Consider the following 40612-nt stretch of genomic DNA (forward strand, 5'->3'; position numbering starts at 1 on the left):
TGGGCGGAACAGCACAAGTACCCGGTGAAGGTCATGGACACCTCCTACGCGGAGGGCGCCGGCATCAAGTCGGCCACGTTCGAGATCGACGCGCCGTACGCGTTCGGCACCCTGTCGGTCGAGGCGGGCACCCACCGCCTCGCGCGCATCAGCCCGTTCGGCTCTGCCGACAAGCGGCAGACCTCGTTCGCGGCGGTCGAGGTGATTCCGCTCATGGAAGAGGCGACCGAGGTCGACATCCCCGAGAACGACATCCGCGTCGACGTGTTCCGCTCCTCGGGGCCCGGCGGCCAGTCGGTGAACACGACGGACTCCGCCGTGCGCCTCACCCACCTGCCCACCGGCATCGTCGTGTCGATGCAGAACGAGAAGTCGCAGATCCAGAACCGCGCGGCCGCGATGCGCGTGCTGCAGACCCGCCTGCTGCTGCTGCAGAAGGAGGAGGAGGCGGCCAAGAAGAAGGAGCTCGCCGGCAACATCACCGCGAGCTGGGGCGACCAGATGCGCTCCTACTTCCTCTACGGCCAGCAGCTCGTCAAGGATCTGCGCACCGGCTACGAGTCGGGCAACCCCGCGACCGTGTTCGACGGCGACCTCGACGGGTTCATCTCGGCGGGCATCCGCTGGCGCAAGCGCAAGGACGAGGACTGATCCCCGGCTGAAACACCGAGGCCCCGGAAGCGATGCTTCCGGGGCCTCGGCGTTTCAGCGGCGCACCGGCCTCACTCGGCCGTGCACTCGACGATGGCTTCGGTGGTGACGGACTGCACCTCCTGGGTGTCGGCGCCGTACACGTCCTCTCCGCCGGCGATCGTCCGCAGCGTCTCGTCACTCAGATCCGAGTCGTAGAAGTACTGCCCGATGCACGACGAGACCTCGGGGTCGTCGAACTCGGTGACCTCGGCGTCGTGGAGAACCACGAGGAAACCGGCCGCAATCTCCTCGGGCGACGGGCGTCCTGTCGCGTCGCCGGGCTCTTCATCCGTGGGCTCCTCGCTCGTGAACGAGCTCGGGAAATCCGTCGGGAACTCGTCGGCGATCGTGTTCGCGAAGTTCACGAAGTACACCACCACGACGATGCCGCCGACGATCGCGCCGACGACCGACAGCGCGAGACCGGCGATCGCGGGCCACTTCTTGGTCTTCATGAAGATCGCGATCAGCGACACGACAAACGCGGCGAACAGCAGGAAGAAGCCGAAGCCGGTGAGCACCGGCGGGATGCAGGCGAGGATCGTTCCGACGACGGCGAGGCCCAGACCGATGAAGCCGAGGATCGGAGGCTTGGCGGGGCCCGGCTGCTCGACACCGTAGGAGGACCCACCGTAGGGCTGCGCGCCACCGGGGTACGCGCCGGGGTATGGGCCGCCGCCGGGGTACGAACCGGCGGGATAGGCGGCGGTGGCGTTCGGGTCGCCGTATGCGGGTGCCGCCGGTGCGGCGTAACCCGGCGCGGCGGGAGGCGCGTACGCCGAGGTCTCGTACGCGGTCGGCGCCGCGTGATCCGCGACAGGCTGCCCGAGAGCATCCGGTGCGGTATACGCCGCGGGCGCCGACGGCTCGACAGGCTCCACGGGCTCGACGGGCTCGATGGGTTCCGCTGCCGCATCGAACGAGGCATCCGCATCGCGCTGCGGCACGTCCTCGCGGCGGACTGTGGCGTCGAGGTCGTCCAGCTCTTCAGCGGACGCGGCCGCATCGGACTCCCCGGTCGTCGCCTCCGTGGCGGACTCGCCCTGTGCCGGGGCGAAGTGCTCGGTCCACTGCTGGCCGTCCCACCAGCGCTGTCGTCCGGAGCCGTCGTCGTACCACCCAGCGGGAACGCTCATGGCGGCCCTCCTCATCTCATGTTCGTCTTCGCGGTGCCGATGCACTCGCGATCCCCTGCCGGCGCGGGAAGCGCCCTAACGTGTATATCAGTCCGCCGTGACGCGGACATCGGGGAGAGCTCCCCACCCCCGTCGTCTCCGAGGGGTGTCGCTGAACGTCGATCGGCCGCGCGCGCATAGGCTCGTATGGCCATGATCCGGTTCGAGAACGTCACCAAACGCTATCGCGGCACCAAGAGACCTGCGCTCTCCGCGGTCGATTTCGAAGTCCAGTCGGGGGAGTTCGTCTTCCTCGTCGGCGCTTCGGGCTCCGGCAAGTCGACCTGCCTGCGACTCATCCTGCGCGAGGACGTGCCGTCGTCCGGCCGTGTGGCCGTGCTCGGCCGCGATCTGCGCTCGCTCGCGAACCGCAAGGTGCCGTACTTCCGCCGGCACATCGGCTCCGTCTTCCAGGACTTCCGCCTGCTGCCGTCGAAGACCGTCTACCAGAACGTGGCGTTCTCGCTGCAGGTGATCGGCGCCTCGCGCGGCTTCATCCAGCAGGCGGTCCCGGAAGCGCTCGCCCTGGTGGGTCTCGACGGCAAGGGCAAGCGGATGCCGCATGAGCTCTCGGGCGGTGAGCAGCAGCGCGTCGCCATCGCCCGCGCGATCGTGAACCGACCCAAGGTGCTGCTCGCCGACGAGCCGACCGGCAACCTCGACCCGGCCACCTCCGTGGGGATCATGCAGCTGCTGACGCGCATCAACGCGGGTGGCACGACGATCGTGATGGCCACGCACGAGGCCGCGTTCGTCGACCAGATGCAGCGCCGCGTGATCGAGCTGCAGGGTGGCGAGATGGTGCGCGACGAGCTCGGCGGCGGGTACGGCGACACGTCGAACATCCCGCGCCTGACCCCGGAGGCGGTGCGCGGCGCCGCCGCCGTCGCGGCGCTCACGGCGGTGCAGGAGGTGCAGCGCGAGACCAGCGCTCTGCCGGTGCTGCCTCTCGACGCGCTCGCCGCCTCGCAGGCCGCCGCGAGCCGCACGGAGGCGCCCGCCGCGCGGCGTACGGAACCGCCCGCCGCGGCATCCGCCCCCGCTGCCTCCGCACCCGCCGCATCCGCGCCGTCAGCATCCGCCCCGGCAGCATCCGCCCCCGCCACTGCGGCGGCGCCCGCCGCCGAGCCGGGCACCGTGCCGACCCCTGCCGAGGAGTCGTCCCCTGCCGGGCCCCGCACCAACCCGATCGTGCTCCCGGAGGTGGAGGTCGCCGAGCTGGGCGTCGCCGATCGCCTGGGACTGTCGGATGCCGATGACGATGAGGAAGTGGGCCCGACCACATGAGATTCGGACTCATCGTCGGCGAGGCGCTGCTGGGCCTTCGCCGCAACATCTCCATGGTGATCTCGGTGGTGCTCGTCACCTTCGTCTCGCTCACCTTCGTCGGCGCCGCGATCCTCATGCAGTCGCAGATCGGCACCATGCGCGGCTTCTGGGGCGAGCGCGCCGAGGTGACGATCTACATGTGCTCCCCGCTGTCGGTCTCGGACACCTGCGTCGGCGGTGAGGCCACCGAGGAGCAGATCGACAAGGTCAGGCAGACCCTCGACGGCGACGCGCTCTCGCCCCTGATCAGCGAGGTGCGCTTCGAGACGAAGGAGGAGGCGTTCCAGGACTTCGTCGAGAACTTCGGCGAGGAGCAGGCGAACGTCGTGGGGCTCGAGCAGATGTCGGTCGCCTTCCGGGTGACCATGCAGAACCCGCAGCAGTCCGAGGTACTGAGCGAGGCATTCGCGGGGGAGCAGGGCGTCGATGAGGTGAACGATCAGCGCAAGCTGCTCGATCCGCTCTTCTCGGCGCTCACGGTGGCGACGTACATCGCGGTCGGGATCGCCGCGCTGATGCTCATCGCCGCGGTGCTGCTCATCGCGACGACGATCAGGCTGTCGGCCTACGCGCGGCGCAAGGAGATCGGGATCATGCGCCTGGTGGGCGCGTCGAACCGGTCGATCCAGACGCCGTTCGTTCTCGAGGGCGTGTTCGCCGCGTTCCTCGGCTCGGTGCTGGCCAGCGCGGCCGTGCTCGCCGGGGTGCATTTCGGGGTGGAGGGCTATCTCGCCGAGCGCGTGCCCTTCATGCGGCCGCTGATCGGGATGCAGGACGCCGTCTTCGTGGTGCCCGTGATCGTCGGCATCGGCGTCGTGCTGGCCGCGCTGTCGGCCGGTTTCGCGATCCGGCGCTGGCTGCGCACGTGAGATCGCGCCGGATCCGCACGTCGTCGGTGCGGGGCCGGCGAGGATATAGACTGGCGGGCTGGTCCGTCGTCAGGAGAAGAACATGCCCAGGGAACGCGGTGAGAAGGTCATCGCGACCAACCGTCGCGCGCGTCACGACTACAACCTCGAGAAGTCGTACGAAGCCGGCCTGGTGCTCACCGGCACCGAGGTGAAGTCGCTGCGCCAGGGTCGCGCGAACCTCAGCGACGGATACGCCTACATCAAGGGCGGCCAGGCGTACCTCGACGCCGTGCACATCCCGGAGTACTCGCAGGGGCACTGGACCAACCACTCGGCGAAGCGCGTGCGCAAGCTGCTGCTGCACCGCGAGGAGATCCACAAGCTCGAGCACGCGGTGTCGGCGGGCGGCTACACGCTGATCCCGCTGCGGCTGTATTTCTCCGACGGCCGTGCCAAGGTCGAGATCGCGCTGGCGAAGGGCAAGCGCGAGTACGACAAGCGGCAGACGCTGCGCGAACGGCAGGACACCCGCGAGGCCGAACGCGCGATGCGCACCCGCAACCGGATGGGCGAGTAGCGGCCGCTACAGCCGCGGCTCGAAGCCGAACACCCCGCCGAGGAAGGTGAGCTCGGTCTCGAGCGACGAGATGATCGTCTCCGCCCGGCGGAAGCCGTGCCCCTCGCCCTCGTACAGCACGTACTCGTGCGGTACGCCGCGGGCGACCAGCGCGTCGCGGATCGCCTCGGACTGCGAGGGGGGCACCACGCGGTCGTCCTCGCCCTGCTCCAGCAGCACCGGCACCGAGATGCGGTCGGCGTGAGACAGGGGCGATCGGGCGATGTACACGTCCTCCGCCTCGGGAAGCGGGCCGACGAGGCCGTCGAGATAGCGCGCCTCGAAGTCGTGCGTCTCGGCAGCCAGCATCCGCAGGTCCGCGACGCCGTACCGCGAGATACCCGCAGCGAACGCACCGCCGCGCACCAGAGCGCACAGCACCGTCCACCCGCCGGCCGAGCCGCCGCGGATGGCGATGCGCTCCGCATCGGCGAGGCCCTCATCGGCGAGACCGCGCGCGGCGGCGATCACGTCATCGACGTCGACCACCCCCCACTGGCCGTTCAGGCGATCGCGGTAGGCGCGGCCGTAACCGGTGGACCCGCCGTAGTTCACATCGAGCACGCCGATGCCACGACTGGTCCAGTAGGCGTACGCGGTGGATGCCGCGCCGGACACGTGCGCGGTCGGTCCACCGTGCACCATCACGATGTACGGCGGCAGCTCGCCCTCGGGGGCCGCCGCATCCGGCTGGGTCGGACGGTAGTCGAACGCGTGCACCGGGCCGTGCGGGCCGTCGAAGGTCACCGGGATGCCGTGCGGCACCCACGCCGGGTCCGCCCCGTGCCCGCCAGTGACGAGCGTGGTCGTCGCCGTGTCGATGTCCACGCACCACAGACCCTGCCCGACCTGCGCGCCGGAGCCCGAGACGAGAACACGGCCGCCGGTGGCGTCGTCGATGCTCGCCCCGGCCGTCACCGGCAGGGCGAGGGGCTCCACCCGTTCGCCGTCCGCCGAGATCCGCACGACCCGGTCGGCGCCCTGCGTGCGCACCGCCACGATGCTCCCGTCGCCGAGCTGACCGTACCATCGGTTGCCGAGCACCCACAGGCCACCGCCGGTGTCCGCGTCGACCGGCGGCGTCACGGGCTGCGTCGAGGCCGAACCGGAAGCATCGAACGCCGCGCGCACGAGGTTCCAGCGGCCGTCCACCTCGTCCAGCAGAAGCAGCTCGTCGCGGCCGCGCCACTCGGGCTGCAGCGCCGTGCGGACGGGAACCTCCGTCACCGTGCCGTCGCGCAGCGAGAGCACCGAGAGGCCGGATTCGTCCCACGGCATCCGCTCGATCGTCCACGTCACGTACGCCAGGCGCTCGCCGTCGGGCGACAGCGCCGGGTGAGCGAAGAAGCCGGGTCCCTCCGCGTGCACGCTGACGGCGGTCTCGTCCTCCGCGGCCGACCCGTCCAGCGGGATCTCGATGATGGCTCGCCGGTGCGGCGCCGGCCGCAGATCCTCACGCACGGCGAACAGGCGGCCGTGCTGCACCGTCAGTCCGCCGTGATTCGCGCCCGCCGCGGTGAGCGGCTCCGGAACGCCACCGCGGGGCAGCCGGTGCACGCGCTGATCCGCCGCGTTCACGAAGAACAGCGTGCCTTCGGCATCCGCGGCCCACGCTCCGCCGCCGTACTCGTGCACCTTCGAGCGCGCATTCCACGGCTCAGGCAGCAGCTCGGTACCCGATGAGCTGCGCACGGTGACGCGTCCACCCTGCGACGGCACCGACTCACCCCACCAGATCTCGTCGCCGACGAAGCGGGCTCCTTCGATGCGCGGTGCGGATGCCGAGATGTCGGCCGCGCTGAACGGAGAGGGCCAGGAACCGAACGGAGAGGTCATCTCCCGAGCCTATCCGCGCACCTTCCGACACACGGCGTCACACAGCGTGCGCCCGCGATCGGGGCTGCTCTACCGTGCTGAGAACACACCCGTCGACGCCCCGTGAGGAGAATGCCGTGAGTCGCGTCCCGTTCTCCTTCGAGCTCTATCCGCCGCGCTCCGCTGCGTCGGCGACGGCGCTGCACGAGACGATCGACAGGCTCGCCGCCGCCGGTCCCGACTTCCTCTCCGTCACGTACGGCGCGGGCGGCTCCACGGGCGGGCGCTCCCTCGAGATCCTGCGCTACATCCGCAGTCGCACCTCGGTCGAACCGCTGGCGCATCTCACCTGCGTGGGGAACACCTACGCGGGCGCCACGCGCCTGATCCGCGAGTTCCTGGATGCCGGCATCCTCAGCTTCCTCGCGCTGCGCGGCGACCCGCCGGCCGGGCTCGACGAGGGTGCGCCCTTCCTCGGCGACCTGGAGAGCTCCGCACAGCTGGTGCAGCTGATCGACCGGGTGCAGGCCGAGCGGGCACCGTACGAGGAGTCGCCGGTGCCCGGAAACCCCGGCGCGGTGCGGGTCGCCCCGCGCCGGAAGGTGAGCATCGCTGTCGCCGCCTTCCCGAACGGGCACCCGCGCTCGGCGTACAGCAGCCAGCACGTCGACGCTCTGCTGGCCAAGCAGGCCGCCGGTGCCACGCTGGCCATCACGCAGCTCTTCTTCCACCCCGACGACTACCTCGCCTTCGTGGAGCGCGCACGCCACGCCGGAGTCAGCATCCCGATCCTTCCCGGCATCATGCCGATCACCTCGCCGGCGCGGCTCGCCCGCGTGCTCGAGCTCACCGGCGAGGAGCTGCCGGGGGAGCTGTCGATCGCGCTCGAGGTGGAGCCCACGACCGAGGGCCGCCGCCAGGTCGGCATCGCATGGGCCGCCGATCTCGCCCGCGCCGTCGTCGACGGCGGCGCGCCCGGGGTGCACCTCTACGCGTTCAACCAGCACGAGACCGTGCTCGACGTGCTCGCTCACGCCGGGATCATCCCCGCGCTCGAGCTGTCTTCTCCACTGAAAGGAAACCCATGACCGCTTTCCCCGCCGGGACGATCCTCGGCTACCCCCGGATCGGCCGTCGCCGCGAGCTGAAGAAGGCCGTCGAGGCGTTCTGGGCCGGACGCATCGACGAACGCGCCCTCGAGAGCGCCGCCGCCGAGCTGCGCGCCGCGAACCGCGATCGTCTCGCCGGGCTGGGTCTCGGACGCGAGGACTCCTCGATCCCGGAGTCGTTCTCCTTCTACGACCAGGTGCTCGACGCGGCGGTCACCGTCGGCGCCGTCCCCGCACGCTTCGAGGATCTGCGCTCCGGCGACGGCACCATCGGGCTGCCCGCCTACTTCACGATCGCCCGAGGCGAGGGCGATCGGGCGCCGCTGGAGATGACCAAGTGGTTCGACTCCAACTATCACTACCTCGTGCCCGAGATCGGCCCGGAGACGGCCTTCTCGCTCTCCAGCGATCGCCTGGTGCGCGAGGTCGCCGAGTCCGCCGCCGCCGGCTACCGCACCCGCCCGGTCATCGTGGGGCCGGTCACCCTGCTCGCCCTCGCCAAGGCCTCGGATGCCGCGCCGGAGGGCTTCGACCCGCTGTCGCGCCTGGACGAGGTGGTCGCCGTGTACGCCGAGCTGCTGACGAAGCTCAAGGCCGCCGGCGCCGACTGGGTGCAGCTCGACGAGCCCGCCCTGGTCAGCGAGTCCCTGCCCGCCTCGACCGCGCAGCTGGCGGATGCCGCACGGCGGGCCCTCGCGGCGCTCGGCGGCGCTGCAGACCGTCCGTCGATCTTCGTCGCGGCACCGTATGCGGAGCTCGGCGAGGCGCTGCCGGTACTGGCCGCGGCGCCGGTCGAGGCCATCGCGATCGACCTGGTGCGAGGCGGCGTTCCGGATGCGCTCCCCGACCTGGGGGCGAAGACCCTTGTCGGCGGCGTGATCGACGGGCACAACATCTGGCGCGGCGACCTGGACGGCGCGTTCGCGAAGCTCGAGGCGCTTCGCGCGCTCGGCGCCGCATCCGTCTCGGCCTCCACGTCGACCTCGCTGCTGCACGTGCCGCACGACGTCCAGGACGAGGCGGCCCTCGACGCCCGGCTGGTCTCGTGGCTGGCGTTCGCCGACCAGAAGGTCGGTCAGATCGTCACGCTGGCCCGCGGCCTCGCGGCAGGGCGCAACGCCATCGCCGCGGAGCTGGCGGAGGCATCGGCCGCGCTCGCCGACCGGAAGGACGCGCCGGGCGTGCGTGACGGCGCGGTGCGCGGTCGCACGCTCGCCGAGGCGGACTTCTCGCGCGTCTCCTACGAGCAGCGCGAGTCGGCGCAGGAGGCCCTGAACCTGCCCTCGCTGCCGCTCACCACGATCGGCTCCTTCCCGCAGACCGGCGACATCCGCCGCGCCCGCGCGCAGTTCCTCCGCGGCGAGCTCCCCGCGGACGACTACGAGGCGTTCCTCAAGGCCGAGATCGATCGTGTGGTCGCGCTGCAGGAGGATCTCGGACTCGACGTGCTGGTGCACGGCGAGCCGGAGCGCAACGACATGGTGCAGTACTTCGCAGAGAACCTCGACGGCTTCGCCGTGACCGAGCACGGCTGGGTGCAGTCCTACGGATCGCGCGCCACGCGGCCGTCGATCCTGTGGGGTGACGTGTCGCGTCCCGCGCCGATCACGGTCTCCTGGGCGTCCTACGCGCAGTCGTTGAGCGTCAAGCACGTCAAGGGCATGCTCACCGGGCCGGTCACGATCCTCGCCTGGTCGTTCGTCCGCGACGACCAGCCGCTGGGCGAGACCGCCGACCAGGTCGCCCTGGCGCTGCGCGACGAGATCGCGGACCTCGAGGCGGCGGGGATCGCGATCATCCAGGTCGACGAGCCGGCGCTGCGTGAGCTGCTGCCGTTGAAGACGGCGGACCAGCCCGCCTACCTCGACTGGTCGGTGCGCTCGTTCCGGCTCGCGACGGGAGGCGCCGCCGCGGCGACACAGGTGCACACGCACCTCTGCTATTCGGAGTTCGGCGTCGTCATCGACGCGATCCGCGCGCTGGACGCCGACGTCACCTCGATCGAGGCGGCGCGCAGCCGCATGGAGGTCGTCGCCGAGGTGGCCGAGGCGGGCTTCGACCACGGCATCGGCCCCGGCGTCTACGACATCCACTCGCCCCGCGTGCCCAGCGCCGATGAGGTCGAGTCGCTGCTGCGGCGGGCCGTCGACGAGCTGCCGCTGCGTCAGCTGTGGGTGAACCCTGACTGCGGTCTGAAGACGCGCGGCTACGACGAGACGGTGGCGTCGCTGCGCAACATCGTCGAGGCCACCCGTCGCGTCCGCGAGGACGTCACCGTCCCCGCCTGATCGAAATGAGGAACGCCTCGTCCGGATGCTCCGGACGAGGCGTTCCCCGTATGCGCAGGAATCTCAGACGGCGCGCAGCACCGCCACGACCTTGCCGAGGACGACGGCGTCGTCGCCGAGGATCGGCTCGAACGACGAGTTGCGGGGGAGCAGCCAGGTGTGTCCGTCGCGCTGCCGGAAGGTCTTCACGGTGGCCTCATCGTCGAGCAGGGCCGCGACGATCTCACCGTTCTCGGCGGTGTTCTGCGTGCGGACCACGACCCAGTCACCGTCGCAGATGGCGGCATCGATCATCGAGTCGCCGTTGACCTTGAGCATGAACAGGTCGCCCTTGCCCACCAGCTGCCGCGGCAGCGGGAAGATCTCCTCGACCTGCTGCTCGGCGGTGATCGGCACGCCGGCCGCGATCTGCCCGACCAGCGGCACCAGGGCGGCGTCGCCGACCGCGGGCGCACTGTCGGCCGGGTTCTCGGTGCTCGTGCCGGGCAGGTCGATGAGCACCTCCATGGCACGCGTCTTGCCCGGGTCGCGGCGCAGGTAGCCGCTGAGTTCCAGCTGCCCCAGCTGATGCGTGACGCTGGACAGGGACTTGAGGCCGACGGCGTCGCCGATCTCGCGCATGCTCGGCGGGTAGCCGTGGCGGGCGATCGAGGTCTGGATGACCTCGAGGATCGCCATCTGCTTGGCGCTCAGGTTCTTGCGCCGACGCGTGCGCGGCGCCTCGGATGCCGGGGCGGGGTTCTCGCTCATGCTGCTCCTCCATGCGCTCTGTCGAGGCGTCCGGTTCGAATGTCGGTGGCCCGTGGTGGGCTGTCGTTATCGAAACCGTATCCGAGATTTCGCCGAATTCGGAAGATCTGTTCGAGCGTGTCGGCCTGATCGGGAACGGAAGTTCGAAGAATTCTTGACAGCTGTTCGATATCGAAGATACATTCGGAACACAGCTTCGCATCCGGCATTCCCGGCCGAATGCCGGATGCGAAAGCTTCCCGCCGTCGAGGCGGAGAAGAAGAGGAGCACACCATGAGCACCATCAGCATCCAGCCGCCGATGACCGCACGCACCGCTGCGCCGGCGACACGGCTGCGACTGACCGCACGCGGTCGCCGCGTGCTCCTCGCCCTCGCCTCGGCGCCGGTCGCCGCCGGGATCGTCTTCTCCGCGCTGGCGGGCGGATCCGCGCTGGCCTCGGGGGAGCAGGCCGCAGTGCCGTCGTTCGAGACGGTCACGGTGATGCCGGGCGACACTCTGTGGTCGATCGCGGCCGATGCGGCGCCCGATGCCGACCCGCGCGAGGTCGTCGACGCCATCATGCGTCTGAACAGCCTGCCGAGCGGCATGATCCAGACCGGCACCACGCTGGCGCTTCCCGCGGAGTACGCCGACTGAACCGTGTGACGTCACGCGCAGGGTCGGCCGAGGTGCGCGCTCTACGATGGGAAGGGTGACCTCTCTTGACGATCTGCCCCTTCGCGACGACCTTCGCGGGCTGACTCCGTACGGCGCGCCACAGGCGCCGCTGCCGGTGGCGCTGAACGTGAACGAGAACACCCATCCGGTGCCCGATGAGGTGGCCGACGACATCCTCGACGGCATCGCCCGGGCCCTGCGCGAGGTGAACCGGTATCCCGACCGGGAGTTCACCGCGCTGCGGCAGGCGTTCGCGACTTATCTCGGCCACGGTCTGACCGCCGAGCGCATCTGGGCCGGCAACGGATCGAACGAGGTGCTGCAGCACATCCTGCAGGCGTTCGCCGGTCCGGGTCGCACAGTCTTCGGCTTCGGGCCGACCTATTCGATGTACCCGCTGCTCGCACAGGGCACCGGCGCGCGCTGGACGGCCGGCACCCGCGAAGACGACTACTCGATCACGGCTGACGAGGCGGCGCGGCAGGTGCGTGCCACCGACCCTGATGTCGTGCTGCTGTGCTCGCCCAACAATCCGACCGGCACACCCCTGGGATTCGACGTCGTCGAAGCCGTGTACGAAGCCGCGCGGGGGGTCGTGATCGTCGACGAGGCCTATCACGAGTTCGCCCCGCACGACGCGGCATCCGCGCTCACACTGCTCGACGGGCGCCCTCGGCTGGCGGTCTCTCGCACCATGAGCAAGGCGTTCGCCTTCGCGGGCGCGAGGGTGGGCTATCTCGCCGCTGATCCGGCGTTCATCGACGCGCTGCGCCTCGTGCGCCTGCCGTACCACCTCAGTGCGCTCACGCAGGCGGCAGCGGTCGCGGCGCTGCGCAACTCGACGACGATGCTGCGGATGGTCGACGAGATCGTGGTGCAGCGCGACCGCATCACGGCCACCCTGGTCGCCCTCGGCTATGCACCGCACGAGTCGTGGTCGAACTTCGTGCTGTTCGGCGGCGTCGACGATCCGAAGGCGGTCTGGCAGGCGCTCTACGAGCGGGGCGTGCTGATCCGCGACGTCGGCATCCCCGGTCACCTTCGGGTCACCGCGGGCACCGAGGCCGAGACCACCGCGTTCCTCGACGCCCTGGCCTCGATCAGCGATCCGTCGCCCGCCGCCTCGGTAGGATCGGCGTCATGAGCGCACGCACCGCACGTCGCACCCGCAGCACGTCCGAGTCGACCGTCGAGATCGAGCTGAACCTCGACGGCACCGGGCGCAGCAGCATCGACACCTCCGTGCCGTTCTTCGACCACATGCTCACCGCCTTCGCGAAGCACTCGCTGACCGATCTGACCGTACGCGCGTCCGGCGACACGCACATCGACGCGCACCACACCGTCGAGGACGTCTCCATCGTGCTCGGTCAGGCGATCGGCGAGGCGCTCGGCGACAAGGCGGGCATCTCGCGTTACGGTGACGCGCTCGTGCCGCTCGACGAAGCGCTCGCGCAGGCCGTCGTCGACGTCTCCGGGCGTCCCTTCCTCGTGCACCAGGGCGAGCCCGCCGGCTTCGAGTTCCACCTGATCGGCGGGCACTTCACGGGTTCGCTGGTTCGTCACGCCTTCGAGGCCCTCACCTTCCATGCGGGCCTCACCGTGCACGTGCGCGTGCTCGGCGGGCGCGACCCGCACCACATCGCCGAGGCGGAGTTCAAGGCGTTCGCTCGCGCGTTCCGGCAGGCCAAGGCGCTCGACCCGCTGGTCGAGGGCATCCCGTCGACGAAGGGTGCGCTGTGAGCCGCGCACCTCGCGTCGCCGTCTTCGACTACGAGTCCGGCAACGTGCACTCCGCCGTGAAGGCCCTCGCCGCCGCCGGTGCGGACGTCGAGCTGACCGGTGACCGCAGCGCGGCCCTGGAGGCCGACGGACTCCTCGTGCCGGGTGTCGGCGCCTTCGCCGCGGTGCGCGAAGCACTGCACGCGCGTGGCGGCGATGAGATCATCGAACGCCGACTCGCCGGAGGTCGTCCGGTGCTCGGCATCTGCGTCGGCATGCAGGTGATGTTCGAGCGCGGCGTCGAGCGCGGGCAGAACACCGAGGGCCTGGGGGAGTGGCCGGGTTCGGTGACCGAGCTCGACGCGCCGGTGCTGCCGCACATGGGGTGGAATACGGTGCAGGCCGGCGAGGGCAGCGTCCTGTTCCGGGGCATCGAGCAGGAGCGCTTCTACTTCGTGCACTCCTACGCGGCCAAGACCTGGGAGCTCGACGTGGTCGCGCCGTTCCCGCGGCCCGCCGTCACGTGGGCCACGCACGGGGAGCGCTTCCTCGCCGCGGTCGAGAACGGTCCGCTGTCGGCCACTCAGTTCCACCCCGAGAAGTCCGGCGACGCCGGCATCCGTCTGCTGCGCAACTGGGTCGAGTCCCTCTGACCGGTGCCGATCCGCCGGAGGGTTTGATGCCCGCTCGCGCCCCGACTACCCTCGTCTCTCGTGCCTGCACAGCCATTCCCGATTCCCTCTCCTAGGACGTCATGAACGATTTCGCACAGTCACCCGCCCTGATCCTGCTGCCCGCGGTCGACGTCGCCGGCGGCAAGGCGGTGCGTCTCACCCAGGGTGAGGCTGGCACCGAGACCAGCTACGGCGACCCCGTGGACGCCGCGGGCGAGTGGGTCGACCAGGGGGCGCAGTGGATCCACCTCGTCGACCTCGACGCGGCGTTCGGACGCGGCAGCAACGCCGGGATCCTGCGCAAGGTCATCAAGCAGTACCGCGGCGTGAACATCGAGCTCTCCGGCGGCATCCGCGACGACGCCAGCCTCGAGGCGGCTCTGGAGTCGGGTGCCAACCGCATCAACCTCGGCACCGCGGCGCTGGAGAACCCCGAGTGGGCTGCGGATGTCATCGGACGCTACGGTGAGGCTGTCGCCGTCGGGCTCGACGTGCGCGGCACCACGCTCGCGGCGCGGGGATGGACGGAGGACGGCGGCGACATCTGGGAGGTGCTCGAGCGTCTCGAAGAGGCCGGATGCAGCCGCTACGTCGTCACCGACGTCACGAAGGACGGCACGCTGCGCGGACCCAACCTCGACCTGCTGCGCGAGATCACCTCGCGCACCCCGAAGCCGGTGATCGCGTCCGGCGGCGTCTCGAGCCTCGACGACATCGCCGCGCTGCGCGAGCTCGTGCACCTGGGCGTCGAGGGCGCGATCGTCGGCAAGGCGCTGTACGCCGGCAAGTTCACCCTCGCCGAGGCGCTGGATGTCGCCGGAGACTGACGGCTGCGATCACGACACGCCCCATTCGCACGGCGACGCCGGCGACTCGGCGGGAGTGCCGTGGGAGGGGCGCAGCTTCGAGTCCAACCCGCACGCCGCGGATGACGGCTCCGCAGACCCCGCGCTCCTTTCGGCCCTGCTGGGCTTCCGCGCGGGGGTAGGCAGCCAGGCCGAGGTCGTCGATGCGTTCCGTGACGCGCGAGTGCTCGTGCCCCTCGTCGCGGCGAAGGGCGAGGAGGGCGTGGGCCCGACCGGGCTGAAGGTCGACAAGACGCAGGAGCTCTCGATCGTCACGGTCGCCGCCCCCGACGGTCGCCGCGTGCAGCCCGTCTTCTCGTCGGTCGAGACGATGGCACGGTGGGATGCCACGGCGCGGCCGATCCCCGTCGAGGCCAAGCGCGTGGCCCTGTCCGCGTCGAGTGAGCAGACCGACCTGATCGTGCTGGATCCGGCGTCTGACACCGAGTTCGTCATCCGGCGCCCTGCCGTGTGGGCGGTGGCGCAGAACCAGCGGTGGGAACCGAGCTTCCTTTCGCCAGAGGTGTTCACGGCGCTCCAGCAGAGCGTCGCGCACGAACTGGCGGTGATCGACGTGTCGGTGGGCGCGGGAGACCCCGACGCGCGCATGCGAGGACCGGAGCTGATCGTCACCCTCGAGCTGGCGGACGGCCTCGAACGCGAGACGCTGGATGCGGTGCTCGCGCGTCTGGCTCAGCGCTGGGCGGCCGACGACCGCATCGCCGTGCTCGTCGACTCGCTGACCGTGAAGCTCACCAAGGCCGCCTGATCCCGTGTCGCTAGAGTGCCCTCATGCGCAGAGTGCTCGCGGTGGTCGGCCTCGCCCTCGCAGGCCTGCTCGCTGCTGCGTGCTCGCCGGACACGCAAGTCTGCCCCGCGATCGGTTGGAACAACCACATCGAGGTGGACGCCACCGCCTTCGGTCAGGACGCGTTCGTGCAGCTGTGCACGGAAGCCGGTTGCTCTCCACAGCCCGGAGCGCACCGGACGCTCCCGACGGACCTCTCCGTTCCAAGTCCTGATGCCGGGGCGTTCAGCGTCGGGATGACGGCGCCGGAGTCCGTCACGATCCGCGTCTACGACGCGACGGGCGCTCTGCTGCACGAGTCCGAGCGCTCGGTCGACTGGACGCATTCACCCGGGCCCTGCGGCGGCCCCAGCACGGCCACTCCGGTCGTCCTCGCCCGCTGACCCGCGAGCGCCGATCCTTCCTCCCAAAGGTCAAGCAGCACGGAGCGGAGGCCGGGAGGTTCCCGGAGCGAGCATCGGGAGGGGCCCGCGAAGCGGGAAGGAACCCGCTCTGCGAGCGAAGGGAACCTCCCGGCCGAAGCGGGGAAGAGGACTAGTTGACCGGCCCCGTCCACTTCTCGCCCGGCCCCTTGCCGATCGGGTCGGGGATGACGGATGCCTCGCGGAACGCGAGCTGCAGGGAACGCAGCCCGTCGCGCAGCGAGCGGGCGTGCATGTCGCTGATCTCCGGCGCCCCGGCCGTGATCAGACCCGCCAGCGCGTTGATCAGCTTGCGCGCCTCGTCGAGGTCGAGCTGGTTCTCCGGGTCGTCCGCCAGGCCGACCTTCACGGCGGCGGCGCTCATCAGGTGCACCGCGGTCGTGGTGATCACCTCCACGGCGGCGACGTCCGCGATGTCCCTGGTGGCGGCTTCGGCCGCCTCCTCCTGCTTCTCCCAGCGCTCGTGGCGCTCGTCGCCTGCGGCATCCGATTCCGGAATCGTCACTTCATGGTGCTTTCTGGTAGACTTCTGCGGGCTTCGGAGTGTCATGCTCCGATACGAAAGAGGATTCAATTCCCACCCGCGCTTGCCGTTCCAGGCTACCGGGTCTTGTGCTCCGCCGGCCGCGCGCCGGCAGGCCGGTGTCCGCACCGGCGAAAGGGCACGGAGCCGGCTTCTGAGATGCCGGCATGGGTGGGGTGACTCCTGTTTCGCCCGAGACGCGGACCGCGTCCCGGTGGCCGAGAACCCACATCTAAGGAGCTCCGCATCAGCGATCCCCGCACCAATGAGCGCATCCGCGTCCCCGAGGTCCGCCTCGTCGGTCCCGCGGGTGAGCAGATCGGCGTCGTCCGCATCGAGGCGGCGCTGCGCCTCGCCCAGGAAGCAGATCTCGATCTCGTCGAGGTCGCGCCGAACTCGAAGCCGCCCGTGGTCAAGATCATGGACTACGGCAAGTTCAAGTACGAAGCCGCGCAGAAGGCGAAGGAAGCGCGCCGCAACCAGGCGAACACGGTCCTCAAGGAGGTCCGGTTCCGTCTGAAGATCGAGGCGCACGACTACACGACCAAGCTCAAGCGTGCCGAGGGATTCCTGAAGGCGGGCGACAAGGTCAAGGCGATGATCCTGTTCCGGGGTCGCGAGCAGTCCCGCCCCGACCAGGGCGTGCGTCTGCTGCGCAAGTTCGCCGAGGATGTGGCGGAGTTCGGCTCGGTGGAGTCGAACCCGACCATCGACGGTCGCAACATGGTGATGGTCATCGCCCCGGTCAAGAACAAGTCCGAGGCGAAGGCCGAGCAGAACGCCGCCCGCGCCGCCAGCAAGCAGGCCGCCCGGGACGCGAAGACCACGGGCCCTGCCTCGTCCGCGGAGTGATCCGCCCCTAGACTCCCGCTCCCAGCGGGTTACCCACCGTCGCCCTGCTGGGCGCCACACGAAGGAAGAGAAATGCCGAAGCAGAAGACCCACTCGGGTGCGAAGAAGCGCTTCAAGATCACCGGAAGCGGAAAGCTGAAGAAGCAGCAGGCCGGTATGCGCCACAACCTCGAGCACAAGTCGAGCCGCCGCACCCGCCGCCTCAACCAGGACCAGGTGCTGTCGGCCAACGACACCAAGGTCGCGAAGAAGCTTCTCGGTCGCTGAGCGCCGATCGCACGGATAGGAACACACGAAAATGGCTAGAGTCAAGCGCGCAGTCAACGCGCACAAGAAGCGTCGCGTCATCCTCGAGCGCGCCTCGGGCTACCGGGGTCAGCGTTCGCGCCTGTACCGCAAGGCGAAGGAGCAGGTCACCCACTCGCTCGTCTACGCGTACCGCGACCGCCGCAAGCGCAAGGGCGACTTCCGTCGTCTGTGGATCCAGCGCATCAACGCCGCTGCCCGCCAGAACGGCATCACCTACAACCGCTTCATGCAGGGCCTCGGCCTCGCCGGCGTGCAGGTCGACCGCCGCATGCTCGCCGAGCTCGCCGTGACCGACGCCGCCGCGTTCGCGTCGCTGGTCGAGACGGCCAAGAAGGCTCTGCCCTCGGACGTCAACGCTCCGAAGTCGGCTGCCTGATCGATTCGATCAGAAACGGGCGTCTCCCCTCGGGGAGGCGCCCGTTTCCGCATCCCGACACGGCCTAAGCTGAAGTCGTGCTCGAGAATCCCCGCTCGCCCCGCGTCCGCGCGGTCGCCAAACTGACCAAGCGCAGTGCCCGCACCGAGACCGGGCTCTTCCTGCTTGAGGGGCCCCAGGCCGTGCGCGAGGCGCTCACCTACCTTCCCGAAGCCATCGTCGACCTCTTCGCGACGCCGACCGGGTGGGAGAAGCACGCCGACGTGCGTGCACTGGCGGCGGATGCCGAGGTCGAGGTCGAGTACGTCACCGAGGATGTGCTCTCCGCGATGGCCGACACGGTGACGCCGCAGGGCGTCATCGCCGTCGCCAGGCAGACGCCGACGTCGGTGCGCGACATCTTCGCGGCATCCCCGCGGCTCGTCGCGATCTGCGAAGAGGTGCGCGATCCCGGCAACCTGGGCACCATCATCCGCGCGGCCGATGCGGCGGGTGCGGATGCCGTGGTGCTCACCGGCCGCACGGTCGACCCCTACAACCCGAAGGTCGTGCGCTCGACCACCGGATCGCTGTTCCACCTGCCGATCTCGGTCGGCGGAGAGCTCGACGACGTCATCCGGCGAGCCCACGGCGCCGGCCTCCAGGTGCTCGCCGCCGACGTGAAGGGCGACGACCTGCTCGCCGCCCGCGCCGACGGGGTGCTGGAGCAGCCGACCGCCTGGCTGTTCGGCAACGAAGCCCGCGGGCTGGACGAGGACGCGCTCGGACTGGCCGACCGCCCGCTGCGACTGCCCATCTTCGGCCGCGCCGAGTCCCTGAATCTGGCCACCGCGGCCAGCGTGTGCCTCTACGAGAGCGCGTTCGCCCAGCGCGCGCGCGGCTGAAGCGCGGTCACGAATCGGTAACCACGTGCACGGCGCTTCGGCGGCCCCGGCCGGATCCTCCTAGTCTGTTCTCATGGCAGAGAGCAGAGACGCCCTCGTGGTGGTCGAGAACGTGCAGAAGCACTACGGAGATTTTCAGGCTCTGAAGGACATCGACCTCACGGTGGACAAGGGCGAGGTCGTCGTCGTCATCGGGCCGTCGGGTTCGGGGAAGTCGACTCTGTGCCGCACCATCAACCGGCTCGAGACCATCACGAGCGGCACGATCAGCATCGACGGCAACCCGCTTCCCGCGGAGGGCAAGGGCCTCGCGAATCTGCGCGCCGAGGTGGGGATGGTCTTCCAGTCGTTCAACCTCTTCGCCCACCTGACGATCCTCGAGAACGTCACCCTGGGGCCGATCAAGGTGCGCGGCGTGAAGAAGGCCGATGCCGAGAAGGAGGCCATGGCGCTTCTGGAGCGCGTCGGCGTCGCGCAGCAGGCGTCGAAGCTGCCCGCGCAGCTGTCCGGCGGTCAGCAGCAGCGTGTCGCGATCGCCCGCGCCCTGGCCATGCACCCCAAGGTGATGCTGTTCGACGAGCCGACCAGTGCGCTCGACCCCGAGATGATCAACGAGGTGCTCGACGTGATGATCGGGCTCGCCAAGGACGGCATGACCATGATTGTCGTCACCCATGAGATGGGCTTCGCCCGCAAGGCGGCGAACCGCGTCGTCTTCATGGCCGACGGTCAGATCGTCGAGGAGGCGACGCCCGAGGAGTTCTTCACGAACCCGAAGAGCGACCGCGCCAAGGACTTCCTGTCCAAGCTGCTCACCCACTGACCTTCCCTCCGCAGATCCAGCGAACACAGCACACGAAGGAGACGCACATGCGACGCACCAAGACTCTGGCGGCGGTCGGCATCGCCGCCACCGCACTGCTCGCCCTGACCGCCTGCAACAGCGGCAGCCCGTCCAACCCGGGCGGTGGCGGCGGCGACGGCGACGGCGGTGACACGCCGATGTACGAGGTGGCCGAGGACGTCACGCTCGAAGGCAGCCCCACCTATGACGCCATGGTCGAGCGCGGCGGCCCGATCATCGGTGTCAAGGAGGACCAGCCCAACCTCGGCTACCTCGACGTCACGACCGGTGAGCGCAGCGGGTTCGACATCGAGATCGCCCGCTGGATCGCCGCCTCGCTCGGCTTCGAGGAGAGCGACATCACCTATGAGCCGATCGCGTCGGCGAACCGCGAGCAGGCGCTCGTGAACGGCGACATCGACTACTACGTGGGCACCTACTCGATCACCGACTCTCGCAAGGAGCAGATCGACTTCGCCGGGCCCTACTTCGTCACTGGCCAGGGCTTCCTCGTCAGCGCCGACAGCGAGATGACCGAGGTCAACGACGTCACCGACTTCAACGGCATGACGGTCTGCTCGGCGACGGGCTCCACGCCGATCTCGAACATCAAGGAGAACTACCCCGAGATCAAGACGCAGGAGTACGACATCTACTCCCAGTGCGTCGAGGACCTCCTCGCGGGCAAGGTCGACGCGGTCACCACGGATGCCGCGATCCTCATCGGCTACGCGGCGCAGAACCCCGACGAGCTGAAGGTGCTCGACGGCCTGTTCACCGAGGAGCGCTACGGCGTCGGCATCCCGAAGGGCGACACCGCCCTGCTGGAGCACATCAACACCCTGTTCACCGAGGGCGGCGACACCTGGCAGGCGATCTTCGACGCGACGCTCGGTCAGTCGGGCATCGAGGTCGAGCAGCCGGCCGTCGACCCGGCCGAGTAATCCTGACCGGTGGGGAGCACGCACCGGCGTGCTCCCCACCGTCATCTCAGAGAGGGAGGGCGCGTGGACGCCATCTTCGGCAACCTCGACCTGTGGCGCGAGGGCATCACGTACACCCTGCTGGTGTTCTTCTTCGGCGGCATCATCGCGTTGGTGCTGGGAACGATCGTCGGCGCCATGCGGGTCTCACCGGTGCCGATCGCGCGCGCCGTCGGCACGGCGTACGTCACGCTCGTGCGCAACACCCCGCTCACCCTCGTCTTCTTCTTCTTCGTCTTCGGGTACAGCGCGCTGGCGCTGCCCACGCTGTCGAACACGGTGCTCGGCATCCTGGCGATCGGCGTGTACACGGCGACCTACGTGGCGGAGACGCTGCGCGCCGGCATCAACACCGTGCCCGTCGGCCAGGCCGAGGCGGCCCGTGCGATCGGACTGCCGTTCGGGCAGGTCATGACGCAGGTCGTGCTGCCGCAGGCGTTCCGATCGGTCGTGCCCCCGATGATGAGCGTGTTCATCGCCCTGCTGAAGAACACCACGGTCGCCGCCGGCTTCTCCATCGCCGTGCTGCCCCAGCTGCAGTCGACGATCTCCAACTCGCACACCCGCCCCGGCAGCCCGATGGAGGTCCTGCTCTGGGTCGCCGTCATCTTCGTGGCGCTGGTGCTGCTGTTGACCTGGCTGCAGCGAACTCTCGAGAACCGGTGGAGGATCGCACGATGAGCTCGGTTCTGTTCGACGTTCCCGGCCCCCGCGCCCGTCGTCGCAACATGATCCTCACGATCGTGACGGTCGCCGTGGTCGTCGCGGTCATCGCCTTCCTGGTCTGGCGTCTGTCGCTGACCAATCAGTTCAGCGCGGCGAAGTGGAACGTCTTCACCTACACCGCCGTGTGGTCGTCGATCGGCCAGATGCTGCTGAACACGCTGCGCGCCTTCGCGCTCGCCGCCATCCTGAGCCTCGCGCTCGGCTTCCTGCTCGCGATCGGGCGGCTCTCCGACCACGCCTGGGTGCGGGTGCCCGTGACGGTGATCACCGAGGCGTTCCGCGCGGTGCCCGTGCTCGTCATGATGATGATCCTGTACTACGGCCTGCCCACCCTCGGTGTGAAGACGGATCCGTACTGGGCCGTCGTGCTCGCGCTCATGGTGTACAACGGCTCGGTCCTGGCGGAAGCGCTGCGCGCGGGCGTGGAGTCCCTGCCCCGCGGCCAGGGGGAAGCCGGGTACGCGATCGGCCTGCGCAAGAGCGGCGTGATGACGCTGATCCTGCTGCCGCAGGCGGTGCGGGCGATGCTGCCCGTGATCGTCGCGCAGCTGGTCGTGGCGATGAAGGACACCGCGCTCGGGTTCATCATCACCTACCAGGAGCTGCTGTACTACGCCAAGCTGCTCAGCTCGCAGCAGGGACGACCGATCCTGCAGGCCGCGCTGATCATCGGCGGCATCTACATCATCATGTGCCTGATCCTGTCTGGGATCGCGAAGTGGCTCGAGATCCGCACGAGGCGCTCGCCCAAGCTGAAGGGCTACACGCCCGACGCCGGCGGGGGAGACCCGCGCGTGCATGACGGCTCGACCGTCACCGAGGTGATCGCCGCGCAGCGGGGCGCCGGCAAGTTCGACGGCACGAACACCGGCGCCGGACCGCTCTGAGCGGTGACGTGGCCTGAGGCGGTCCTCGCCCGCCGGTAGACTCACCTCTTGTGTCTAGTGCTCCCGATATCACGCCCGAGGCGGTGGAATCCGCGGTCGCTGCAGCGCTCGCCGCGATCGAATCCGCGGCCGACACCGCCGAGCTGAAGGCGGCACGCGCCGCGCACGTCGCCGAGGGCTCGCCCCTGGCCGCGCTGAACGCGTCGATGCGCCAGGTCGCCCCCGAGCACAAGGCCACGTTCGGCAAGCTCATCGGGCAGGGCCGGGGCCGGGTCACCCAGGCACTCGCCGCCAAGGAGGACGAGCTCGCCGCTGCCGAGACGGCCGCGCGCCTCGAGGCGGAGCGGGTGGACATCACCGCCGTCGCCTCGCGTTCGCGCGTCGGCGCCCGGCATCCGCTCACCCTGCTGCAGGAGCAGGTGTGCGACATCTTCGTCGGCATGGGCTGGGAGATCGCGGAGGGCCCCGAGCTCGAGCACGAGTGGTTCAACTTCGATGCGCTGAACTTCGACGAGGACCACCCCGCTCGTCAGGAGCAGGACACGTTCTACGTCGACCCCGCGTCGCGCCATCTGGTGATGCGCACGCACACCAGCCCGGTGCAGGTGCGCTCCATGCTCGACCGCGAGGTGCCGATCTACGTGCTGTGCCCAGGGCGCACCTACCGGACCGACGAGTTCGACGCGACGCACCTGCCGGTGTTCAGCCAGTTCGAGGGTCTCGTCATCGACAAGGGCATCACCATGGCCCATCTGAAGGGCACCCTCGACCACTTCGCGCGCCAGATGTTCGGGCCGGAGGCCAAGACGCGGCTGCGCACGAACTACTTCCCGTTCACCGAGCCCTCGGCCGAGCTCGACCTGTGGCACCCCACGTTCAAGGGCGGCGCGCGCTGGATCGAATGGGGCGGATGCGGGATGGTGAACCCCAACGTGCTGCGCGCCGCCGGGATCGATCCGGAGGAGTACAGCGGATTCGCGTTCGGGATGGGTATCGAGCGGACTCTGATGTTCCGCAGTGATGTGAAGGACATGCGCGACATGGCCGAGGGCGATGTGCGCTTCAGTGAGCAGTTCGGGATGGTGGTGTGATGCGCGTTCCGCTTTCCTGGCTGCGCGAGTACGTCGATGTGGCGGCGGATGCCACGCCGGAGGACGTGCTGGCGTCCCTGGTGACGGTCGGCTTCGAAGAGGAGGACATCCACCGCTTCGAGATCTCTGGCCCGGTCGTCGTCGGACAGGTGCTGTCCTTCGAGGAGGAGCCGCAGAAGAACGGCAAGACCATCCGCTGGTGCCAGGTCGACGTCGGAGAGGCGAACGGCGGCGTGCGCGGCATCGTCTGCGGCGCGAGCAACTTCGCGGTCGGCGACAAGATCGTCGCGACGCTGCCCGGCTCGGTGCTGCCCGGTCCGTTCCCGATCGCAGCCCGCAAGACCTACGGCCACGTCTCCGACGGCATGATCGCCTCGGCGCGCGAGCTCGGCCTCGGCGATGAGCACGACGGCATCCTGGTCCTCTCCGAGATCGGCGTCGACGCGCCCGTCGGCGCGGACGCGATCGCGCTGCTGCATCTCGACGACGTGGCGGTGGAGATCAACGTCACCCCCGACCGGGGGTACGCGTTCTCGCTGCGCGGCGTGGCGCGGGAGTACTCGCACGCCACGGGCGCGTCCTTCCGCGACCCGGCCGAGCGCGACTTCGCCGAGCTGCAGCCCGGTTCCGGCTTCCCGATCGCGATCGACGACGCGAACCCGATCCGCGGCCGTGTCGGCGCCAGCGAGTTCGTCGCCCGAGTGGTGCGCGGCGTCGACCCCTCGCGGCCGACCCCGCCGTGGATGATCGCGCGTCTCGCCCTCGCCGGCATGCGCTCACTCGGCGTGCTCATCGACATCACCAACTACGTGATGCTCGAACTCGGCAACCCGATCCACGGCTACGACCTCGACCGGCTGCAGGGCGGCATCACGGTGCGGCGTGCGACGGCGGGCGAGCGGATGACCACGCTCGACGGGCAGGAGCGCGCGCTGCACGTCGATGACCTGCTCATCACCGACGACTCCGGGCCGATCGGCCTCGCCGGCGTGATGGGTGGCGGCACCACGGAGATGTCGGCCAGCACCCGCAACGTGCTCATCGAAGCCGCGATCTTCGACCAGGTCTCGATCGCCCGCACCGCCCGCCGCCACAAGCTGCCCAGCGAGGCGTCCAAGCGCTTCGAGCGCGGTGTCGATCCGCTCATCCCCTTCGCGGCCGCCCGGCGCGTGGCCGACCTCATGGTCGAGCTCGCCGGGGGCGAGCTGACCGACGAGGGCGGCGCGCTGTTCGCCGAGGTCCTCATCGAGGGCATCGCGCTTCCCGCCGGCTTCGTGCAGGGTTTCGTCGGTGTGGACTACACCGACGGCGAGGTCGTCGGTGCGCTCGAGACGATCGGCGCAGAGGTCACGCCGACGGATGCCGGGTGGCAGGTCATCCCGCCGAGCTGGCGCCCCGACCTGACCGACAAGTGGACGCTGGTCGAGGAGGTCGCCCGCATCCACGGTCTCGACCGCATCCCGTCCGAGCTGCCCGTGCCGCCGTCCGGCCGCGGCTACACGCCGCTTCAGCAGGGCCGTAAACGCGTCGCCGACGCGCTCGCGGCCGCCGGCCTCGTCGAGACGCCGGCGTTCCCGTTCACCAGCGAAGAGCAGAACGACCTGCACGGCTCCGCATCCGGCGAGCACCTGCCGAGCATCCGCCTGGCGAATCCGCTCGACGGTCAGGCCGGGTACCTGCGCCGCTCACTGATCCCTGGTCTGCTGCAGACCGCGCACCGCAACATCGCGCGGGGGCTGACCGACCTCGCGATCTTCGAGACGGGCGTCGTCTTCGCGCCGCAGGCGGGGGTCGAGTACGGCACCGACTTCATCCCGCCGTCCGGCGAGCGACCGTCCGACGAGACGCTCGCCGCGCTGAACGCGTCGATCCCGGCGCAGCCGCGGCACGTCGCCGTGCTGCTCACCGGGAACATCACCCCGCGCCAGCCCGGTCGCACGGCGGAGCCGGCAGGTCTCGCCGACGCCCTCGATGCGATCCGGGTGATCGGCGCCGCCGCCGGTGCCGAGATCGACGTGGCGCAGACGCAGCGCGCGGCGCTGCACCCGGGGCGTGGCGGAGTGCTGCGTGCGCTCGGCGAGGAGATCGGCTACGTGGGCGAGCTGCACCCGCAGGTCTCCGCGGATGCGGATCTGCCCGGCCGTGCCGTCGTGGCGGAGCTGGATCTCGATCGTCTTCTCACGCTGGCGGGTGAGCGCGTCGTGGCCGAGTCGCTGTCGACGTTCCCCGCCGCCACGCAGGACGTGTCACTCGTCGTGGGCGTGGAGGTCCCGGCCGCAGACGTGCGCGACGCGGTCGCCGCCGGTGCGGGCGACCTGCTGGAGTCGGTGCGCCTGGTCGACGACTATCGTGGCGAAGGCCTCGGCGAGGGGCAGAAGAGCCTCACCTTCGCGCTGCGCTTCCGCGCTGCGGATCGCACGCTCACCGCGGCCGAGGCGACGGAGGCCAAGATCGCGGGCGTCGCCGTGGCGACCGAGCGGTTCGGCGCGAGCATCCGCGACTGAGCAGCGAAGCGCGACGAGGAGGAACGATGAGCGACTACCAAGTGACCGAGATCGGCGGACTCGACGCATGGCGCGACCACTTCGGCGGCTTCGCTCCCTCTCGTTCGAGGGACGGGCGCAGAGTCGTCGACCACGAGCTGACCATGCAGTACATCGGCATGACGGCCAACGCGCTCCAGCCGGGGGAGCAGGCCGGCTACTGGCACACGCACGACAAGATCGAGGAGCTCTACGTCTTCCTCGAGGGGCGAGGGCAGCTGGCGCTGGACGACGACATGGTCGACGTCGAGGCGGGCACCGTCGTCCGCGTCGGTCAGGGCGTCTGGCGCACCTGGCGCGCGCGCCCCGACAGCCCCGGCGAGCTGCGCTGGCTGTGCATCCGCGCCGGCGGGGAGCAGCTGCCGCACCTGCCGGACGACAGCCGGCGCGATCCGGAGCGCCCGACGCCCTGGGCCGACGCCTGAGCCCTGCCCGCCGCCGACAGCAGAACGGCTTCCCTCCGCGACCGGATGCTGGTGGGATGGGCACATGACGAAGGTGCTCGTTCTGGGTGGAACCGGATGGCTCTCCGGTCGGATCGCGACCCGCTGGAGGGATGCCGGCGCCGAGGTGACCTGCCTCGCCCGCGGGGAGCGGGCGGCACCGGACGGCACCGTGCTCGTGCGCGGCGACCGCGATGACGCCGAGGTGTACGGTCTGCTGGCCGAGCAGCAGTGGGACGAGGTCGTCGACATCTCCTCCCGTGCGCGGCATGTGCGCGACGCGGTGGCCGCGCTCGGCGATCGGGCCGGTCACTGGACGTACGTGTCGTCGATGTCGGTGTACTCCGACGACCTCGCCCGCGGCCTGGACGAGTCGGGCCCGATCCACGCACCGGCGGACGACGGCGACGAGTACGACTACGGACGCGAGAAGGTGGCCGCGGAACAGGCCGTCGGCGCGCTCGGCGACCGCGCCTTCATCGTGCGCCCCGGCCTGATCGTCGGACCGGGTGACCCGAGCGATCGCTTCGGATACTGGCCGGCTGCCTTCGATCGTGCGGGTTCCGGCCCGGTGCTCGCACCCTCGACCGAGGGACGCTCTGCCCAGGTCATCGACGTCGACGACCTCGCCGCCTTCCTCACCGCGCAGCTGCGGCACGGCGTCGTGAACGCCATCGGCGACATCCACCCCCTCGGCGATGTGCTCGCCCGCATCCGTGCGGCCGCGGGTCATGACGGCGACGTGACCGAGGCCCCGGACGACTGGCTGGAGGAGCACGGGGTGCAGTACTGGATGGGGGAGCGCTCCCTGCCGCTGTGGCTGCCCGCGGACATGCCGGGGTTCATGACGCGCGACAACACCGCTTACCGTGCAGCAGGAGGGCCCGTCTCGCCGCTCGACGAGACGATCCGCCGTGTGCTCGCCGACGAACGCGCGCGCGGTCTCGATCGCGAACGGCGGTCCGGCCTGTCCCGGGCCGAGGAGGCCGAGCTGCTCGACCAGCTGCGCTGACCGACGCCTTCTCGCGGCGCAGAGGCGCAGCTCGTGTGACGCCGCCGATTTGCGGATGCTCCGCCGTCGGCGCTACTGTCGCGTCATGCCTTCGGCCGCACCGCTTTCGCTGACGCTCGCTCCGAGCGTCGCTCCCGTGCGCCGACGCCGCGGCGGCCGCCGAGTCTAGGCGACCCCGCACTCCTGTCGTGTCTCGGCGGGTACACGTGCCGGTGTCGCCGCCCCGGCCAGGCCCGTCATCGGGCGAACCCCGACCGTTAAGGTAGAAGCATGACGTATTCCGTCGCCGTCTCCGGCGCATCCGGCTACGCGGGAGGCGAGATCCTGCGGCTTCTCGCGGCCCATCCCGACGTCGAGATCCGCACCGTCACGGCGCACTCGAACGCCGGCCAGCCGCTCGTCGACCACCAGCCGCACCTGCGCTCGCTGGCGCACCTGACGTTGCAGGACACCACCCCCGAGATCCTCGCCGGGCACGACGTCGTCTTCCTGGCCCTGCCGCACGGGCAGTCCGGTCAATACACCGACGCGCTGGGCGAGGCGCCGCTCGTCATCGACGCCGGCGCCGATCACCGGCTCACCTCGCAGAGCGCGTGGGACGCCTTCTACGGCGGCGCCTTCCATGAGCCGTGGGCGTACGGCGTCCCCGAGCTGATCGTCGAAGGCGCCAAGCAGCGCGAGCGTCTGCGCGACGCCACCCGCATCGCCGCTCCCGGATGCAACGCCTCCACGGTGAGCCTCAGCCTCGCCCCCGGGGTGGCGGCCGGTGTCATCGATCCGTCCGACATCGTCAGCGTCCTCGCCGTCGGTCCGTCCGGCGCGGGCAAGAGCCTCAAGCCGCACCTCCTCGGCAGCGAGATCCTGGGGACGGCCAACCCGTATGCGATCGGCGGCACCCATCGGCACATCCCGGAGATCCGCCAGGCGCTCGCCGCGGCATCCGGTGCGGACCCCGAGGGCATCCGCATCTCCTTCACTCCGGTGATCGTGCCGATGTCTCGGGGCATCCTCGCCACCGCCACGGCACCGATCGCGGAGGGGGCCACCGACGAGCAGATCCGCGGCGCCTGGCAGCGCGCCTACGGCGACGAGACCTTCGTGCAGCTGCTGCCCCAGGGACGCTTCCCGCGCACCGCGGACGTGCTCGGCGCCAACACCGCCCTGATGGGTCTCGCCGTCGACCGGGCGGCGAACCGCGTCACCGTGGTCACCGCGGTCGACAACCTCACCAAGGGCACCGCCGGCGCCGCCGTGCAGTCCATGAACATCGCGCTCGGCCTTCCCGAGGACCGCGCCCTCACCGTGAACGGAGTGGCCCCGTGACCGTCACCGCGCCTCAGGGATTCGAAGCCGCCGGCGTCGCCGCCGGGCTCAAGTCGACCGGCAACCCCGACGTCGCCGTCGTCGTCAACCGCGGACCCCGCAAGGTGGGCGCTGCCGTGTTCACCACCAACCGCGCCAAGGCGAACCCGATCCTGTGGTCGCAGCAGGCGATCGCCGACCGCGTCGTCGAGGCGATCGTGCTGAACTCCGGGGGCGCGAACTGCTTCACCGGAGCCTTCGGCTTCCAGACCAGCCACCTCACCGCCGAGAAGGCCGCTGAGCTGCTCGACGTGAGCGCCGGCGACGTGCTGGTGTGCTCCACCGGTCTCATCGGCACCGGTGACGAGGCGTTCCGCGCCCGGGTGCTCGAGGGCGTCGAACGGGGCATCGCCGAACTCGACGCCGACGGCGGGCAGCGCGCCGCCGAGGCGATCATGACCACCGACACGGTCGCGAAGACGGCGGTGATCAGCCGCGACGGATGGACGATCGGCGGCATGGCCAAGGGTGCGGGGATGCTCGCGCCGGGGCTCGCGACGATGCTCGTCGTGATCACCACCGACGCCGACCTCGAGGCCGTCGAAGCGGACGCGGCGCTGCGCAGGGCCACGAACGTGAGCTTCGACCGGCTCGACTCCGACGGATGCATGTCGACCAACGACCAGGTGACACTGCTCGCCAACGGCGCGAGTGGTGTGAAGCCCGAGCTCGACGAATTCATCGCGGCCCTCACCGAGCTGTGCCAGGACTTGGCCGGCAAGCTGCAGCGGGACGCCGAGGGCGCCAGTCACGACATCACCATCGAGGTCAGGAACGCCGCCTCGGAGGACGAGGCCGTCGAGGTCGGCCGGTCCGTGGCGCGCAACAACCTGTTCAAGGCCGCGATCTTCGGCAACGACCCGAACTGGGGGCGTGTGCTCGCCGCCATCGGCACGACCTCGGCGCAGTTCGATCCGTACGACGTGGACGTGTGGATGAACGACGTGCGGGTGTGCACCGGCGGCGGGCCCGACCGGCCGCGCGAGGACGTGGATCTCACCCCTCGCGCCATGCACCTCGTGATCGATCTGAAGGTGGGTGAGGCCGGCGCCACGATCCTCACCAACGACCTGACCCACGACTACGTGCACGAGAACAGCGCCTACTCCTCATGACCGATCTGCAAGACACCGCACCGGAGGAAGCCGCCGTCAAGGCCGCCACGCTCATCGAGTCGCTGCCCTGGCTGAAGCGGTTCCGCGACCAGATCGTGGTGGTCAAGTACGGCGGCAATGCCATGGTGTCCGAGGAGCTGCAGGACGCCTTCGCACAGGACATCGCCTATCTGCGCTACGTCGGCGTGCAGCCGGTCGTCGTGCACGGCGGCGGCCCGCAGATCTCGAACATGCTGGACCGCCTCGCCATCCCGAGCGAGTTCAAGGGCGGCTACCGGGTCACCAACACCGAGGCGATCAGCGTGGTGCGTATGGTGCTCACCGGGCAGGTCAACCCGCAGCTGGTCGCCAAGATCAACTCGCACGGCCCGATCGCGACGGGTCTGAGCGGCGAGGACGCCGGGCTGTTCGGCGGCCGCCGGCGTGGCGTCGTCATCGACGGCGAAGAGGTCGACCTGGGGCGCGTGGGCGATGTCGTCCAGGTGGACCCGACGCCCGTGCTCGACCACCTCGCCGCGGGACGCATCCCGGTCGTGTCGTCGATCGCGCCCGATCTCGACCACCCCGGGCAGTCGCTGAACGTGAACGCGGATGCCGCCGCATCCGCCCTGGCCGTCGCGCTGAACGCCCGCAAGCTGGTGATCCTCACCGACGTGCCGGGCCTGTACGCCGATTGGCCCAACCGCGACTCGCTCGTCTCGCACCTCACCTCGAGCGCGCTCACCGAGATGCTTCCCCGGCTGGAGTCGGGCATGATCCCGAAGATGCGCGCCTGCCTCGATGCCGTCGAGGGCGGTGTGGATGCGGCCGCGATCATCGACGGTCGTGTGCCGCACTCGGTGCTCGTCGAGCTGTTCACCAGCAAGGGAATCGGAACGGAAGTGGTCGCAGGATGACGAACTGGCAGGACGACGCCGCGCGCGACCTGATGAGCCTCGGCGGGCGGCTGGCGCTGCTCACCCGCGGTGAGGGATCTCACGTGTGGGATGCCGACGGCACGCGCTATCTCGACTTCCTCGGCGGCATCGCGGTGAACTGCCTCGGTCATGCCCATCCGGTGTTCGTGGATGCCGTCTCGACCCAGGCCGCGACGCTGGCGCACGTCTCGAACTACTTCGCGAGCCCCGGGCAGCTCGAACTGGCCGGGCGCCTCAAGCGCCTCGCCGGCACCGGAGAGCAGGGGCGCGTGTTCCTGACGAACTCCGGCGCCGAGGCCAACGAGATGGCGATCAAGCTCGCCCGGCTGCATGGGAACAGGTCGGGGCGCACCACGATCCTGGTCGTCGAGGGCGCCTTCCACGGTCGCACCATGGGCACCCTCTCGCTCACCCCGAAGCCCGCCTACCGTGACCCCTTCCAGCCGGCGCTGCCCGGCATCCGCACCGTCGAGCAGTCGCTCGAGAGCCTGGAGGCGGCCTTCGACGACACCGTCGCCGCGATGATCGTCGAGCCCATCCAAGGCGAGGCCGGGGTGGTGGAGCTGCCCGAGGGCTTCCTCGCGAGGGCGCGGGAGCTGGCCACGGCCCACGACGCGCTGCTGATCCTCGACGAGGTGCAGACCGGATCCGGCCGCACCGGCGAGTGGTTCGCGTTCCAGGGCGCGGGCATCGTCCCGGATGCCGTGACGCTGGCGAAGAGCATCGGAGCAGGCTTCCCGCTCGGCGCGCTGATCACCTTCGGCGCCGCCAGCGAGCTGTTCTACCCCGGTACGCACAATTCCACGTTCGGCGGCAACCCGCTCGCGAGTGCCGTCGCCAACGCGGTGCTCGGACACATCGAGAACGCCCACCTGCTCGAGAACGTGAAGGTCCGCGGCGCGGCGCTGCGCGACGCCGTGGCGGAGCTGCCGCTCGTGGCGGGCACCCGCGGTGCGGGGCTGCTCATCGGCATCCGTCTCACCGCACCCCTGGCCGCCGAGGTGCGCGCCGCGGCCCACGAGCGCGGGCTCATCGTCAACGCCCCCACCGACGACGTCATCCGCATCGCTCCGGCATACACCATCGGCGACGCCGAGGTGGCCGAGTTCCTCACCCTGTTCGAGGCGGCCCTCACGGCCGTCGCCCCGTCCGCCCCCACCGCTTCGGAGATCCCCGCATGACCCGCCACCTGCTTCGCGACGACGACCTGACCGCTGCCGAGCAGGCCGAGATCCTCGACCTCGCGATCGAGCTGAAGAAGGACCGCTGGGCGAACAAGGCGCTCGCGGGACCGCAGACCGTCGCCGTCATCTTCGACAAGTCCTCCACGCGGACCCGCGTGTCGTTCGCGGTCGGCATCGCCGACCTCGGCGGCTCGCCGCTGATCATCTCCACGGCGAGCAGCCAGCTCGGCGGCAAGGAGACGCCGTCCGACACCGCGCGCGTCCTGGAGCGCCAGGTCGCCGCGATCGTCTGGCGCACCTACGCGCAGTCGGGCCTCGAGGAGATGGCGCGGGGCACGCGCGTCCCCGTCGTCAACGCGCTGTCCGACGACTTCCACCCGTGCCAGCTGCTCGCCGACCTGCTGACCATCCGCGAGCACAAGGGCGACCTGAAGGGCCTCACGCTCACCTTCTACGGTGACGGACGCAGCAACATGGCGCACTCCTACGTGCTCGCCGGGGTGACGGCGGGCATGCACGTGCGCATCGCGTCGCCGACCGCGTACGCGCCCCGCCCCGACGTCGTGGCGGACGCCGAGCGCCGAGCCGCCGAGACCGGCGGCTCGATCACCCTGCTCACCGACCAGCGCGAGGCGGCGGCCGGAGCAGACGTCATCGTCACCGACACCTGGGTGTCGATGGGCAAGGAGGAGGAGAAGATCTCGCGGCTGCGCGACCTCGGCGGGTACAAGGTGACCACCGAGACCATGGCGCTCGCCGATCCTGAGGCGATCTTCATCCACTGCCTGCCCGCCGACCGCGGCTACGAGGTCGACTCCGAGGTGATCGACGGCCCGCAGAGCGTCGTCTGGGACGAGGCGGAGAACCGCCTTCATGCGCAGAAGGCGCTGCTGGTGTGGCTGCTCGGCAAGAACGAGGAGGTCGCCCGATGAGCGGCGCCGCGGGCGGATCCACGAACGACGGCGCGCTCTGGGGCGCCCGGTTCGCCGGCGGGCCGTCGCCCGAGCTCGCCGAGCTGAGCCGGTCGACGCACTTCGACTGGATCCTGGCCCCGTACGACATCGCCGGCTCGCACGCGCACGCGCGCGCACTGGAGGCGGCCGGTTACCTCGAAGCCGACGAGGCGCGCGTGATGCACGCGGGTCTCGATGCGCTCGCCGCCCGGATCGCCGACGGCACCCTGCTGCCGGATGCCGGCGATGAGGACGTGCACGGCGCGCTGGAGAAGGCGCTGATCGCCGAGGTCGGTGCCGAGATCGGCGGACGCCTGCGGGCGGGCCGCAGCCGCAACGATCAGATCGCGACGCTGGTGCGGATGTATCTCATCGACCACTCCCGCGTGATCGCCCGCGACCTGCTGCGGGTGATCGACGCCCTGGTGGCGCAGGCCGAGGCGCATCCGGATGCGATCCTGCCGGGGCGCACGCATCTGCAGCACGCCCAGCCGGTGCTGCTCGCCCACCACCTGCAGGCGCACGCCTGGCCGCTGGTGCGGGAGCTGGAGCGGCTGGTGGACTGGCGCCGCCGCGCCGGCGTCTCGCCGTACGGCGGGGGAGCGCTGGCCGGCTCGACCCTGGGACTCGACCCCGCGCTGGTCGCTCGCGAGCTCGGGCTCGACCGGCCCGCCGAGAACTCGCTCGACGGCACGTCCGCGCGCGATGTGGTGGCCGAGTTCGCGTTCATCGCCGCGATGACGGGCATCGACCTGTCGCGTCTGAGCGAGGAGGTCATCCTCTGGAACACGCGCGAGTTCGGTTTCGTCACTCTCGACGACGCCTACTCGACGGGGTCCAGCATCATGCCGCAGAAGAAGAACCCCGACATCGCCGAACTCGCGCGCGGCAAGTCGGGGCGCCTGATCGGAAACCTGTCGGGGCTTCTCGCGACCTTGAAGGGCCTCCCGCTGGCGTACAACCGCGACCTGCAGGAGGACAAGGAGCCGGTCTTCGACTCGGTGCAGACGCTCGAGGTCGTGCTCCCCGCGTTCGCCGGGATGATCGCGACGCTGCGCTTCGACACGGAGCGGATGGCCGCGCTGGCCCCGCAGGGGTTCTCGCTGGCGACCGACGTCGCGGAGTGGCTGGTCAAGCGCCGGGTGCCCTTCCGCGACGCGCATGAGATCTCGGGTGCCCTGGTGCGCGCCTGCGAGGAGCACGGTATCGGCCTGGAGGATGCGTCGGACGAGGTGCTCGCCGCGGTGTCGGCGCACCTGACCCCCGAGGTGCGCGAGGTGCTGTCGATCGAGGGATCGGTCGCGTCGCGCTCCGGCGCCGGCGGGACCGCTCCGCAGCGCGTGGCGGAGCAGCGCGCCGAACTCGTCGCGCGCGCCCAGTCGGCGGCGCACACACTCGGGCTCTGACCCGCGCCCGCCGCGCGGCGCTCCGGCGGCGGGTCAGTGCAGGGCGTCGTCGGCGGCGCTGCGCGTCCACCGCGTGAACCGCACGACCAGGCCCGATCGCTGCGCACGGCGGTCACGACGGCACCCAGCCCCAAGTGCGGGTCCGCGTGCTCGACACCGGCCTTCACCCAGTGCTCGGGATCGGCGCGGACGAACAACCCCGCCTGGTCGAACTGGCCCTCCCATCGCGCGGGGGATGCGTCCAGACGCCCGCGCCCCAGGGGATGCTGATATCAGGCATATTCCGTCTTCATTGCCGCATAGTGCATATCTGCGGATTATTCGTGTTATGGTTATCGCATGGTCATCGCTGTGATCGCCGACATCATCGGCTCCCGCCGACTCGACGACCGTGCGTCCGCTCAGCGGATCCTCGACGAGACCATCGCGCGCGTCGAGGGCGACCTGCCTCTCGCGACGCAGCGCCTGACGCCCACCGTAGGCGACGAGCAGCAGGGCGTCTACGACCGTCTCGGCGATGCGCTGGCGTCGCTGCTGATGCTGCAGCTCGCCCTGCCCGACGGCATCTCGTTCCGATTCGGGCTCGGGGTGGGAGACGTCCGCCCGATCGCCTCCGTGCACGGCACGCTCTCCGACGGACCAGGATGGTACGCGGCGCGCGACGCCATCGAGACCGTCCACACCCGTTCGCTGCGCGCCATGCCGCGCATGCGCACCTGGATCGTCGGTGCCCCGGGGCAGGATGAGGTCATGGCAGGCGAGATCGCGGCATCCAACGCATACCTGCTCGCGCGGGACGAACTGGTCGGGGAGATGAGCGAGCGAGAACGACGACTGACCTACGGCCGCCTGACCGGATCCTCCCAGGCCGCCTTGGCCCGTGACGAGGGAGTCACGCAGCCCAGCGTGTCGAAGTCGCTGCGCAGCGCGGGCGCGGCCGCCCTCATCGAAGGGCTCGCGCAGCTGAGGGGAGAGCGCGCATGATCCTCGCGGGATTCCTGCTGTTGTCCGTCGGGGCGGTCGACCTCGTCCGTCAGTTCGTGCCGCGAAGGTGGATCGGCTACCTCGCGACGCTCATCGTGCTGCTCGTGCTCGGCAGCGTCTCGGCGGCGGTGCTGCCGATGCTCGCGGCCATCGCCGCCGGCGCCGCATGGATCTGGGCGATGCCCGCCGAGCGCGATCCGCGCTTTGGGTTCTGGCCCGCCGTCGTGCTGGCTCTGGTGTGCTCGCTCGCGGTGGTGTGGCTGGGCGAGCGGCGCGACGCCGGCATCATCGGCCGGAGCTGGCAGCTGGACTCTCCGTTCGGGCCGATCTCCTTCGATCTCGCGCTGCTCGTCGCGGGCGTCGTCGTCTTCCTGCTCGAGTCGGGCAACCTCGTGGTGCGCGCCGCCCTGACCAGCGAGCACAGCTGGTCGCCCGACGATGTGGAGGTGCCGCACGCGGCGGTCCGCCGCGACGACACCGCAGCGGGGGGTGAGCGACCACGCGGCGGTTTCAAGGGCGGCCGCCTGATCGGTCCGCTCGAGCGCGTCATCGTGTTCATGCTCACCCTGACGGCGGCCTATCCGCTGCTGGCGGCGACTCTGGCCGCGAAGGGCATCGTGCGCTTCCCGGAGATCTCCAAGGACGGCGAGACGGGCGCGCGGGCCGAGTACTTCCTGGTCGGCAGCCTGGTCAGCTGGGTGATCGCGCTGGGCGCGGCCTTCCTGGTGTGGTGGGGCGTGCACAGCTGAGCGGGTGCCCGCTGATAGCCTGGAACGCGTGCCGAATCCCGCTGTGACGCCTGCTCCTCAGACGATCGACCGCACGTTCGAGAACGTGTGGGACGAGATCGTCTGGCGCGGCCTCGTCCACGTGTCCACCGATCAGGAGGCGCTGCGCGCCCTTCTCGCCGGCGGCCCGATCACGTACTACTGCGGCTTCGACCCGACCGCCCCGAGCCTGCACCTCGGACACCTCGTGCAGCTCCTGCTGCTTCGCCGGCTTCAGCTCGCCGGGCACAAGCCTCTCGGGCTGGTCGGCGGATCGACCGGCCTGATCGGCGACCCCCGCCCGACGGCGGAGCGCACGCTGAACACCCGTGAGACCGTCGCCGAGTGGGTCGGACGACTGCGCTCCCAGGTCGAGCGCTACCTGAGCTTCGAGGGCGACAACGCCGCGCGCATGGTGAACAACCTCGACTGGACGGCGCCGCTGAGCGCCATCGACTTCCTGCGCGAGATCGGCAAGCACTACCGCGTCGGCACGATGCTGAAGAAGGATGCCGTCAGCGCGCGCCTGAATTCGGATGCCGGCATCAGTTACACGGAGTTCAGCTACCAGATCCTGCAGGGTCTGGACTTCCTCGAGCTGTACCGCCAGTACGACTGCGTGCTGCAGACCGGCGGCAGCGACCAGTGGGGTAACCTGACCAGCGGCACCGATCTCATCCATCGCGTCGAGGGCGTCTCCGCCCACGCGATCGGCACGCCGCTGATCACCAACAGCGACGGCACGAAGTTCGGCAAGAGCGAGGGCAACGCGATCTGGATCGATGCGGACATGACCAGTCCGTACGCGTTCTACCAGTTCTGGCTGAGTACCGCGGACGCCGATGTCATCGAGCGCCTCAAGGTCTTCACCTTCCTCACCCGCGCCGAGATCGAGGAGTACGCGGCGCTGGTCGAGAGCGAACCGTTCCGCCGCGCCGCGCAGAAGCGTCTCGCGCTCGAGGTGGTCGCCATCGTGCACGGCGCGGAGGCGACGGCGGCGGTGATCGCGGCATCCGAGGCGCTCTTCGGGCAGGGCGACCTGTCGACGCTGGACGCGGCGACACTGCGCTCCGCTCTCGAGGAGCTTCCGAATGCGACGCTCCCCGCAGGCGTCGCCGTGACGGATGCGCTCGTCGCGACCGGCCTGGTGTCGAGCGTCTCCGAGGCGCGCCGTGCCATCGCGCAGGGCGGTGTGAGCCTCGACGGCGTACGCGTGACCGACGACACGGCCACGGTGCAGGGCACGCTGCCGGGCGGCGTCTCGGTGCTGCGTCGCGGTAAGAAGACCCTCGCGGGCGTGTTCCTCGCGGGCTAGCCACACCGTCTCGCCGACAGGACCCGCGATGCCGTTCACTCCCAGCCACGCCGTCGTCGCACTCGCGTTCGCGCGGACGCCGCTGGTGCCCGCAGCGATCGCCGTCGGCGCGATGACGCCGGATCTGCCGCTGTTCCTGCGCGGCGTGGGGCTGCCGTACGGTTTCACCCACGACACGAGCAACGTCGTCTGGACGACGCTGATCGCCTTCGTGCTGCTGCTGATGTGGCGCGTCGTCCTTCGCCCGGGGCTGACCGAACTGGCCCCCGACGTGATCGCCGCGCGTCTGCCCGACGACTGGCGCCTCTCGGGCCGGCGCGCCGCCGTCGACCTCGTCGCGCCGCGCGAGCGCTTCGGGTACCCGCTGCTGCTGGTGCTCTCGCTGGTGCTCGGGGTGCTCTCGCACATCGGCTGGGACCTGTTCACGCACGAGGGGCGCTGGGGCGTCGAGGCGGTTCCCGCCCTGCAGCAGGTGTGGGGTCCGCTCCCGGGCTACAAGTGGCTGCAGCACGGCTCGAGCGTCATCGGCCTGCTGGTGATCGCCGTCTTCGCGCTCGTCTGGCTGCGTCGCCGGCCGGTGAGCACGCTGCCGCGGCGAGTGCCGGCGGGAGTGCGCCGGGTGTGGATGCTGACCCTTCCGGTGATGCTCGCCGGGGCGCTGGCCCTCGGCCTGGCGGTGTACGGCCCGCTCACCTCGGCCTTCACGGTGCAGCATCTGGCCTATCGCACGCTCCCCGCGGCATCCGGACTCTGGGGTGCCCTCACCGTGGCGCTGTGCGTCGCCATCACGGTGACCCGGTCGCTCCGGTCCCGCCGGGAAGAGCAGGTGCCGCCGCGCGTTGACCGGGAATGAACCCCGACGAGAGGAAACGGATGCCGCTCCTGCCACCTGTCGACGTCATCGCCATCGACGTGCTCGGCACACTGGTCGACGAACCGGGGGCGCTGCGCGCCGCCATCGCATCCGCCGCTCCCGATCTCGACGCGGCCGCGATCGAGATCGCCCGCGCGGCATGGGAGCGCCGTGTCGGCACCGAGCAGGAGCGGATCGACCGTGGCGAGCGCGACCATGCGGACGCCGACGCGCTGGCGGCCGAGACCGCCGCGCACATCGCACCCACCCTCGGCGTCACCGACCCGGCCGTGGTCGCGACGCTGGCCCGGCCGGACCGGCTGCTTCAGCCGTGGCCGGATTCCGCCCAGGGGATCGACCTGCTCGAACGGCGCGTTCCGGTCTACGGTCTGTCGAACGCGACGACGGCGACGCTGGACGGGCTGGCGGATCGCGCCGGCTTCCGATGGCACGGTGCGTTCTCCGCCTCCGCGGCATCGGCCTACAAGCCCGCGCCCTCGGTGTACGCGCTGGTCTCGGATGCCACGGGGGTTCCTCCGCAGAGGGTGCTGATGGTGGCGGCGCACGCGTGGGACCTGCGCGGCGCGCAGGCCGTCGGCATGCGCACGGCCTACGTCGCGCGGCCGGGCGGTGATCCGCCGCGCGCCGACGACCGGTTCGACGGCGCCTTTCGCACCCTGGCGGAGCTGGCCGACGTGCTGGGGGAGCGCTGAGCGGCGTTCACCACTCGGCGGCGTCCTGACCCCACGGGCGAGGCGCGGTGAACGTCATCGGCGAGCCTGCCCAGCGCACGGCGGGAGCGACCGTGATGACCCGCCGACCGGCGACGTCGAACGCCTGGGTGCGGATCTCGCCGTCCGATCGCGACTGCGGTGAGGAAGCGTGTCTCGGCATCCGCAGCAGCTCAGCGGCGACCCGCCGCAACGAGAGCCGCACTCGTCGAGCGCCGCCGGCCTCCGCGCGCTGTCGCAGCGCGGTGGCGATCCCCGCAGCCAGCAGATAGCCCGCCGTGTGGTCGAGCGCCTGGGCGGGAAGCGCGCCAGGGGCGCGACCGTCCGCGGACTCGATCCAGGAGATGCCGCAATCCGCCTGCACGATGCTGTCGAACCCGCGTGGCGAGTCGGGCCCCGGCCATGCGCTCAGCTGCGCGATCACGAGGTGCGGGTGCTCGTGAGCGAGCCGCGCGGGCGAGAGGCCGAGGCGGGAGAGCGCCGCAGGACGGTAGCCGAGCACCACGACGTCGGCGCCGGCCAGCAGCTGCGCGATGCGCTCGGACTCCTCGGCGACGTCGAGCAGGGCGGATCGCTTGCCGTGCCCCGTGTCGAGATGCTGCCAGATCGGTTCGGCGAGCCGGGGTGGATCGATGCGCAGGACGTCTGCTCCGGCGAACGCCAGCGTGCGCGTCGCGACGGGCCCCGCGATGACGCGGGTCAGGTCGAGCACCCTCACGCCGGCGAGGGGTGCGTCCTCGCTGGCCGCGGGGAGAGGACGCCGGGGAGCGTCGTCGAGCCGGGAGATCTCGACGAGCGGATGCCGGCACAGGTCTTCGTCCCTCTCGGGACGTTCGCGTTTCACCGTCGTGCAGACGCCGCCGGCGTCGCGGATGTCGGCCGTCGCCCGGTCGGCGGGCAGCTCCCGCAGCCGGGCGGCGACCGCCTCGGCGTCCGCCGCATGATCGAGGCCGAGACCGGCGCGGAGGGCGGCGGCATGGTGCGGGTAGTTGCCGTGCGTGCGCACCCAGCCATCGGATGCCGGCCAGAAACGTGACAGAGGGGACCACACGTCGGGGGCGGTTCCGTCGATGAGCAGATGACGGTCACTGCGGTAGGCGGCGGCGACCCCGGCGGGATCCGGCGCCCGCACGTCTGCGGGGGAGAGAGCGGCACCGGTGGCCAGCACGCTGAGCCAGGCGAACTCGCCCACGGGGAGCGCGGACGGCAGCGGGACGGATGCGCCGGGTGCGCGGACGGCGGTGAACCGTCCTCCGTCGAGCTCGAGCTCCCGCAGCAGGCGGGCGAAGACCGCGGAATCGCGCAGCTCTCGTCGTGCGTCAGCCCCAGGCACCATGGCTCGACCCTACGCGTCGTCACGGCGCGACACGCCCGGCCGGAGGCGAGGATTTGCCGGGTCCCCGGGATCCACGTAAGTTATTACCTGTTCGCCCCAAGCGGTTGAGCGGAAGGCCGGAAGGCCTGGCTCCCCTCCAAGCAGCGAACCACCCACCTCCTCCACTCCTCGCGAGTGGCCGGCTCTCGAGCCGGAAGAGCGTGGTCGTCCCGCCGGGATCGTTGATTTGACAAGCCGGCCGAGACGGGTACGATGGACAAGTTGCCCCGACAGGGGCGCTCATCCGCTCGGATCCTCACGGCCAGTCGATTTGACAGCCAGGGCGAGACGGATAAGATTGTGAAGTTGCCCTGCGCGTCCTGCTTTGGTTGGTGGGTGTGTGGGTGCGTCCGATCCTTGAGAACTCAACAGCGTGCACTTGTCAAATGCCAAATTATCCTCGTCCGGTCTTTGGATCGG

The 40612-nt window shown here is 70.4% G+C and carries 41 protein-coding genes and 1 pseudogene (1 of these 42 running past the window's edge); 36 read left to right on the forward strand and 6 right to left on the reverse strand.

Translation table 11 applies throughout. From position 1 onward, the window contains the following. Positions 1-651, forward strand: partial view of a peptide chain release factor 2 gene (gene prfB, locus ACFWH5_RS15215; protein ID WP_378836205.1) — the 3' portion only. It extends 459 nt beyond the left edge of the window; only the last 651 of its 1110 coding nucleotides appear in the window; its start codon lies beyond the left edge, outside the window; it ends in the stop codon at positions 649-651. Positions 652-722: 71 nt separating this feature from the next. Here the strand turns inward: prfB and ACFWH5_RS15220 are convergent, their stop codons facing one another. Beyond that, positions 723-1829: a DUF2510 domain-containing protein gene (locus tag ACFWH5_RS15220; RefSeq protein ID WP_378836208.1), complete on the reverse strand. Its 1107-nt coding sequence runs from the start codon at positions 1827-1829 to the stop codon at positions 723-725. A gap of 192 nt (positions 1830-2021) precedes the next feature. On the opposite strand from ACFWH5_RS15220, the gene ftsE reads away from it, so the two are divergent. The 3 genes from ftsE (at position 2022) to smpB (ending at position 4625) form a co-directional block, all read left to right on the forward strand. Next, positions 2022-3155, forward strand: coding sequence for a cell division ATP-binding protein FtsE (ftsE, locus tag ACFWH5_RS15225; protein WP_378836211.1), 1134 nt, complete (start codon positions 2022-2024; stop codon positions 3153-3155). Beyond that, complete coding sequence (gene ftsX, locus ACFWH5_RS15230; protein WP_378836213.1) at positions 3152-4066, forward strand: permease-like cell division protein FtsX; 915 nt, start codon at positions 3152-3154, stop codon at positions 4064-4066. The genes ftsE and ftsX overlap by 4 nt, the downstream gene beginning before the upstream one ends. 82 nt (positions 4067-4148) lie before the next feature. Next, positions 4149-4625 carry an SsrA-binding protein SmpB gene (gene smpB / locus ACFWH5_RS15235; RefSeq protein WP_378836215.1) on the forward strand — a complete coding sequence of 159 codons (477 nt, stop codon included), beginning with the start codon at positions 4149-4151 and terminating at the stop codon, positions 4623-4625. A gap of 6 nt (positions 4626-4631) precedes the next feature. Here the strand turns inward: smpB and ACFWH5_RS15240 are convergent, their stop codons facing one another. After that, complete coding sequence (locus tag ACFWH5_RS15240; protein WP_378836218.1) at positions 4632-6500, reverse strand: alpha/beta hydrolase family protein; 1869 nt, start codon at positions 6498-6500, stop codon at positions 4632-4634. Between the two features lie 116 nt (positions 6501-6616). Between ACFWH5_RS15240 and ACFWH5_RS15245 the strand changes: the two genes are divergently transcribed. Both ACFWH5_RS15245 and metE read left to right on the forward strand, forming a co-directional pair. Beyond that, a complete protein-coding gene (locus tag ACFWH5_RS15245) occupies positions 6617-7567 on the forward strand; it encodes a methylenetetrahydrofolate reductase (RefSeq protein ID WP_378836220.1) in 951 nt (316 codons plus the stop codon). Then, the gene (gene metE / locus ACFWH5_RS15250; protein WP_378836222.1) at positions 7564-9876 is read left to right on the forward strand and encodes a 5-methyltetrahydropteroyltriglutamate--homocysteine S-methyltransferase; all 2313 of its coding nucleotides are present in this window, start codon (positions 7564-7566) and stop codon (positions 9874-9876) included. The genes ACFWH5_RS15245 and metE overlap by 4 nt, the downstream gene beginning before the upstream one ends. A gap of 63 nt (positions 9877-9939) precedes the next feature. Here metE and lexA read toward each other — a convergent pair whose 3' ends face one another. Continuing rightward, a complete protein-coding gene (gene lexA / locus ACFWH5_RS15255) occupies positions 9940-10626 on the reverse strand; it encodes a transcriptional repressor LexA (protein ID WP_378836225.1) in 687 nt (228 codons plus the stop codon). 273 nt (positions 10627-10899) lie between these two features. On the opposite strand from lexA, the gene ACFWH5_RS15260 reads away from it, so the two are divergent. From ACFWH5_RS15260 to ACFWH5_RS15290, 7 genes are all read left to right on the forward strand, one after another. Beyond that, complete coding sequence (locus tag ACFWH5_RS15260; RefSeq protein WP_378836227.1) at positions 10900-11265, forward strand: LysM peptidoglycan-binding domain-containing protein; 366 nt, start codon at positions 10900-10902, stop codon at positions 11263-11265. A gap of 46 nt (positions 11266-11311) precedes the next feature. Next, entirely contained in the window at positions 11312-12430 is a 1119-nt protein-coding gene (locus ACFWH5_RS15265) for a histidinol-phosphate transaminase (protein ID WP_378836229.1), read from the forward strand. Continuing rightward, on the forward strand, positions 12427-13029 hold the full coding sequence (gene hisB / locus ACFWH5_RS15270; RefSeq protein ID WP_378836232.1) for an imidazoleglycerol-phosphate dehydratase HisB: 603 nt from the start codon (positions 12427-12429) through the stop codon (positions 13027-13029). The genes ACFWH5_RS15265 and hisB overlap by 4 nt, the downstream gene beginning before the upstream one ends. After that, a complete protein-coding gene (gene hisH / locus ACFWH5_RS15275; RefSeq protein WP_378836235.1) occupies positions 13026-13661 on the forward strand; it encodes an imidazole glycerol phosphate synthase subunit HisH in 636 nt (211 codons plus the stop codon). Before hisB ends, hisH begins: the two co-directional genes overlap by 4 nt. Positions 13662-13762: 101 nt before the next feature. Further along, complete coding sequence (gene priA / locus ACFWH5_RS15280; RefSeq protein WP_378836237.1) at positions 13763-14509, forward strand: bifunctional 1-(5-phosphoribosyl)-5-((5-phosphoribosylamino)methylideneamino)imidazole-4-carboxamide isomerase/phosphoribosylanthranilate isomerase PriA; 747 nt, start codon at positions 13763-13765, stop codon at positions 14507-14509. Then, complete coding sequence (locus ACFWH5_RS15285; protein ID WP_378836239.1) at positions 14493-15296, forward strand: SseB family protein; 804 nt, start codon at positions 14493-14495, stop codon at positions 15294-15296. The genes priA and ACFWH5_RS15285 overlap by 17 nt, the downstream gene beginning before the upstream one ends. A gap of 23 nt (positions 15297-15319) precedes the next feature. Then, complete coding sequence (locus tag ACFWH5_RS15290; protein ID WP_378836241.1) at positions 15320-15718, forward strand: hypothetical protein; 399 nt, start codon at positions 15320-15322, stop codon at positions 15716-15718. A gap of 151 nt (positions 15719-15869) precedes the next feature. Here the strand turns inward: ACFWH5_RS15290 and ACFWH5_RS15295 are convergent, their stop codons facing one another. Beyond that, positions 15870-16256 carry a DUF1844 domain-containing protein gene (locus ACFWH5_RS15295; RefSeq protein ID WP_378836305.1) on the reverse strand — a complete coding sequence of 129 codons (387 nt, stop codon included), beginning with the start codon at positions 16254-16256 and terminating at the stop codon, positions 15870-15872. A gap of 207 nt (positions 16257-16463) precedes the next feature. Between ACFWH5_RS15295 and infC the strand changes: the two genes are divergently transcribed. The 18 genes from infC to argH all read left to right on the forward strand — a co-directional run bounded on the left by infC (position 16464) and on the right by argH (position 34167). After that, positions 16464-17132 (forward strand): translation initiation factor IF-3, encoded by a 669-nt coding sequence (gene infC, locus ACFWH5_RS15300; protein ID WP_378836307.1) that lies wholly within the window; start codon positions 16464-16466, stop codon positions 17130-17132. A 72-nt stretch (positions 17133-17204) separates the two neighbouring features. After that, the gene (gene rpmI / locus ACFWH5_RS15305) at positions 17205-17399 is read left to right on the forward strand and encodes a 50S ribosomal protein L35 (RefSeq protein ID WP_309129102.1); all 195 of its coding nucleotides are present in this window, start codon (positions 17205-17207) and stop codon (positions 17397-17399) included. Positions 17400-17430: 31 nt separating this feature from the next. Continuing rightward, the gene (rplT, locus tag ACFWH5_RS15310; RefSeq protein ID WP_309129103.1) at positions 17431-17817 is read left to right on the forward strand and encodes a 50S ribosomal protein L20; all 387 of its coding nucleotides are present in this window, start codon (positions 17431-17433) and stop codon (positions 17815-17817) included. Positions 17818-17894: 77 nt separating this feature from the next. Then, positions 17895-18701 carry a TrmH family RNA methyltransferase gene (locus tag ACFWH5_RS15315; RefSeq protein ID WP_378836243.1) on the forward strand — a complete coding sequence of 269 codons (807 nt, stop codon included), beginning with the start codon at positions 17895-17897 and terminating at the stop codon, positions 18699-18701. Between the two features lie 73 nt (positions 18702-18774). Further along, positions 18775-19524, forward strand: a complete 750-nt coding sequence (locus tag ACFWH5_RS15320; protein WP_378836246.1) for an amino acid ABC transporter ATP-binding protein — start codon at positions 18775-18777, stop codon at positions 19522-19524. A gap of 47 nt (positions 19525-19571) precedes the next feature. Continuing rightward, a complete protein-coding gene (locus ACFWH5_RS15325; RefSeq protein ID WP_378836248.1) occupies positions 19572-20489 on the forward strand; it encodes a glutamate ABC transporter substrate-binding protein in 918 nt (305 codons plus the stop codon). A 63-nt stretch (positions 20490-20552) separates the two neighbouring features. Then, positions 20553-21209, forward strand: a complete 657-nt coding sequence (locus tag ACFWH5_RS15330; protein ID WP_378836251.1) for an amino acid ABC transporter permease — start codon at positions 20553-20555, stop codon at positions 21207-21209. After that, a complete protein-coding gene (locus ACFWH5_RS15335; RefSeq protein ID WP_378836253.1) occupies positions 21206-22141 on the forward strand; it encodes an amino acid ABC transporter permease in 936 nt (311 codons plus the stop codon). Before ACFWH5_RS15330 ends, ACFWH5_RS15335 begins: the two co-directional genes overlap by 4 nt. A gap of 50 nt (positions 22142-22191) precedes the next feature. Beyond that, positions 22192-23232, forward strand: coding sequence for a phenylalanine--tRNA ligase subunit alpha (gene pheS / locus ACFWH5_RS15340; protein WP_378836256.1), 1041 nt, complete (start codon positions 22192-22194; stop codon positions 23230-23232). Then, on the forward strand, positions 23232-25736 hold the full coding sequence (gene pheT, locus ACFWH5_RS15345) for a phenylalanine--tRNA ligase subunit beta (protein ID WP_378836258.1): 2505 nt from the start codon (positions 23232-23234) through the stop codon (positions 25734-25736). Before pheS ends, pheT begins: the two co-directional genes overlap by 1 nt. A 26-nt stretch (positions 25737-25762) precedes the next feature. Continuing rightward, positions 25763-26200 carry a cupin domain-containing protein gene (locus ACFWH5_RS15350; RefSeq protein WP_378836261.1) on the forward strand — a complete coding sequence of 146 codons (438 nt, stop codon included), beginning with the start codon at positions 25763-25765 and terminating at the stop codon, positions 26198-26200. A 64-nt stretch (positions 26201-26264) separates the two neighbouring features. After that, entirely contained in the window at positions 26265-27230 is a 966-nt protein-coding gene (locus ACFWH5_RS15355; RefSeq protein WP_378836263.1) for an NAD-dependent epimerase/dehydratase family protein, read from the forward strand. Between the two features lie 270 nt (positions 27231-27500). Further along, positions 27501-28553, forward strand: coding sequence for an N-acetyl-gamma-glutamyl-phosphate reductase (gene argC, locus ACFWH5_RS15360; RefSeq protein ID WP_378836266.1), 1053 nt, complete (start codon positions 27501-27503; stop codon positions 28551-28553). Continuing rightward, positions 28550-29707, forward strand: coding sequence for a bifunctional glutamate N-acetyltransferase/amino-acid acetyltransferase ArgJ (gene argJ / locus ACFWH5_RS15365; RefSeq protein WP_378836268.1), 1158 nt, complete (start codon positions 28550-28552; stop codon positions 29705-29707). The genes argC and argJ overlap by 4 nt, the downstream gene beginning before the upstream one ends. Continuing rightward, complete coding sequence (argB, locus tag ACFWH5_RS15370) at positions 29704-30603, forward strand: acetylglutamate kinase (RefSeq protein WP_378836270.1); 900 nt, start codon at positions 29704-29706, stop codon at positions 30601-30603. The genes argJ and argB overlap by 4 nt, the downstream gene beginning before the upstream one ends. Continuing rightward, positions 30600-31805, forward strand: a complete 1206-nt coding sequence (locus tag ACFWH5_RS15375; RefSeq protein WP_378836272.1) for an acetylornithine transaminase — start codon at positions 30600-30602, stop codon at positions 31803-31805. Before argB ends, ACFWH5_RS15375 begins: the two co-directional genes overlap by 4 nt. After that, positions 31802-32740 (forward strand): ornithine carbamoyltransferase, encoded by a 939-nt coding sequence (gene argF, locus ACFWH5_RS15380; protein WP_378836275.1) that lies wholly within the window; start codon positions 31802-31804, stop codon positions 32738-32740. The genes ACFWH5_RS15375 and argF overlap by 4 nt, the downstream gene beginning before the upstream one ends. Beyond that, on the forward strand, positions 32737-34167 hold the full coding sequence (gene argH / locus ACFWH5_RS15385; protein WP_378836277.1) for an argininosuccinate lyase: 1431 nt from the start codon (positions 32737-32739) through the stop codon (positions 34165-34167). Before argF ends, argH begins: the two co-directional genes overlap by 4 nt. A gap of 95 nt (positions 34168-34262) precedes the next feature. Here argH and ACFWH5_RS15390 read toward each other — a convergent pair. Then, positions 34263-34427: pseudogene (locus ACFWH5_RS15390) on the reverse strand (DUF1349 domain-containing protein); the annotation flags it as partial. A 79-nt stretch (positions 34428-34506) separates the two neighbouring features. Between ACFWH5_RS15390 and ACFWH5_RS15395 the strand changes: the two are divergent. From ACFWH5_RS15395 to ACFWH5_RS15415, 5 genes are read left to right on the forward strand one after another with little or no spacing between them, the layout of a single operon-like run. Further along, positions 34507-35151, forward strand: coding sequence for a SatD family protein (locus ACFWH5_RS15395; RefSeq protein ID WP_378836280.1), 645 nt, complete (start codon positions 34507-34509; stop codon positions 35149-35151). Next, on the forward strand, positions 35148-35900 hold the full coding sequence (locus ACFWH5_RS15400; protein ID WP_378836282.1) for a hypothetical protein: 753 nt from the start codon (positions 35148-35150) through the stop codon (positions 35898-35900). Before ACFWH5_RS15395 ends, ACFWH5_RS15400 begins: the two co-directional genes overlap by 4 nt. Positions 35901-35928: 28 nt before the next feature. After that, positions 35929-37233 (forward strand): tyrosine--tRNA ligase, encoded by a 1305-nt coding sequence (gene tyrS, locus ACFWH5_RS15405; RefSeq protein WP_378836285.1) that lies wholly within the window; start codon positions 35929-35931, stop codon positions 37231-37233. 28 nt (positions 37234-37261) lie between these two features. Continuing rightward, positions 37262-38086, forward strand: coding sequence for a DUF4184 family protein (locus tag ACFWH5_RS15410; protein WP_378836287.1), 825 nt, complete (start codon positions 37262-37264; stop codon positions 38084-38086). 20 nt (positions 38087-38106) lie between these two features. Continuing rightward, positions 38107-38799 (forward strand): haloacid dehalogenase type II, encoded by a 693-nt coding sequence (locus ACFWH5_RS15415; RefSeq protein WP_378836290.1) that lies wholly within the window; start codon positions 38107-38109, stop codon positions 38797-38799. Between the two features lie 7 nt (positions 38800-38806). On the opposite strand, the gene ACFWH5_RS15420 is transcribed toward ACFWH5_RS15415, so the two are convergent. Then, on the reverse strand, positions 38807-40153 hold the full coding sequence (locus ACFWH5_RS15420; RefSeq protein WP_378836292.1) for a CoA transferase: 1347 nt from the start codon (positions 40151-40153) through the stop codon (positions 38807-38809). Between the last annotated feature and the right edge of the window lie 459 nt (positions 40154-40612).

Source organism: Microbacterium sp. NPDC058345, from assembly GCF_042723855.1.
In the GTDB taxonomy this organism is placed as follows: Bacteria; Actinomycetota; Actinomycetes; order Actinomycetales; family Microbacteriaceae; genus Microbacterium.

Coding starts and splice junctions, on each gene's coding strand:
- ACFWH5_RS15260 (WP_378836227.1), top strand. CDS start 10,900: ATGAGCACCATCAGCATCCAGCCGCCGATGACCGCACGCACCGCTGCG.
- lexA (WP_378836225.1), bottom strand. CDS start 10,626: ATGAGCGAGAACCCCGCCCCGGCATCCGAGGCGCCGCGCACGCGTCGG.
- smpB (WP_378836215.1), top strand. CDS start 4,149: ATGCCCAGGGAACGCGGTGAGAAGGTCATCGCGACCAACCGTCGCGCG.
- argC (WP_378836266.1), top strand. CDS start 27,501: ATGACGTATTCCGTCGCCGTCTCCGGCGCATCCGGCTACGCGGGAGGC.
- argB (WP_378836270.1), top strand. CDS start 29,704: ATGACCGATCTGCAAGACACCGCACCGGAGGAAGCCGCCGTCAAGGCC.
- argH (WP_378836277.1), top strand. CDS start 32,737: ATGAGCGGCGCCGCGGGCGGATCCACGAACGACGGCGCGCTCTGGGGC.
- ACFWH5_RS15325 (WP_378836248.1), top strand. CDS start 19,572: ATGCGACGCACCAAGACTCTGGCGGCGGTCGGCATCGCCGCCACCGCA.
- ftsX (WP_378836213.1), top strand. CDS start 3,152: ATGAGATTCGGACTCATCGTCGGCGAGGCGCTGCTGGGCCTTCGCCGC.
- ACFWH5_RS15240 (WP_378836218.1), bottom strand. CDS start 6,500: ATGACCTCTCCGTTCGGTTCCTGGCCCTCTCCGTTCAGCGCGGCCGAC.
- rpmI (WP_309129102.1), top strand. CDS start 17,205: ATGCCGAAGCAGAAGACCCACTCGGGTGCGAAGAAGCGCTTCAAGATC.
- ACFWH5_RS15400 (WP_378836282.1), top strand. CDS start 35,148: ATGATCCTCGCGGGATTCCTGCTGTTGTCCGTCGGGGCGGTCGACCTC.
- ACFWH5_RS15415 (WP_378836290.1), top strand. CDS start 38,107: ATGCCGCTCCTGCCACCTGTCGACGTCATCGCCATCGACGTGCTCGGC.
- ACFWH5_RS15420 (WP_378836292.1), bottom strand. CDS start 40,153: ATGGTGCCTGGGGCTGACGCACGACGAGAGCTGCGCGATTCCGCGGTC.
- ACFWH5_RS15220 (WP_378836208.1), bottom strand. CDS start 1,829: ATGAGCGTTCCCGCTGGGTGGTACGACGACGGCTCCGGACGACAGCGC.
- rplT (WP_309129103.1), top strand. CDS start 17,431: ATGGCTAGAGTCAAGCGCGCAGTCAACGCGCACAAGAAGCGTCGCGTC.
- ACFWH5_RS15395 (WP_378836280.1), top strand. CDS start 34,507: ATGGTCATCGCTGTGATCGCCGACATCATCGGCTCCCGCCGACTCGAC.
- argF (WP_378836275.1), top strand. CDS start 31,802: ATGACCCGCCACCTGCTTCGCGACGACGACCTGACCGCTGCCGAGCAG.
- priA (WP_378836237.1), top strand. CDS start 13,763: ATGAACGATTTCGCACAGTCACCCGCCCTGATCCTGCTGCCCGCGGTC.
- ACFWH5_RS15375 (WP_378836272.1), top strand. CDS start 30,600: ATGACGAACTGGCAGGACGACGCCGCGCGCGACCTGATGAGCCTCGGC.
- ACFWH5_RS15350 (WP_378836261.1), top strand. CDS start 25,763: ATGAGCGACTACCAAGTGACCGAGATCGGCGGACTCGACGCATGGCGC.
- metE (WP_378836222.1), top strand. CDS start 7,564: ATGACCGCTTTCCCCGCCGGGACGATCCTCGGCTACCCCCGGATCGGC.
- ACFWH5_RS15265 (WP_378836229.1), top strand. CDS start 11,312: ATGGGAAGGGTGACCTCTCTTGACGATCTGCCCCTTCGCGACGACCTT.
- ACFWH5_RS15335 (WP_378836253.1), top strand. CDS start 21,206: ATGAGCTCGGTTCTGTTCGACGTTCCCGGCCCCCGCGCCCGTCGTCGC.
- ACFWH5_RS15355 (WP_378836263.1), top strand. CDS start 26,265: ATGACGAAGGTGCTCGTTCTGGGTGGAACCGGATGGCTCTCCGGTCGG.
- ftsE (WP_378836211.1), top strand. CDS start 2,022: ATGATCCGGTTCGAGAACGTCACCAAACGCTATCGCGGCACCAAGAGA.
- ACFWH5_RS15290 (WP_378836241.1), top strand. CDS start 15,320: ATGCGCAGAGTGCTCGCGGTGGTCGGCCTCGCCCTCGCAGGCCTGCTC.
- ACFWH5_RS15285 (WP_378836239.1), top strand. CDS start 14,493: ATGTCGCCGGAGACTGACGGCTGCGATCACGACACGCCCCATTCGCAC.
- ACFWH5_RS15320 (WP_378836246.1), top strand. CDS start 18,775: ATGGCAGAGAGCAGAGACGCCCTCGTGGTGGTCGAGAACGTGCAGAAG.
- pheT (WP_378836258.1), top strand. CDS start 23,232: ATGCGCGTTCCGCTTTCCTGGCTGCGCGAGTACGTCGATGTGGCGGCG.
- hisB (WP_378836232.1), top strand. CDS start 12,427: ATGAGCGCACGCACCGCACGTCGCACCCGCAGCACGTCCGAGTCGACC.
- ACFWH5_RS15410 (WP_378836287.1), top strand. CDS start 37,262: ATGCCGTTCACTCCCAGCCACGCCGTCGTCGCACTCGCGTTCGCGCGG.